Consider the following 57671-nt stretch of genomic DNA (forward strand, 5'->3'; position numbering starts at 1 on the left):
GAAGCTGGGCTCCACGAATACGTAACGGCTTTGGTAGAAGCACTGGTTTGTACCAAAGGAGCCGTAGCGGCAGATGCCGTAAGCGACAGGTTGCCATCGGGCTTCAATACGGCCCGGTCTTCGTCCTTATCGCAGGAGGCTAAGAATAACGTGGCAACAAGGCCAAGCCCCGCCAGTTTAGTAAAATTTTTCATGGTCTGCTGATGTGAGTGGGGGTGAGAATGGATTGCTCTGGGCAAACCGGGAACCAGCCGTAACTGGTTCCCGGCTACAGGTCAAGAGTGCTTAGTACCCAGGGTTTTGCACCAGATTCGAATTCACGCTCAAATCAGCTGCGGGAATCGGAAATAGGTTGCGGGTGTCCGGAACGGCTACACCGGCTGCTACTCCACCTTTCCACGGCCAGAGGTAGGCTGCAGTGGTAAAGCGACCGTAGCGGATAAGGTCGGTGCGGCGGGTAGCTTCCCAGAACATCTCGCGTGAGCGCTCGTTCAGCAAGAAATCCAGCGTGAGATCGGAAGCCGTGATGTTGCCAGCAGCGGTGTTTTTGAAGGCACGCGTCCGGACGAGGTTTACGTAGTTCAGGGCCAACGTACGGTCGCCGCTGCCGCGCAAGGCTGCTTCGGCGTACATCAGGTACACGTCAGCCAAGCGGAAGATGGGGAAGTCCGTGTCTACAAACGTAGGGTCGGTGCCAGCGACGCCGGTCGAGCTCACGTTTTTGAATTTCACCGGCACGTAGCCGTATTTGAAATCCGTCTGCGAAACGATATCGCGGCTCTGGCCGCCAGTTACAAACTTGCCGCGGGTATCCGCTGCCGTATCTGCAAACTGCTCGTAGAGCTTGGTAGTGGTGCGAATACCGCCCCAGCCACCACCGATGCCGTAGCGAGCCGGGTTCCAGTTGGCATCAGCTGTGCCCGACACCGCTGCGTGCGTCAGGAAGGTGGTGCCACCGTACGTCTGGGTGCGCTTGCCGTCGTAGGCGATTGCGAAGATGATTTCCTTATTCGTGTAGTTGTCGGTCCGGAACAGGTTGCCATACTTCGGCGACAGCGAGTAAGCGCCACTGTCAATTACCTTCTTGGCGTACGTGGAGCAGTCGGCATAGCGAGCTGTGCCGGTGTAAACTTCAGCGTTCAGGTACAGGCGAGCGAGCAAGGCCCAGGCAGCGGCTTTGTCGGCGCGGCCATAGAGGTTTTGGCCAGGTGCTACCAAGTCGGCGTCAATAGCCTTCAGCTCCGATTCGATGTAGGCGAAAAGATCGGCACGCTTGATTTGCTTCGGAGGCGTAATGCCACCAATCTGGTCAGTTTCCGTGGAGAAAGGCACGTTGCCGTACAAATCCAACGCGTGGTAGTAAGCCAGCGCGCGCAGGAAGCGTACCTCAGCCCGGAAGGCCTTCACAGTAGCTGCGTCGGCACCCGAGATGCCGCGGTCGCTCAGTTTAGAGTCGGTAGCTTCGGCCAGGAAGCCGTTGCACAAGGTTACTTCGTACAAAATGCGGCTGTAGAGGCCCCGAACCAATACGCCGCTCGACGTCCAGTTCATGTTGTGCCAATCCTGAACGCCGGGGTCACCCCAAGCAATTACGGCTTCGTCGGTAGTCAATTCCTGAGCGCTCCAAAGCTGACGGATATAATCCGAGGTGCCTTGGTCAATGCCCTGAATATCACCTGTAGTAGCATCAGGTCCTTGGCCGCCGGTAATTGCAAAGCCGCTGTACACCTTAGCTGCAACTGCCTGATAACCAGCCAGATCCTTGTAGATAGTGGCGGTGCTCAGATCGTAGGTAGGAGTACGATCCAAGTCTTTGGTGCACGAGGGCGCTACGACCAGCGCCGAAGAGGCGAGGGCCAGCACCGAAACGTGACGGAGAAGTATCTTGTTCATATAGATAGTGATGCTAGAGGCTCAGATTCAAGCCGAAAGTGAAGGTGCGCGGCCGTGGATAGATGTTGTTGTCGATCCCGTTGAAGATCTCCGGATCCAAGCCAGTGTATTTCGTGATCAGAAATGCGTTCTGAACGGCAGCAGTCAAGCGCAGGGTGCCTTTGTCGTTAAAGACCTTGCCCACATTGTATCCCAGCGTTACGTTTTCCATACGCAGGAAAGAACCGTTCTGGATGTAGTAGTCAGAAGAGTAACGCGCCTGGGTTGTGTTGGTAAACTGAGTGTGATTGGCGTCACGCGTCACGTTGGACAGGAAGTTGCTGGAACCCAGAATGCCCTGATAATTACCGTTTTGCGAGTTTACGTTGTTGTAAACGTAGTTGTCGAGGTTGCTGCGCAGCGTGAAAGCGAGGCTCAAGCGGTCGTAGCTGGCGTTGGAGCTGAAGCCCAGGATCACCTTCGGAGCAGACTGCTTGTAGAGGTAGCGGTCGTTGGTGTTGATTACGCCGTCGCCATTCAGGTCAGCATACACATCCTGCAAAGGCTTGCCGTTGGTGTCGTACACTTGCTTGTAGACATAGAAAGACGACGAAGGAGCGCCTACGCTGTAAATGCCAATGGTCGTGCCGGTACCACCCGATACCGAGCCGCCGCTGTTGGTTTCGATGCCTTTGAAGCCGGGTACCTGCGGTCCGAGCGAAAGGATCTTGTTCACGTTGTACGTGGCGTTGGCGTTGATGCTCCAGTTCCAATGCTCGCCCTGAACCGGGATAGCGTTGAGGTTAAACTCGACACCTTTGTTTTCGAGCGAGCCCACGTTAGAAACCAGCTGGTTGGTGAAGTTGGTTTCCAACGGAATTGGAATAACTGCCAACAGGTCTTTGGTCTTGCGATAGTACACGTCAACCGAGCCATTCAAGCGACCGTCCAAGAAGCCATAATCCAGGCCGGCGTTGTAAGTAGTCGTTTGCTCCCACTTCAGGTTGCTGTTGAAGCCCTGGGGCGAGTAAGGAGTGTAATAGGTGAACGTACCGGTTTTGGGGTCGTAGAAACCGTACTGCGAAACCGGCGTGTTCAGCGTGTAGCGCTGGATGTAGGGGTAATCGCTGCCGGCAGCGGCCACTACGTCTTGCTGGCCCGTGATGCCGTAGCCTACGCGCAGCTTCAGGTCAGAGAAAGTAGTATTGTCTTTCAGGAAAGACTCTTCTTTGATGCGCCAGGCAAGCGAAGCAGCTGGGAATAGCGCATTGCGGTTGCTGGAAGGGAAGCGCGAAGAAGCGTCGTTACGCAACGTGCCCGTGAATACGTAGCGGTCGTTGATTGTTACGTTGGCCCGGCCGTAGAACGACAGGATCGTGTACTGCGTGCGGAAAGGGTTGGTCGCTGCGGCCTTAAATACTGCTCCATCGGCTAAGTAAGTGGCATAAGCAGGGGCTTTGGTAACGAAGTCCTGATACGAATAACCAGCCAACAGTTCCACGCGGTTGTTGCCGCCGAACTGCTTGGTGTAGTTCAGGTAAGTTTCCAGCAATTTGTTGTTGCGGTCCTGCGAATACTGGTTGAACGAGCCACCACGCGAGGTAGTGTTTTTGGGGTCAAGCGGTACGTTGAAATACGTGCTGGCTGCATTGGGATCGACAAACTTGCTGCCGTTGCCGCGGGTAATGTCATAACCCAAGTTGAGGTTGGCGTGCAAATCAGGCAGGAAGTGCAGGCTGTAATCCAACTGGATGTTGCCGATGCTGCGCTTTACCGAGCTGCGGTCGCGGGTCAGGTTGAGCTGCGCTAGCGGGTTGCGGGGTACGTTTTGTTGGGGCGCGCCACCAGCGTTCTGCAGATACTCAAAGTAGCCACCCAAACCTTCGTTGCCGCTACGCACGGGCTGCGTTGGGTCGAAAGCGATAGCTGAGCCAACAGCTCCGTTATCAGCAAAGTTGTTGTCGATCCACGAGCCTTTCACGTTCATGTTCACGCGCAAGTGGTTGTCGAGCAACACCGGGTTCAGGCTCAGCGAACCTGTGTTACGAATGAGGCGGTTGGTGATCAGGATGCCTTGCTGCTCCAAGTTGCCATACGAAGCGCGGAAGGGCAGTTTGCCAACCGCGCCAGTCAGGCTGATGGTGTTGTCGTAGGTCATGGCCGAACGGAAAATTTCGTCCTGCCAGTTGGTTTTGCTAGAACCTAGCAGTTTCACTTGGTTAGGTGCTACCTGCTCTACCGTCGAGCGGAACTGGTCGGCCGATAGTACCGGCACCGAGTTGTAACGACGTGATAGCGAGGTTTGTGAGTTTACGTTAACCGTCAGCTTTTCGCCCGAGACACCTTTCTTGGTGGTGATCAGAATAACGCCGTTCGAAGCGCGCGAACCATAGATAGCCGTGGCCGAAGCGTCTTTCAACACCGTGTAAGTGTCGATGTCGTTGGGGTTGATAAGGCTCAGCGCGTTGGCAGCACCTGACACGCTGGTGTTATCAACTGGCACACCGTCGATTACGATGAGCGGGTCGTTGCTGGCGTTCAGCGAAGAGCCACCCCGGATACGGATGGTAGAAGCTGCGCCTGGGGCACCGCCGCCGGTCGTAATCTGCACGCCCGCCGCTTTGCCCTGAATCAACTGCTCGGGGTTGGTTACCTGGCCCTGTACAAAGTCCTTGGAGGAAACTGTTGTAAGCGAGCCAGTTACGTCCTGGCGCCGCTGCGTGCCGTAGCCTACTACTACTGCTTCATTCAGCAGAGTCGTGTTTTCGGCCAACGCGATGGCAACAGTGGCATTTTGACCGGCTACTACCGTTACCGGCTGGCGTTTGGTAGTGTAACCCACAAACGATACCGCTAACGTTTGCGGTCCGGCCGGAACATTTTGGATTGAGAAGGTGCCATCAGAATTTGTGGAGTTGCCGATGGTCGTGCCTTCAACTAGCACAGTTACGCCGGGCAAACCCTGGTTCTTCTCGTCCACGACCCGGCCACTGACCGTGCCGGTTTGGGCGAAAGCACTAGCGACGCCAGTGCATAGGAACAGTAGCAGAAACAATAGTTTCGCTAAGTAGGGGTGTTTCATTGAAAAAAAATTTGGTGGGGGTTAGGGGATGAACCGGCTAGGCCGGGCAAAAAGTGAAAAAAAGCTAAAGCAGCAGGCAAGGATTAAGGCCGGCGGGCATAACCTCACTACTTCTGCGACAACTCAGCGTCACCTACTCGTAAATAAACTTCGCAAGTTAAAGTTTTCGGACCACAAAAGTAGCGGGCACTAGGCAGGTACTTTACCAAGAAATTGAGGTAAGAAGTTTTTTCTAGAAACCGGCTTTCGGCGCCAAAAATCACTAGGCTGAATGAAGCAACTTGGGGCAAAGGTAAGGGTGTGGCACCACTTGGTTGTATTAAAATAAGCATTACTAGGCTTATTTTATTTTTAGAAAAAGCGCCGGTTATTGCCGGCTGGGATGGGTTCAGAAATCAATTTTAGAGTACAAAACCAACAACTCAGTCTGGACTATATAGATTGAGTAAATGCCAAGCCAATGATTATCAAAGCTTTGTGTAAAATCCTGAATTCGTGTGGCCTTGTTGGATTGGTGGTGCTTCTGCAAGGCGTGGCTGTGGTGGCCCTAGGTCAGCCTACCCTAAAGGTCATGGCGGTGCCGGCCAGCACGCCCGCTACGGCAAAGATTTATGTGGCTGGCTCCTTTAATAATTGGAACCCAGCGGCTTCAGCGCTCACCAAAAATGCCGACGGGAGTTATCAGATCACTCTGCCCGCTGGCTCTGGCAATGCCGAATACAAGTTTACGCGCGGCTCGTGGGAGTCGGTGGAAGTGGAGGCTGACGGCAAAGACGTCGCCAATCGTCGCTTTAGCTACGGCAACACCGCCATTATACCTCAGCAGATCGCGAATTGGGCCGACATGGCAGGCCGCAAACCACCCAAGCAACACACGGTTACCGCCAATGTTGCGGTGGTAGCCGACAGCTTCCGCATACCGCAACTCAACCGCACGCGCCGCATCTGGATCTACCTGCCCAACGATTACACGGCCGGAACGCGCCGCTACCCAGTGCTGTATGTGCACGACGGACAGAACGTATTCGACGATTTTACCTCGTTTAGCGGCGAATGGGGGATTGACGAAACGCTGCGGCAGTTGCAGCAAACCGGTCAGGACCAAGGCACTATCGTGGTGGCCGTGGATAACGGTGGGAGCTCCCGCCTCGATGAGCTCTCGCCGTGGCGTAACCCGCAGTACGGGGGCGGCGAGGGCGATCGGTACGTCGATTTTATGGCCCATACCCTGAAACCGTACATCGATGCGCACTACCGTACGCTGTCGGGGCGGGAGTTTACGGGCATTGCCGGGTCGTCCATGGGCGGGTTGATCTCCTTGTATGCCGCCCTGAAATACCCCGCAGTTTATAGCAAGGCGGGTATCTTCTCTCCGGCTTTTTGGTTCGCGAAAGATTCTCTGTTTCAATTCGTTGCCAGCACGAAGCCTGTGCCGACGACCTCTTTTTATTTTGTGGCCGCCACGCCCGAAAGCGAAACAATGGTGCCGCTGATGGCTGCCCTGCGCGATTCGTTGCAGAAGCGGGGTTTCCCAGCCGCCAACATGACCTACCGGGCCACCCCCGACGGCCAGCACGCCGAATGGTTTTGGAAGCGCGAGTTTCCTGCTGCTTATCAATGGTTGTACGCGCCTACCGCTGCCGGCCACCCGTCGGCATTAGCGTACAGCGCTTACGCAGGCAGTAATAATGAGTTAGTCATGCAGTTACCCGAATCGGTGCGCACAGCCCGCTTAGAGCTTAAAGACCCGCAGGGGCGCACGGTGCTGAAAAAACGGGTGCATGCCAACGAAAGCATTGACCTCAGCAAGCTTGCCCAAGGAACGTATGCACTACGCATACGAGCCGGCAAGCTTACCGGGAATCAAGAATATATAAATTATTGATAATTAGATACTTGTATGGGTATAGTATTATTCTTAAAAACGAATGATCGAGGCCGCAACAGACTGGTAATGCATCGGTTTGTACTGAGCTGCTAAGCGTGAAATGGATCGAAAACGGAAAAATTTGAATCGGAAATGCGCTTACTTATTTGCGCGTCCCGCACCCGGCGTTATATTTGCGACAATAAAGCCCCATGCTTTATCCCCATTATGATCTCTCAACTGACTCTGCAAGCCTGGTGGTGGCCTCTCCGAAACTCCGGACGGGAAAGCCTGTGCGTGCGGTAAGGTCAGTACATAACCTTCGCATCGAACATCAAGGAAAGCCCGGCCAACCGCCGGGCTTTTTTTATTGCCCATTGCGTTCAAACTACACTCCATCTTCAGTCCTGCACGGTGGTAGCCGTGAGAAACGATGAAAGAATTTTCGCTCAAAACCCGCCATGTTCGCTTGCTTGCCGACACGGTTACGCCCGTGGGTCTGTACCTGCGTTTGCGCGATCGGTATTCCAACTGCCTGTTGTTGGAAAGCTCTGATTATCACGGCCAACAGAACGCTTTTTCTTACCTGGCCTTCGACCCGCTGGCGAGTTTTGAAGTGAGCCGGGGCGAGTTGCGCTTGAAACTACCCGACGATACGTTCGAAACCGAAACGCTGGCCGAACCGCGTTTGGCGCTGGAGCGGCTGCGCGAGTTTGCAGGCAGCTTCCGCACCGAAAAGCAGGAGTATGACTTCATCACCGGCGGCTTGTTTGGCTACATTGGCTACGAAGCGGTGCAGTATTTCGAGGATCTGACGCTGAACCAAGAGAAAGAAGCGGCCGGTCAGATTCCGGATATTATCTACGGCACGTACCGTTACGTCATCGCTATCAACCACTTCCGCAACGAGCTGTTTGTGTTTGAGCACACGCTGGAAAACGAGCCCGTCGACCACGACGGCCTGAAGCGGTTGGTCAACCTGATCCGCAACCCCAGCTTGCCGGAGTTTGGGTTTGCCACCGAAGGGGAGGAGACCACCAACCAAACCGACGAGGAGTTTCTGAAAGTTCTGGCTGCTGGTCAGCAGCATTGCCGCCGCGGCGACGTGTTTCAGATCGTGTTGTCGCGCCGCTTTGCGCAAGGGTTTGTGGGCGACGAATTCAACGTGTACCGGGCGCTGCGCTCGATCAACCCGTCGCCGTACCTGTTTTACTTCGACTACGGCAACTTCAAAATCTTCGGCTCGTCGCCCGAAACGCAGCTGTTAATTAAAGGCCGCGAAGCCAGCTTGTTCCCGATTGCCGGCACGTTTCGCCGCACTGGCCACGACGTAGAAGACGCCGCATTGGCCCAAAAGCTCGCCGCCGACCCCAAGGAAAAAGCAGAGCACACCATGCTCGTGGACCTCGCCCGCAATGACCTCGCCCGCCACGGCGACCAAGTAAAGGTGAAGGTGTTTCAGGAAATCCAATATTACTCGCACGTCATTCACTTGGTGAGCCATGTAGCCGCCACGCTGGCCGCCAACGCCACGTCGCTGCAAGTGGTGGCCGATACCTTTCCGGCCGGCACGCTCTCCGGGGCTCCAAAGCACCGCGCCATGCAACTCATTGACGGACTGGAACCTACGGGCCGTGGTTATTACGGTGGCTGCCTGGGCTATTTGGGCTTCAACGGCGACTTTAACCACGCCATCATGATTCGCTCGTTTCTGAGTACGGGCAACCAGCTTTATTACCAGGCCGGCGCCGGCGTAGTGGCGGCGTCGGATATCAATTCGGAACTCAACGAAGTGCACCACAAACTGGCCGCCCTACGCAAAGCCCTGCACGAAGCCGAATCGGTGGGAGCCAAAATCACGACGGCGGATGTGGCTGCTGGCCAAGGCGCGAACCAATAACTGCTTAGAACCGATGAAAATTCTCGTTCTCGATAACTACGATTCCTTCACCTACAACCTCGTGCAGTTGCTGCGCGAGCTCGGATACGGCGATAATGTTGATGTGGTGCGCAACGACAAAATCGACCTCGATGCAGTGGAGCAGTACGATGCCATCATGCTGTCGCCCGGCCCCGGAGTGCCTTCCGAAGCGGGCCTGATGCCAGAAGTAATCCGTCGGTTTGCGCCCACCAAACGCATGCTGGGTGTGTGTCTTGGCCACCAGGGCATTGCCGAAAGCTTTGGGGCTCAGTTGTATAACCTGCCGGCCGTGCTGCACGGCATCGCCACCGACGCCGATATCATTACCAGCGAAGACCGGCTTTTTCAGGGCTTGCCGCAGCAATTTCGGGTCGGCCGCTATCATTCGTGGGTGGTTTCGCCGGATACTTTTCCGGAGGAGCTTGAAATCACGGCTCGCGACGCCAACGGCCAAGTGCTGGCCCTGCGCCACCGCCAATACGACGTGCGCGGCGTGCAGTTCCACCCCGAATCCATCCTCACCGAACACGGCCACCAGATGCTGAAAAACTGGCTGGAAGGAGAAGATTAATTGCAGAAGCACGCCTTCTGTTGCTCTCTTTTTTGATTTAGTAACCATCAGTAGATCAATACTTTGAAAACGATCCTCACCACGCTTTTTGACCAGCAAACCCTGACCCGCGACGAAGCGCGCGAGGCTATGTTGCAGTTGGGCCAGGGGGCGGCCAATGCGGCAGAAACGGCGGCTTTTCTGGCTGTGTATCGGATGCGCCCGATTACGGTATCGGAGCTGGCGGGCTTTCGCGATGCGTTGCTGGATTTGTCGCGCAACCCGCAACTGGGCACCCACGAAGTGCTCGACATCGTCGGGACGGGTGGCGACGGCAAGGACACGTTCAACATCTCGACGCTGGCCTGCTTTGTGGTAGCTGGGGCGGGCTATAAAGTGGCCAAGCACGGCAACATCGGCGTCTCGTCAATTTGCGGCTCGTCGAATATCCTGGCGCATTTCGGCTACGATTTCGAAGCCTCCTCGGATACGTTGCGTCACCAACTCGACCGTGCCAACATCTGCTTTCTGCACGCGCCGGCTTTTCATCCGGCCATGCGCCATGCCGGGCCAATCCGGCGGGAATTGGGCGTGCGGACGTTCTTCAACATTCTAGGTCCGCTAGTGAATCCGGCGCGGCCAGCCGCCCAACTAGCCGGTGTGTTTAGCCTGGAACTGCTGCGGCTCTATCAGTATTTGTTTCAGCAAACAGCTACGCGCTACGCCGTAGTGCATGCCTTAGACGGCTACGACGAACTCTCCCTGACCGGCGAGGCCAAAATTGGGTCGGCGGCCGGCGAGCGCTTGGTTACGGCCGAAACGCTGGGCTTGCCAGCCTATGCTCCCGAAGAATTGGCGGGCGGCAATACCGTAGCCGAATCGGCCGATTTATTTTTGGGCGTGCTGGAAGGCCGGGCCACGCCGGCCCAGCGCGACGTGGTCACGGCCAATGCCGCCCTTGGGCTACAATGCATCAATCCCGATTTCTCATTTGCCGAAGCTTTGGACGCGGCCCGCGAGTCGCTGGACTCCGGCAAAGCCCGCGAAGCGTTTCGTTTGTTACTTGGCTAAGCACCATCTTCAGCGTCAGGGTGTTCAGGCCCTGACTTTTCTCCTCGCTTGTTCTTAACCCGCGGCCTGCCTGCACCCCGTATATGAGTTCATCTTCTGCCACCATTCTCGACCAGATTATCGCGCACAAACGCCGTGAAGTGGCTGAGCGACAAAGCCTAGTGCCCGTTAAACTGCTCGAACGCAGCCTGTACTTCGAAAACCAACCGCTGTCGCTGCGTAAGTATCTGCTGCGCGACGATTTGAGCGGCATCATCGCCGAGTTTAAGCGCAAATCGCCGTCGAAGGGTTGGATCAATCCGCACGCGCCGGTGGAGCGCACCACGCTGGGCTACATGCAAGCCGGTGCTTCCGCGTTATCGGTGCTGACGGATACTGAGTTTTTCGGCGGCAAAAACGAAGACCTTACCATCGCGCGGCGCTACAATTTCTGCCCCATTCTGCGCAAGGATTTCGTAGTGGATGCCTACCAGATTCTGGAAGCCAAAAGCATCGGGGCCGATGCCGTGTTGCTCATTGCCGCTGTGCTCACCGCCGATCAAGTGCTGAGCCTCGGCCGCTTCGCCCGCGAATTAGGTTTAGAAGTGCTCTTGGAAGTGCATGATAGTGAAGAACTTGACCGTACGCTGCACGCCGATGCCGTGAACCTAGTCGGCGTAAATAACCGCAACCTCCACGACTTCAGCGTCAGCCTCGACACCTCGATGGAGCTTGCCCAACGCATTCCTGCAGAGTTTGTGAAAGTATCGGAGAGCGGGCTGACTTCGGCGGCCGCTATCGAGCAGTTGCGGGGCGCGGGCTACCGCGGTTTCCTGATCGGGGAAGCCTTCATGCGCCACAGCCGGCCCGAAAAAGCGTGCAGCACGTTGGTGCAGGAACTGCGCGCCACCGAACCCGTAACCGTATTGTAGCAAGCTCATTTCCACGTTCAGCAACCGCCATGTCCGATCTCCTCTCACCGCCAACGAAGTACGACGCGCCCGCTAGCGCGAATCACAGGCTGCGCGTGAAAGTGTGCGGGATGAAGTTTGCCGAAAACATCGACGCAGTCGCTGCACTGGCTCCGGATTTTATGGGCTTCATCTTTTCCCCCAACTCGTCTCGCTTCGCGGCCGACGAGCTGAACTCGGAAATGATGCGCGAACTGCCTGATAGTCTGCGCAAAGTAGGCGTGTTTGTCGATCAGCCTTCCGACTACATCCGGCAGCAAGTGGCCCGCTTTGCCCTCGACCTCGTGCAACTGCACGGCGCAGAAATGCCCGCCCAATGCGCCGAGCTGCGTCAGGCAAATGTACAAGTGATCAAAGCCTTCTCGATAGGCAATGTCTTTGATTTCAACGCGTTGCAGCCTTACGCGGCCCACTGCGATTACTTTCTTTTCGATACGAAAGGGCTGCAACCCGGCGGCAACGGCACTACGTTCGACTGGAACATCCTACGGCAGTATCCGCTGTCGGTGCCCTATTTTCTGGCTGGTGGCTTGGATCTGGAGCACGCCGAAACGCTGGCCTCGCTCCGGTTGCCTGGCCTCTTTGCCATCGATCTGAACAGCCGCTTTGAGGTGGCGCCAGCCCAAAAGGACATCGGCCGACTGCACGCAATGTTGAGCCGACTCAGCCGCAGCGAGCCTCAAACCGCGGCTACCGAAAGCACTAGAGAATCTTAATTCATTTAGCTAATAACTGTTTGATAATCAATATCTTATGGTTTTGGCTTGCTTAGCATACTTAAACGAGTTTTCCCTGTTTATGTCCTACCAACCCAACGACCGCGGCTACTACGGCCAATTCGGAGGCGCTTTCATCCCGGAAATGCTTTATCCGAATGTGGAAGAGTTGCGCGAGCAGTACCTCACGATTATGGCCGACCCAGAGTTTCAGCGGGAGTTTCAGAGCCTGCTGCGCGATTATGTGGGCCGCCCGACGCCTTTGTTTTACGCCAAGCGCCTGTCGGAGAAATACAACACGAAGGTGTACTTGAAGCGTGAAGACCTGTGCCACACCGGCGCGCACAAGATCAACAACACCGTCGGGCAGATTTTGCTGGCGCGGCGCCTGGGCAAAAAGCGCATCATCGCCGAAACCGGCGCCGGTCAGCACGGCGTGGCCACGGCCACAGTGTGTGCACTGATGGGCATGGAATGCATCGTGTATATGGGCAAAATTGACACCGAGCGCCAGCGCCCCAACGTGGAGCGGATGCGCTTGCTCGGCGCCGAGGTTCGCCCCGTTACCAGCGGCAGCCAAACGCTGAAAGACGCTACCAATGAGGCCATTAGAGACTGGATCTCGAATCCGGTGGACACGCACTACATCATTGGCTCGGTGGTGGGTCCGCACCCGTACCCCGATTTGGTGGCGCGTTTGCAATCGGTGATCAGCGAGGAGATGCGCAAGCAATTGCTGGAAAAAACCGGCAGCGAACTGCCTGATTACGTGGTGGCTTGCGTGGGCGGTGGCTCCAATGCAGCGGGTGCGTTCTACCATTTCCTCGACGAGCCTTCTGTGCAACTCGTGGCGGTCGAAGCCGCCGGCCACGGCATCGATTCAGGCCACTCGGCCGCTACCTCGGTGCTGGGCAAGCCGGGCATTATTCACGGCTCGCGCACGCTGCTCATGCAAGATGAGCACGGCCAGATTACGGAGCCGTATTCGCTGTCGGCGGGCCTAGATTATCCGGGTGTAGGCCCGTTGCATGCGCACTTGGCCGTGTCGGGCCGGGCGCGCTTTATCAGCATCGACGACGAAGCAGCCCTGTACGCCGTGGCCGAGTTGAGCCGTTTGGAAGGCATTATTCCGGCCTTGGAAACGGCGCACGCGCTGGCCGCGCTGGCGCAGCTCGGCGCCGGCCCCGACGATGTAGTCGTCGTCAACCTATCGGGCCGTGGCGACAAGGATCTGGAAACCTATTTGAAATACGCCGAGAAGCTGAATTCCTACGCTTCCGATTCTGCCTCAAACTAAATGCAAAACCGTATCGCTCAGACGTTTGCCAAAAAGCAAAATCGTCTGCTAAATATTTATTTCACAGCCGGTTATCCTACGCTCGATGCTACGGTGCCGCTGCTGGAAACGCTGGCCGCTTCGGGCGCCGACCTCATCGAAATCGGAATGCCGTTTTCAGACCCCTTGGCCGACGGTCCGGTGATCCAGCAAAGCAGTACTGTGGCCTTGCAAAACGGCATGAACCTATACGTGCTGTTCGAGCAGCTCAAGGATATCCGCCAGCGCGTGCCCGAAACGCCCATTCTGCTGATGGGCTATCTGAATCCCGTGCTCCAGTTCGGCATCGAAAAATTTTGTGAACAAGCCGCTGCTGCCGGCGCCGACGGCCTGATTCTGCCCGACATGCCGCTGGTAGAATACGAGGAAGAATACAAGGAGATTTTTCAGCGCTACGGCCTGCAGCCCGTGTTTCTGATCACGCCCCAAACGGCCCCGGAGCGCATCCGCCGCATAGATGCCCTGACCGATTCCTTCCTGTACTTGGTCTCTGGCCCCGGCACTACGGGCGGTGGCACCACGCAGGATAGCGACACACAAGAGGCTTATTTCAAGCGCGTTGCGGAGATGGGCTTGCGCAATCCGCGCCTTATTGGTTTCGGCATTGGTGACAAAAAGTCTTTCGATCGTGCCTGCGAATACGCCAATGGCGCCATTATCGGCTCGGCGCTGATTCGCTCGCTGGAAGGCGCCACCGATGCGCCAGCGGCGGCCAAAGCTTTCGTTTCTTCCGTCCTGAACTAACCCGATTTCCTTTCATCTGGAGCTTTGGCAAAAGGATGAACACAAGAGGTCGAACCGACAAGCTCGCTTCGGCTACACAAGCTTCGCTTCATGATTATTCAACTCGAAAAGAACATTACCGAGGGTGCCAAGCAGGATATTATTTCCCGCATTAAAGCCCTGAAATACAAGGTCACGGAAGTAACCACGCAGCGGGCCAACTACCTTGTGAGCATTGGCAAAGGCGATTTCGACATCCGGACGGTGGGCCAGTTGCCGGGCATTCTGGACATTCATCGCGTTTCCGACGACTACAAACTCGTATCGCGTAAGTGGCGCGTGCGCCCAACCGTGCTCGACCTCGGCGACGGCGTTCGGATTGGGGAGGGAACGCTGAGTATCGTGGCCGGGCCGTGCAGCATCGAAAGCGAGGCCCAGATGGAGAAAATCATGCAGCACCTCGTCGACAACGACGTGCGCCTGATGCGCGGTGGCGTGTTTAAGCCGCGTTCGTCCCCGTATTCGTTCCGGGGTTTGGGGATGGAAGGCCTGAAGCAATTTCACCAAATGGCCCGCGCCCGCGGCATCAAAATCGTGACCGAAGTGATGCAGGTGTCGCAGGTGGAGGAGATGCACGACTACGTGGATGTGTTTCAAGTAGGTGCGCGCAACACGCAGAACTTCAACTTGTTAGACGCGCTAGGCGGCGTCGACAAGCCGGTGTTGATCAAACGCGGCATTTCGGGCACCATTGAAGAGTTGCTTTCCTCGGCCGAATACGTGTTTTCGGGCGGCAACGAAAAGCTAATTCTCTGCGAGCGCGGCATCCGAACCTTCGAAACAGCCAGCCGCAACACTTTGGATTTGAACGCGATACCGATTCTGAAGGAAAAAACGCACCTGCCCGTTATGGTCGACCCGTCGCACGGCATCGGCATTCGCGAATATGTCGCGCCGATGGCGCTAGCCGGGGTCATGGCCGGGGCCGATGGCATCCTGTACGAAGCCCATGAAAAGCCCGAAGAAGCCGCTTCCGACGGTCAGCAAACCCTGAATTTTGCCGAGTCGGAGCGCCTAATTCACAACTTACGCAAGGTGTATGCCTTGCGTAACGAGTTGGAATAAAGGTACTTACGCATAGATAGATCAAAACCCTGCCGAGCTACACACGCTCGGCAGGGTTTTTTGTTTTAGAATATTGCCGGAGTTTAATGTTGAGTAGTTTTAGCGCAACTGCCTGATTGTCTAAACTATGCTATTCGAGTTTAACGCCTACAGTTCGCTGTTGCTGCCCTTTTTCCTGCAGGGCATGGTGTTCGCAGCGTTGCTGGTAATTCGGGCGCGGCAAAACGACACGGCTTCGGACCGGTGGCTGGCGTTGTTGTTGTTGCTCAATACGTTACCCCTGATGCAGTGGATGCTGGGCTTCGCCAACTGGTACGATTCGCACGACGCCCACTCCACGTTCATGTTCTACTTTCCCTTCAGCCATTGGCTGGCGTTGGGGCCGGTATTCTACTTCTACTTTCGGAGCCTAACCAACCGCGAATTCCGCTTTAGCCGCGCGCAACTCTGGCATTTCGCGCCGGAAGCTTTGTATTTGGCTTGGATTGTATTGGTTGGGTGGTATGATGTAGTATGGCAGCACGAAATCCAAGGCCAACCCTTTCTGAATCACTACGGTACGAAAGGGCGCTGGGCATGCATCAACGACGAAGTAAGCCCGTGGATAGAAGCCGGTGGCTACATTTCGGTGGTGGTGTACGCGTGGCTTACGCTCCGTGAGTACCGCCAATACCGCCACTACATCAACAATTACTTCTCTGATACTGAGCGAATTAAATTTTCCTGGTTGCGCAACTTGCTCTATGCCGTGCTCTTGGGCTTAGGGATAGTTTTGCTGTTTAACTTCGTGAACCTGAGTGTGGTAAAGCTCACGTACGTCCAGTTTTGGTATTCCTTTTTGGCGACGGGCGTGCTGGTGTATTACCTGAGCATAGCTGGCTTATTGGCTAATTATCAACTCGTTGCGCCATTACGCTTTCAACCAGAAGCGGTAGAACATGGGCAATTTATAGGCTTGTCAGAAATACTTGATAATCAGATAGATGTACAAGATGACTTGTCCTATCTAAATGGCACAACTGCAACGGTAGCTACAGCAGAGCCACAGGTAAGTAAGGCAGACGTGACTGCCGAACCAGACTTACAGCGTTGGGCCGCAAAGCTTACGCGGCTCATGGAAACCGACCGCCCTTATTTGGCTCCCGAGCTTACGCTCAGCACCTTGGCTGCGCAGTTGCGCACCAACACGTCGCTGCTGTCGCGCGTGATCAACTCCTGTTTTGGGCAAAACTTCAACGATTACGTCAACACCTACCGCGTTGCCGAAGCCGAGCGCAAGTTGCAAAACCCCAATTTTCGGCACTACACCTTGCTGGCCGTGGCGCTAGAATCGGGCTTTAATTCAAAATCGACTTTCAACCGCGTGTTCAAGAAACTGCGGGGTGCTACGCCAAGTGAGATCGCGGCGGGTCTCAATTCATAAGATGGGACGTCCCGGACTGTAATTCGGGGCGTTTGGAGTAGGAGAAGGGCGTTGCTTTGGGGCATCCTTTCACCCTTCTAACTCTCTGATCTTATGTGTACTCTGATTATCACGCGCCCGCTAACAGCGGTAGCGTTGTTTGGCGGCCTCATTTTGCTGGCGGCCGCTTGCTTCGGCAGCGTCCATTCTGATCTGTTCATTGAACCCAGCCACCAGTTTGTGCTCGGCGGTGGCCAGCGTGGCGCTTTCAAGGTAATGGCCCGCAACGTAGGCCCCACAGCAGTCGAAGCGCTGGAACGACCCGCTACTGGCAAACTCGTGTCCAAAGCCATCTTGAAATCTGGGCAGCAAGTTACGCTCCAGTTTGCGTCTGGTTCGGCGGCCGTGCTTGCGAACCCTGCCGCCACCACGGCGCACCTAGACTTGCAAATTACCGGCGATACGGGCTTGAGTATGAGCACCGAAGCAAAGCGCCCATAAAACGGCTCGCCCAACTAATCTCCTCACTCTTTGCTCGTGCATCATCATGAAAAAACTGCTGTTTGCTACTGCACCCTTTTCTTCGCGCCTGGCCGATGTGGCTTGGCTGTTGTTCCGTCTGCACCTGGGTCTGTCCATTGCCATAGGGGCGGGTTGGTCGAAGCTGATAAACCTTTCCACGGCCCAAGAAAGCGCCAAGCTGGCTAGCGGAGCCACGGCTTTAAGCCCGCCCGATTGGTTTGTGCAACAGGTTGCTAATCTTGGTTTTACGTATCCTTCACCGTATTTCTGGGCTTGGCTGGCCACCTGGGGTGAGTTTGTGGGTGGCTTGCTGGTGGCCGTGGGGCTGCTTACCCGCTGGGGTGGCTTGCAACTGGCGATCCAGTTTCTGCTGATTGCGTTTTTGTGGTACGACGCGCCAGAACCAATTCTGGGGATGTATTACCAGCAACTGCTTTTCTGGGCCTTCGTGCTCGTGACGACGGTAGGGGGAGGCCGTTATTCGCTGGATAACTGGCTGCAACACCGGTCGTTGGCACCTGCGGCAATCAAGGTGACGGCACCCCAAATAGCGTTGCTGGCCTTGATGGTAATTGGCGCAACCGGAAACGCCTTGGCCCAAAGGGCAGGTGCAACCACCAGCGTAGCTGAGTTCGACAAACTGCTTCGCAACGACTGGACCGGCACGCTCACGTACCTTGATTATCGTACTCAGAAGCCGGTGACGTTGCCCACTACGCTCAGCGCAACGCAAACGGCACCTCGTCAGCTCACCTTAGCTTTCACCTATCGCGAATCGGCCACCCGAAGCGTGCAGGGCCAAGATACACTCGTGTTTTCGGCCGATGGCAGGGAAATAACGTGGTCCTCGAAGCTCCGGGTGGTGGCCAAAACCACATCTACACCCCAAGGGCTGCACTTGGTACTCGAAGGTCCCGGTATGGATGACAACAAGCCCTGTACTATCCGCAAGACCATTGACCTAAGTGAGCAGCATTGGTCGGTGGTAAAAGAAGTGAAGTACCAAGATGGGCTGCAATACTTCGTGCGAAATCTATATCAATTTGAACATTAAGAAGTTACTAAAACAGTAATTAGCCTTTTAACAGAATGATTGATTGGAAGGCGATACTGGGCTTTAAACCGTAATGGTTGCGAGTATATATAATGCGTTTTCGCAAAATGACCCTCTACTAAAAGGGGGTATGGTCATAAAATTGATAATTCTTCAAATAAGACCTTATAATTTGAGGTCATAACTTCAATGGGCGAATGTATAACTTAAAAATGCCCTCAAATTTTTTCTTGCCCTAGTATATCTTTTATGTAAGGTTATCTATATATTTGCTCCCGTTATGATGCTCCAACAGTCTGTGAAATGCTTTGATCTGACAATTAACCGTCCTGCGGGGAACGGAGTCGGGCTGCATTGCCGGTACAGAAACTAAGAGAGCAACATGCTTCTTCACCTCTGAAAACCACAAAGCCCGACTCCGCAAGGAAATCGGGCTTTTTTTATGTCCAAAGCCATGTTCACGCAACACTACGACCAGTACACTGCCCAAGATCAATTGGTGTGGAAAGTATTGTTCGACCGCCAAACGGCCTTGTTGTACAAGCGCGCCGCCGCTGCCTTTGGCAAAGGGCTAAGCCGTGTGGGATTCCACCGCGGCGCCATCCCTAATTTCGATGAGGTAAGTGAGCGGCTTTACAAAGCCACGGGCTGGTCGTTGGCACCGGTGCCGGGCCTGCTCGACGCGCCTACCTTTTTCGGGTTGCTGGCGGAGCGGAAGTTTCCGGCTACGGCCTGGATCCGGTCGATGCAACAGTTCGATTTTATCGAAGAGCCCGATTTGTTTCATGGTCTCTTTGGGCACGCGCCGCTGCTGATGGACCACGCTTTTGCCGACTTCCTGCATTTTTTGGGGCACGTAGCCGGCCAGCACCTCAACGATCCGGCGGCGTTGCAGCAGTTGCGGCGTTTGTACGGCTTTACCGTCCAGTTTGGCTTGGTTACCGAAAACGGCGCTCCCAAAATATACGGAGCCGGCTTGTTGTCGTCGGCAGGCGAAATCCATCATTGCATCAACGACGATACGCCGCGCAAGCCTTTCGACTTGGCTAAGGTGCTCAACACGCCGTACAGCGAAGCGCGTTTTCAGGAGCAGTATTTCGTGCTCAACTCGTGGGAGCAACTCACCGAAAGCGTGGCCGAACTGGCTGCGTTGCTCGCCACGGGCTGGCAGCTCAACCCCGTGGAGTAACTTGCTGAGTATAAGTTTATTAGATCATAATAGCTTGATTTTCAAATAGATGTGAAAGGCCGGTCGCGCATTGCGTGACCGGCCTTTTGTGCAATAGGAGTGATTAGATTGCGTCAGTTACTTGGCCTTGCCGGTCACCTCGAATTTGATGGTGCCTTTCACCTGCATCGCGTCTTGGATGGCTTGGCGCGTCGTACCACGCAACTCCACGGTGAACTGCGAAGCCTGCAAATACTGCTTTAGGTCGTCCCCGTTTTCAACCGTCACACTAATGGACTGGGTGTTGGAGGCGGGATTTTGAAAAGAGCCCAGCTTGGCCGATTGGCCGTTGGCCGTGAGGTAGCATTCGCCACTGGAAATAGCGCCAAAATTGGAAGCCGAACCCGCTTGCAGCTCAAACAGCACAGATTTAAGCACCACTTTATCGACGGCCGCTTTGTTTTTGTCGAGTTCAGCCTGTAGGGTCGAGCTCTTGCTGGACGAGGTGGTAAACGTCGATTGGGAAGTGGGTTGGATGGCGAAATTCAGGTCGGCGTAGTTCAGGCCAAAATTGACCTTGATGGCATCCTTGATCTTGTTGCAGGAAGTAGTGGCGGCACCGGTGACCAGCAACACTACCAGCAAAATCAGGTGAGAGCGAAGAGAGTACAGGTTTTTCATAACGGTGGAGTTTGGAAAATGAAGGAAATAGGTGTGAATTTGTCGGGTAAAGCGTTGGCAGAAGCGCCTTTAGCAAGCGGCTCTGTTTCGATTTCGACCGAAAAATATTTGCACTTATTCGGATCTGCCCGTCGAAGTCTACCAACCGCCGCCCAAAGTCGGCCGAGTGGCCGCGGCGTCTACGAACTAGCTTTTATCCTCTCCGGAATTCTTATTCCTAGCTGCTATGCCCTTGAGATACCCGGAAGCACCCCTGCGCTGCGTTGTGCTGGAAGATAATTTATTGGTCCGCGAACTCGTCGGCAGCTTTGTCGAGCAGATTCCTTCGTTGCAGCTAACAGGCTTGTACGAAGACGCTATGCAGGCCTTTGAACATCTGGCTCAGCAGCCTACTGAGTTGCTAATCAGCGATATTGAGATGCCGCGCCTCAACGGGCTGGAGTTGGTTCGGTCGCTGCGGCAGCCGCCCCTGGTCATCTTTATGACGTCGCATCGGCAATACGCCGCCCAAACCTACGAGCTTGATGCCGTCGATTATTTAGTAAAGCCTCTGACGTTTGAGCGCTTTCTCCGTGCCGTCGATAAAGCCCGGCTTATGGTGAGTGCTCGCCGCCAATGGCAGCAGGGGGCGGCCGATTCGGGTACGACAGCTCCGTCCGATTCGGAAGCGCAGCCCTTGGAAGTAGCTGAAGATTACTTCTTTATCCGTACCGAATTTCAGTTTGTAAAACTGCGCTACGCCGATGTGGTTTATGTAGAAGCCATGCGCGACTTCACCAAGATTCACCTACTCGACGGCACTGTGCACATTACCCTGGTCAACCTCAAAAACATCGAGGAGCAACTGCCTAAGAACCTGTTTGTGCGCACGCATCGCTCTTTTCTGGTCAATGCCAGCAAGATTGAGGTAGTGACCAACCAGGATGTGAAGGTGAACAAAATGTCGGTGCCGCTAGGGCTTACATTTCGGGATGCAGTTACAGAACGGGTTGTGCAACAACGGCTTATCACGCGGAAGCCTTAAGGCTTAGGCCACCACGCTGAGGGCTCCTGCCCGCGGTAATGTAAAATGAAAGGTTGTGCCTTGGCCTGGTCCTGCGCTCTCGGCCCACAAGCGGCCGCCATTGCGCTCCACAAAATCGCGGCACAGCACCAGACCCAGTCCCGTGCCTGGCTCTTGGGCAGTTCCCACAGTGCTTTGCGGCGAAGCAGCTACCCCTAACAGCTGATGCAACGTTTCGCCATCGAGGCCCACGCCCGTGTCGGTAACAGATAGGCACCATTGCGCATCGGCCTCGGTGGCCGCAACGGTGATTCGGCCACCCTGGGGCGTAAACTTGATGGCATTGCTGAGCAGGTTGCGCAACACCAGCCGAACCATGTCGGGGTCGGCCCAGGCCCATTCGTCGCCCTCTAGTAAATGGCTGATAGTGAGATTTTTATGCTCAGCAGCAGTGCGCAGGAGCCTAAAATTCTCATTCACTGCTTCTTCCAAAAGTAAGCTTTCGGGGTTCACGCGTTCGGAAGCCTGCATCTGCACAGCTGCCCAGCTGAGCAGGTTATCGATGAGGGCCAGCGTCTGGTCGAGGGTTTGGTTGAGGCGTTGCGAGTACTGCATCAGCTTTTCCTGGGGGAGCTGCCGGATGTTCAGCAGCGACACGAACGCGTGCAGCGAGTTGAGTGGCCCGCGCAGGTCATGGCCGATGATGGAGAACAAGCGGTCTTTGGTGGCGTTGAGCTGCGCCAGCGTGGCCCGTTGGTGGTCGATTTCGCGGTTTTTGCGGCCTAGGAGCTTATTCACACGCCACAAGGCCAACCCAGCCAGCAGCACTACCAGAAAGCCCACCGCCAACCCTATTACTACAAAGCGCTGCTGCCGAAGTTGTTGCGCCTGAATCTGTTGGTCTTTGCGCAGCGTCGATACGCGGTTACGTTCTTGGCTTAGCTCAAAGTCGCCTTGCAGCTTGCCCAGCGCCTCCGACTTTTCCTTGCTGAATAAGGAATCCTGCGTGGCATTGGCAATCTCCGTGTACTCTAGCGCCTGTTTGTAGTCGCCACGCTGCTTGCGCAGCTGAGCTAACAGCGTGGCGGCTTCGTAGCGGCAATTATACGTGCCTAGCTTTTGCGCCAACGCAAGGCACTGGCTTGCAAGCTTTTCAGCCTGAGCGGTTTGTCCAAGTTTGGCATAGGTATCGGCTAGGTTGAATTGCGCCGAAAGAATTAGGCTCTGGTCGGCGCCTTGCTCGAGCAAATGCAACGCTTGCTGATGATAGGGCAAGGCTTTCTGAAGCTGGCCAGTCTTCGTCAGCAAGTTGGCCAACACCGCAATGCTGGCCCCTACATCGGCGGGTTGATGGAGACTTTCAAAAATCTTCTTGGCCTCCAAAAACAGCCGCTCTGCCTCCGTATTGTGGTTTTGCTTGGAGTTAAGCACCCCCATATTGACATAAAACCGGCCCAGCGTGTTGCGCTCCGCCGGGTCCTCTGGCTTGAGCAAGGCCAGCCCTTTCTGGTAATATTCGAGTGCCCGCGGAATATTGTCTTGGTCGTCGTAGAGGTTGCCAATGCTGGCGTAAGTGCGCGCCAAAGCCGACGTGACCCCAACTTTCTGCTGAATCTTTACGGACTCCAGATAGCACTGCAAGGCACGAGGAAAATCGCCCTTCTGGCTATACGTAAAGCCCATATCCGACCATGCCTTGAAGGCGCGCTTCTCATCGTGCAAGGCAGCGCACAGCTTCAAGGCTTTTTGGGCAGTTGCCAGCGCTGCGTCGTAATTGCCTTGCGTATTGTACACCACGGCCAAGGTATGGTAGATAGAAGGCAGCTGGCTTGTCGTTTGGGTACGTTTTGCTGCGCTCTCGGCCTCTAGAAGCGACGCAACCGCTTCGGGTAATTTGGCTTGGCGGGAGTAGGCCTCGCCGATATAATACAAGGTGCGTGCTTCACCAACTCCAAAATGCAGGGTGCGTGCCAACGGCAGGGCTTTCCGGAGCAATGCTTGGGCCGTGTCGTAATGGGCAAGATTAAGGTGCGTCCAAGCCAAAGCATCGAGGGTACTGACGCGGGAAGTGTCGCGGCCTTCGATGGCTAACCGATGGTTGAGGCTATCTAGGGGCAATGGATGGGTAGCTGCGGCCTGGCCTTGTTCAGGTCCGAATAGTAAAAATGCGGCTAGTAAAAAGCTGAATGTAGCGGTTTGGCAGAGGCGTGGGTAAAGGTGTTGCAAGCGGTAGAGGGTTAAGTTAAATATCTTATAGTGAACGAGTTAATGCAAAGGTTGTTAAGCGTTCAATAATGCCACCCTAGCCGTTGGTAAATAAAATGCAACAGCCAGAGCGGCCCGATGAGCAAAAATTGCACATCTTTTAGAAAGCTAGGCTTTTTGCCTTCTACCTTATGCCCCCAGAATTGTCCAACCCACGCGAGTACAAAAATAATGAGGCAGATCATCCAGAGTGGCACTGCCGATTGGGCATCTAGGAGCCGTAAAAGCCCGACGATAACTGCGCAGACGACGATCATGCCCAGGGCCAGCGGCACCGATAACCGTAAGTAATACCCTATTGCCAGCACCATCACAACCGTGGCCAAGTTGAGCCACGGGCTGGTTTCGCGCAGGGCCGCCGGCAGCGGTACCGACCACAGTAAGCCCAGCAAGCTGAACATGATCAGGGGGACGCAAATCCAGTGTACGCGCTTGTTGGTGGGGTTTTGATGACTTTCCCCGTATTCAGAAAGCAAGTTGGTGATCGTAGCCATGAGCCGGGTGGGAAACAAGGGTGAAACACTAAACCAAGTGTCATAATCCGGAATAAAGTATAGTAAATCTATTGGATTTTCGGGGGTTATCAAATACCTGAGTACCAACAAAAAAGCCTCCGTCACGAGCGTGACGGAGGCTTGCTGTAAAAGCAAAAGTGTAGAGGTTAGCTCTTGAGCTTTAAGTTCTTACGCAGATACGCCAGTGCCAGCGCATGCGCATCAGCAGCGTACTGCTGGTTGTACTTGGGGTTGGAAGGGTTGGCGAAAGCGTGCACCGCATCGTAGTTCTTTACAGTTAGCTTTTTCTTGGCAGCAGCCATGTCCTTCTGAAACTGCTCCACAATCTGGGGAGAAATGCCTTTGTCCTGCAAGGCAAAAATGCCTAACACGTCCGTATTCAAGGTTTTAAGCTTGGCGACGTCCTTTTCTGGCATGCCGTAGTACATCACGCAGGCCGCGGCTTTCGGGCCGGCCATGAGGGCGGTTTGCAGCGACCAGCCGCCGCCGAAGCACCACCCAATGGAGGCAATTTTGGCATTTGGCCCAGCATACATAATGGCCCCTTTGATGATAGCCTGGGCCCGATCCGTTTTGACGCCCTGCATTATTTTGCCGGCTTCATCGGGAGTGGTAGCCACTTGGCCATCGTAAAGGTCTAAGGCAATGACGTTTACACCGGGGAGTTCGCTAGCAAACGTGGCGGCTTCCTTCTTGATGTAGTCGTTCAGCCCCCACCATTCGTGGATCACAAACAGGTACTTGTCGGAGCGGGTGTTGCTCTTGATCTCAAAAGCCTTAGCAGATTGCCCGTCCGTGGTTTTGTATTCAATCATCTGGCCCTCACCCTCATACGAATAGGGCAGGGGAGCGTCGTGACCGCCGGAAAAGTCTTTGTCAGAAGCCAGCATTGCAAAGGCTTCGGTCGCGGTGGGGCCGCCGGGCTTGGCGCAGCAGCTCAGCGTGCTTTGGCTGGTGGCTTTTTGGGCCGAAGCCATTGTCACCACGCTCAGGAGCGTGATGCATAGAGTCCAGATTTTTTTCATGAGGGAATTTTTGGGTGAGTAATAGATGTGTTTGTGTTCAGGATTATAAAACAAGAACTAGCTGATGTTCAACGTCTTAGCTTGTAGTGCGTACTGCGGCTTTCAGCTCGGTCAGGAGCGAATATAGCCCAACATACGTCCGGTTGACGTATATAAAATGCTCAGAACCACGCGGTTCACGTTGCTGACGAAGCTCGGGTTGCTGCATCAGGTCATCGCTCAAGGCGTAAAGGGCCTGCATATAGGATTCGTCGCCAAAATCGAAGGTGGCTTGGCGGAACGGGCGCCCCACTAGTTCCAGCGACGCCCGTATGGTACGCAGGTAAAGCTCGCGCTGAGCCGGCGCATCGTCGGGGCGCAACACGCCGAGTTCCGTCAGTAAGGTTTCAAACCGGGTAGCATCCGTCAGCGACTCAGCCGCCAGCAGCGCGAAGAAGCGTTGGTGAAACTCGGCCGGAATGTTCTTCACGCACCCAAAATCCAGCACGCCCACGGTGCCCCCGTCTTTTTCCTGCAACAGGAAGTTGCCGGGATGCGGGTCGGCATGAACTTGCAACAGATTGTTAATCTGATGGTTATAAAAATCCCACAGCGCCTGCCCGAGTTGGTTGCGCACGGCTTGCGCAGGATTGGTTGCTAAGAATTCTTTCAGGTGCTGGCCGGGCAGCCAGTCCATGGTCAGGATGCGAGCCGAGGAAAATTCGGGGTAATAGCGTGCGAACTGCAAATGAGGCAACTCCGCGCACAACGCCGCGATTTCGGTGCCACGGCGTAGCTCCAGCTTGTAATCGGTTTCTTCGAGCAGGCGCGCTTCTACTTCCTCTAGGTAAGGCCGCACCTGCGCTTCGTCGAGGCCCAGCACGCGCAAGGCAATGGGCTTGACCAACCGAATGTCGGACCGGATGCTGTCGGCCACGCCGGGGTATTGCACTTTCACGGCCAACTCCCGGCCATCTTTTCGGGCAAAATGCACCTGCCCAATGCTTGCCGCCTGCCGGGCGTTGATGTCAAACTCATCAAACACTTCGTAAGGCGAACGGCCGAGCGAATCGCGAAACACCTTGATTACCAAGGGCCCCGACAACGGTGGGGTTTGATACTGCGCCTGCGCAAACTGATCGGAGTAGGCGCGGGGCAGCATATTTTTCTCCATTGCCAGCATCTGGGCTACCTTCAGCACCGAGCCTTTCATCTCGCTAAGCGCGCCGTAGAGCTCGGCAGCGTTGGCGGCGTGTAGGTCTTCGGTAGTGCTTTCGGCGCCTACCGAGCGGCGGGCGTAATGCTTGACGTAATTGGCCCCGACTTTAAAGCCGGTTTTGGCGAAGCGAGCCGCCCGTGCCACTTTTGTAATTGGCAATGAATCAAGTTGTTGGCTAACCGATTCGGGCGCCTCGAAGCCGGACGTATCTGGTCCTGAAGTTTCGGGCGGGGTTGAAAGCTCTGACATTAGCGGCGGTGCAACAGGAAGCGAGCCAGATCAAGCGCCGAATCCAGCGAATTACGGCCTACCAGATCGAAGCTCAGGGTAACGGCTTTTTCAACGGCCGCGTCGGTGCGTTCGAAGTTCAGCGAGTCGTCTTTGGCAAAATACCCCAGCACAAACAGCGCCTGCTGCCAGAACGCCCGTGGGTAGCCATCTTCGAGCTTCGGCCGGCGGGCTACTTCTTCGGTTCGGTGGCCTTCGCGGAGCAGTTCGCGCACAAACTGCTCAAAATCCTGCCGGAAATCGTCGAGGATGCGCGGCGTCAGGCCCGGCACGCGCGGCATGTGCCGGTGCAGCGACATGAGCGCGTAGCTGCGGTTTTGCTTCAGAATTTCGAGCAGCGTATAGTAATAGCTCAGCAGCTTTTCGCGGGCTCCGTAGGTTTCCCACACCGGCTCTTTGGAAGCACGCTCGCGCGATTGGCGGCTGAAATCAGCCCAGATATCGCGGTCAATGGCTTCGAAAGTCGCGTAGTAGCGGTAAAACTCGACTTCCGGCAGCCCCAGCTTCTTGGTGAGCTTAAACACCGACGCCGGCGCGTGGCCTTTGCGCAGCACGTAATCGAGGTAAGCCTGTTTGATGCGTTCTTTTTCCATAGCTCAATTACAACCACTTCAGGCGGGGCAAAGTTGTTGGGCAACGGCTTATTCTGTCTGCTTACGGGCGGCGCGCAGCGTGGTAATGGCGCGTTCGCGGGCAAACTTGTGGTCGACCATGGGCTTAGGATATTCGCAGGTGCCAAACTCCGGTATCCATTGCCACGCCGAAGCAAGCTCCGGGTCGTATTGTTCTTGCTGACTCTGAGGGCTATACACCCGAAACCAAGGCGCTGCCACCGCGCCCGTACCCGCCATCCACTGCCAGTTGCCCACGTTAATGGCCTGGTCGTAATCCAGCAGCTTGTCGGCAAAATATCGCTCGCCCCAGCGCCAATCGATGAGTAAATGCTTCACCAGAAAGCCGGCCGTGGCAATGCGGGCGCGGTTGTGGAGGTAGCCGGTTTGGTTGAGTTCGCGCATACCGGCGTCCACGAGCGGGTAGCCGGTGCGGCCCTCGCACCACCGCCGAAATTCCTCTTCGTTGTTGCGGTAGGGCACGCGGCGCAGCTTCGGGTCGTAGCTCTCGGTGGCGGTAAATGGAAAGTGCCAGAGCAGCATCATAAAGAAATCGCGCCAGATAAGCTCCGCCAACAGCTTGGGATTTAGCTCACGCGCTTGGGCCATGAGCTGCCGCACACTCAGCGTACCAAACCGCAGCTGCACACTACGCCTCGTAGTGCTATCGACGCGGCCGAGGAAGTTGCGGGTAGCGTGGTAGTTGCGCACAATTTCTTCGGCCGGTAGCTCGCTTACGGGCACATACTGCTCGTAGCGCTCAAAGCCCATTTCGGCCAGCGTCGGGCGGGGCGGAGCAGCGGGGAGTTGGGTTAGATGAGCCGGAAAAAGCTCGGCCGACGGATACGGTTGTAAATGTTCGTCGCGCAGGCGCTCCAGCCAAGCATTGCGGTAGGTGCTGAAGTTTTTGTGCGGCGTCCCGGATTTGGTCAGCACCTCGTTCTTAGCAAAAATGACTTGGTCCTTGTGCTGCGAAAACAGAATGCCGCGCTGCGCAAGCAACTCAGCAATCGCCGTGTCGCGCTCGGTGGCGTGCGGCTCGTAATCTTCGTTGGTATAAACGGCGGCTACTTCGTATTCGGCTATTAGTCTGCTGATTACCTCAACGGGCTTTCCGTAAAGCGCCAGCAGTGTGCCGCCGGCTTGCTGCGCCTGCTGCGCCAGTTTTTCTACTTCGTCATAGATGAACGTTACGCGGGCGTCACGGGGGCTAGGCAGCGCCTCCAGAATATCCGAATCGTAGATAAACAGCGGCACAACCGGTAAGCCGCTCTGCAAAGCCGCCGTAAGGCCAGCATTGTCGTGAAAGCGCAAGTCGCGGCGGTGCCAGAACAACGCTATTTTCATAAATATCAGTATATCAATAAATTACTTAAGGCGTGACATGCCGCCGTCAACGGGCAATATTTGTCCGGTAATGAAGCTTCCGTGGTCGGAGAGGAGGAACGAGGCCATGTAAGCGAGGTCTTTCGGCTGGCCGATGCGCTGCAACGGGTGACGTTTGGCGCTGGCTTCGGCTTTTTCGGGCGTGTTGAGCAGCGAGGCCGCCAACGGCGTATCGGTCAGCGAAGGCGCAATGGCGTTCACCCTAATATTGCTGGCCGCATACTCGGCCGCCAGCGCGCGGGTAAGGCCTTCCACGGCGGCTTTGGCGGTAGCAATGCTCGTGTGAAATGCCATGCCCGTATCGGCGGCTACGGTGCTGAAAAGGACGACCGAAGCCCCGTTGGCTTTCTTTAATCGCTTCATTGTCAGCTGCAATACCTGCACGGCCCCAAGCACATTTAATTCGAAATCGCCGCGAAAATCGTCCAGTGGGATTCGTTCAAACGGCCGCAGCTTGATGCTGCCGGGGCAATACACTACGCCGTGCAATACCTCCGGCAACGTATCGAAGGTGGCAGGTGCAATTACTTGGGTTGCATCTACCTCATAATGAGTGGTTTGTAACTCAGCCAATTCGGGAGAAAGGTGGCGGGAAGCCGTAAACAAATGGGCGCCCAGCGTGTGCAGAAGCTGCGCGGTGGCCAGCCCAATGCCGGAAGATGCTCCAACAAGGAGAATGTTTTTTTCGGAAAAATCCATATTGGAGCCAAGGTTGAGGTTCGGCTTAACAAACTGACCTGTAGGATGAAAGTTTGAAAGACGTAACTTAAACCGCGATTATGTAGAATAAGAGGTCTGCGAAAAATAGCTTCTAGCAAAAATTCGCTGAATTTTATTGCTTCACTCCTTCGCTCCTGCTTTCGTCTTCAACCTTCCCTTTCTGCCACAACTCTCTACCGAGTATGAAAATCCGCAAATTGATGGTTGCCAACCGCGGCGAAATTGCAATCCGCGTGTTGCGGGCGGCCACGGAATTGGGTATCCAAACGGTCGCCATCTATACCTACGAAGACCGTTACTCGCTGCACCGCTACAAAGCCGATGAAGCCTACCAAGTGGGCCGCGACGACGAGCCGCTCAAACCCTATCTGGATATTGAGGGGATCTTGCTGGTAGCCAAGGAGAACGGGGTCGACGCCATTCACCCCGGCTATGGTTTTCTCTCGGAAAATGCTACGCTTGCCCGGCGCTGCCAAGAGGAAGGCATCATTTTCATCGGGCCGCGGCCGGAAGTAATGGAGGCGCTCGGCGACAAGGTGCGGGCCAAGGAAGTGGCCGTGCAATGCGAGGTGCCCATCATCGAGAGCAGCGAAAAAGAACTCAACGACTTCGAAACGGCCCGCGACGAAGCCAGCCGCATTGGCTACCCCGTGATGCTGAAGGCAGCGGCGGGCGGCGGCGGGCGCGGCATGCGCATCATCCGCGACGACGAGGAACTGGAAAAAGGCTTCTTTGAAGCCCGCAACGAAGCCTTAAAGGCGTTCGGCGACAACACCGTGTTTCTGGAGAAGTTTGTCGAGAAGCCCAAGCACATCGAAGTGCAGCTGGTCGCCGACAGCTACGGTAACATTGTGCACCTATACGAGCGCGATTGCTCGGTGCAGCGACGCTTCCAGAAAGTGGTGGAAATCGCTCCGGCCATTTCGCTGCCCGATCACCTGCGCGAGAAGCTCTACGACTACGCGCTGCGGCTGGGCAAGGCCGTGAACTACAACAACGTAGGCACGGTCGAGTTCTTGGTCAACCCCGAGCACGACCGCATTTACTTCATCGAAGTCAATCCGCGCATTCAGGTAGAGCATACTGTTACAGAGATGATTACGGGAATTGACTTGATCAAGACCCAGATTTACATCGCCGATGGCTGTGAGTTGGCGGACCCCAAAATCGGGCTGGGCCCCGATACGAAGCCGCCTAAAATTGGGGTGGCCATTCAGTGCCGCATCACTACCGAGAACCCCGAGGAAGACTTCAAGCCCGACTACGGCACCATCGTAGCGTACCGCTCGGCGGGCGGGTTTGGCATTCGCCTCGACCAAGGCTCTGTGTTTCAGGGCGCTAAGATTTTGCCCTTCTTCGATTCGTTGCTGGTGAAGGTGTCGGCGCAGGCGCGCACGCTGCCCAACGCCGCCTCGCGCATGTCGCGCACGCTCGATGAGTTTCGCATTCGCGGGGTGCACACCAACATCCAGTTTCTGCAGAATATCATCTCGCACCCCGACTTTGTCAGCGGCAGCGCTAATGTTGATTTCATCAAGGATCACCCGGAACTGTTCAAGTTCAAGGCCCGGCAGGACCGGGGCACGCGGTTTTTGCAATTCATCGGCGACATCATCGTAAATGGCAATCCTGATGTCAAAAACCTGATGGACGAGCGCCACGATTTGCGCAAACCTCACCTGCCCGAATACGACCGCTCCGCGCCCTTTACGCCCGGCACCAAAGACAAGCTGACGGAGCTTGGACCCGATGCCTTTGCCAAATGGCTCCGCGCCGACCCCCAGATTCATTACACCGACACCACGTTCCGCGATGCGCACCAAAGCCTGCTGGCTACGCGCATGCGCACCTTCGACATGATGAAAGTGGCCGAGCGCTTCGCCAAAATGCATCCGCAGACCTTTTCCATGGAAGTCTGGGGCGGCGCTACCTTCGACGTGGCCCTGCGTTTTCTGCACGAAGACCCGTGGGAGCGGCTGGCTCAAATCCGGAAGGCGGTGCCCAACATTCTGCTGCAAATGCTCATCCGGGGCGCCAACGGCGTGGGCTACAAAGCGTATCCCGACAACCTGATCGAGCGGTTTGTGCAGCAGGCCTGGGAAACCGGCGTCGATGTATTCCGCATTTTTGACTCGCTCAACTGGATGCCCGGCATGGAGTCGTGTATTGGGTTTGTGCGCAACAAAACGCAAGGCTTGGCCGAGGCCAGCATCTGCTACACTGGCGATATCCTCGACCCCAAGCGCAACCAGAAATACAACCTCCAGTACTATACGCGGTTAGCCAAGCAGATCGAAGAAGCGGGGGCGCACATCCTGTGCATCAAGGATATGGCCGGTTTGCTCAAGCCGTATGCGGCCACCGAACTCATTGGTGCTCTGCGAGATACGGTAAGCCTGCCTATTCACCTGCATACCCACGACACCTCGTCGTTGCAGGCGGCCACGTACCTGAAGGGCGTGGAAGCCAACGTGGATGTGATTGACGTGGCAATCGGCTCGCTCTCGGGCCTCACCTCGCAGCCCAACTTCAACAGCGTGGTGGAAATGCTGCGCGGTCAGCCCCGGCACCGTGAGTTTAACCAGCAGTCGCTCAACGAGTTCTCCAATTACTGGGAAACAGTGCGGGAGTATTACTACCCGTTTGAGTCGGGCCTGAAGGCCGGTACGTCGGAGGTGTTTCAGCACGAGATTCCGGGCGGGCAGTACTCCAACCTGCGTCCGCAGGCGGCGGCGCTGGGCTTGGGCGATAAATTCGAGTTGGTCAAAAAGACCTTTGCCGACGTCAATGCGCTGTTTGGCGACATCGTGAAAGTGACGCCTTCGTCGAAAGTGGTGGGCGACATGGCCCTGTACATGGTCACCAACAACCTGACGACACAAGACGTGTTGGAGCGCGGGCAGGCGCTGAACTTCCCGGAGTCGGTGCAGTCGCTGTTTCGCGGCGACATCGGGCAGCCCGAAGGAGGCTGGCCCGCTGAATTGCAGAAACTCATTCTCAAAGACGAGAAGCCCTTCACCGACCGGCCCAACGAACACCTGGCGCCCATCGATTTCGACGAGGAGTGGAAAAAATTTGAGGAGAAGTTCGGGTCGGGCGCCAAGTTCACCGATCTGCTTTCGTACCTGCTCTACCCAAAGGTATTCGAGCAGTACTGGTCTCATTATCAGCAGTATGGCGATGTGTCGTTGGTGCCGACGTTAGTGTTTTTCTACGGCCTGAAACCCGGCGAGGAAACCATCATCGATATTGCGCGCGGCAAGTCGGTGATTGTGAAGCTGCGCTCGGTAGGGGAGCCCAACGACGACGGCTGCCGCACCATTTTCTTCTCCTTCAACGGCCAGACGCGTAACCTGGAAGTGCGCGATAAAGCCGTAGAAGTCAAGACCATACGCAACGCCAAAATCGACAAGGGCAACCCCAAGCAGATAGGGGCGCCGCTGCAAGGCATGCTCTCGAAAGTGCTGGTGCAAAACGGGCAGCAGGTGAAGCGCAATACGCCACTGTTCATCATCGAGGCGATGAAAATGGAAACCACCATCACTGCTCCCGACGATACGACCGTGCAAAGTCTGCACCTAGGTGAAGGCACGCTGGTAAACGCCGACGATTTGGTGCTGACGCTGGGGTAATTGTGTAAGAAGAGCTAGTAATCTTTGATATTTTATCCATAAATATCTAATAATCAGACATTTATGGATAAAATATCTTTTGTGCAGTGCGCTGACCGAAGAAAAACTTATATTCAAAAAGCGTTTTTCTTCGGGCGAATATGAAGCACCTTTCTACTTCGAAGTTCTTCGGCTTTCTGCTGAGTGCACCTGTGCTGCTACTTGTGGCCTCGCGGGCAGCAGCACAGGTGTACGATCCTGCCAAAATGGGAGTGCAAGCCACCGAAAATCTGAAGGATCTTACCCGCGGGGCCAACGTGATTGCTTACGACAACCGCTACGAAGGCATCAGGGGGACGCCTTTTGCGTTTTCGCGCTGGCTGCCTGCCGATCTGGTGATGACTTCCAACGCCAAGCTGCACGTGGGCGCACTGAAATTCGATGCTTACCAGCAACAGTTTTACATCAAGTCGCCGGATAAACGCGATTCGTTGCTTATCGATTCGCGCCGCATTGCCCGTTTTACCCTCATCGATTCGGGGGCCTTCGAACCGGCCACGCAAGGGCCTTGGGTCCACCAATTTCGGCGGTTTGCGGAAGCGCCCGTGTCGATGCAAGCCAACGAATTTGTGGAATCCCTTTACGAAGGCCGCTATGCATTGCTAAAACGCTACGGCAAGCAGCTGGTCAAGGCTAATTACATGGGTGCCTACAGCCAAGACCGGCGCACGGATGAGATGATCGACCAGATTCAGTACTTTCTGCGGCGGCCCACCGGTAGTGTGGTAGGCATCGAGCTGAATACGAAGTCGTTAGCGGCGGCAGCGCCTGAACTGGCCGCTCCATTACAGGGCGAAACCGGACATCGGCAGATCGGTACGGAGCAAGAATTGATCACTCTCCTCCGAACTCTTGATAAGGCAAAATAGTCCTGCGGTCTAACCCGGCAAGGGACACTATCCGGAGAAAGTACAACGAATTGTGCTTGTGCCGAACAGGAAAGCCTATATTCGTACGTTGTATAGTTTTTCTTACCAACGTACTATTTATGTCTGTTCGCGCACAGTTGTTTGCAGCTTCCTTATCCGCGTTATCGCTTCTGACGGCCACCGGCGCTTTGGCGCAGCAAGCGGGGCTCGACCCCGCCAAACTTGGCCTTAATGCCAATGAAAACCTGCGGGCCTTAGCTGGGTCCAGCAATACCGCTATGGTTTTCGACAACCGTTACGAAGGCATCAAAGGTACTCCCTACGCGATTCCGAGGTGGCTGCCGGCCAAGCTGGCCCTGACTTCCAATATTCCGGTGGCGTCGGTTTTGCTGAAGTACGATGTGTTCAAGCAGCGCCTTCTGATCCGCGACCCGTCCCGGCCCGATTCGCTGCTGCTGGATGCCAACAAAGTGACGGGCTTCGCCCTGACCGATCCTTCGGCACCCGACGTGGCTACCGGGCAGCCCCGCGTACGGCAGTTCCGCCGCTTTGCCGAAGCCCCCGTCGCTACCCAAAAGGCCGAATTTGTGGAAGTGCTCTACGAAGGCAAGTATTCCCTGCTGCGTCGTTACGCCAAGGAAATGGAGAAAGCCGACTACAAAGGCGCCTACAGCACCGACCAGCGCTTCGATGAGCTAACCGACAAATCGATTTATTACCTGCGCTCACCCGAAGGCGCGGTTGCGCCTGTCAAACTCAACCTGAAAGCCTTGCAGGCCGCCGCGCCCAGCCTGGCCCCGGCGCTAAAAGCTGAAAGCAGCAAGCGGCCGCTCAAAACGGCTGAAGATGCTGCTTCGCTGCTGCGCGCCGCCGAAGGACAATAGCGTAGCTCAGCGCAACACAACCGCCTGAAGCGTCAGAAGGGGTTGGGCGCTGTCGGAGCCATACAGGGCTAAGTTATCACTATGTAGCTCATAATGAGTTACTTGTTCTAAGCTGCGCATCATAAGATTTTCGGTGTCAAGCTGAGGGCAAGCCATTTTGGTTGAAAGCAAATTGCTTATGCTCAGTCCGTTCGGCTCAGAAGCTACAAAGCGCCCCGAAAAGCGATTGCAACCGGCATTGCCCTCTGCAACGTGACTCTCGCCTAGGCGCAGGAGTAGGTACAGCTCCCGGCCTCCTTCGGGCACCGTTACGGGCGCGCCATTGAGCTGCCGAACTACCCACCGGGTATTGAGCAGGGGCGAGTCGGGCTTTGCCGATGCTGAGCTGGAACCGGTGTTGGAAGCGGCTGGCTGAGCGCTTTGGCAAGCCGCCAGCAGCAGGCAGCAGACGCCGAAAAGCCAGCTGTAACGAAGCAAAGATGAGATCATGTTCACAGCATTAAACGGTTGAAAAATCAAGTGATATAATTGCTTCGCCATGTGAATAACGAGTGAAGCTCAACACTACCCAAAGTTTTTACCTTCGACCATGCAGAAACCCCTTTTCATAATTCTCTTAACCTGTTTTGGTTTCACTTCTGTTGCCCAAAACCTCGCGCCTAAATCTGCTAAGCTGCCGGCTGGTGTCTCAGCCGCTACCGTGGAGCGCGTAGTCCGGGCGCTGACTGCCGACGATATGCAGGGTAGAGCCTCCACCCAGCCCGGCGGCCTGAAAGCTGCCCAATTTTTGTCTGCGGAGTTCAGACGCATTGGCTTGCAGCCTATTACGGGTCTTACAGGCTTCGAGCAAACTTTTTCGGTGTACGAAACCAAGCCCCAAACGCTGGCGGTAACGCTGAACGGTGCTGCGGTGCCCGCCGAAAATGCCGCCATTGCGTCGGGGCAGGCGCAGGTCAATTGGTCGGAGGCCGATGCCACGCCGGCGCGCGTGGTGATTGTGGGCGCACAGGAAGCCAACCCCATGCAGACGGTGCGGCCGTTGCTGGCGTTGCGCGAAAACACGCTGGTCTTGGTCGATCCGGCGCACCGGGCCCGCTTCCAGCAGCTAGCAGCTTACTTGCGGCAGGGCTCCGTACGGCCTGAGCAGCCCGGTCCCAATTCGTGCGTGGTGGTGCTGGCTCCGGCGCCGGCCGATGGCAAGGTCACGTTTCAGGTGAAGGCCACGTCCACCGTGCGGCCCGTGGAGCTGCGCAACGTGGTGGGCGTGCTGCCCGGTCGCGCCAAAGACAAGGCGCAAGCCGCTGAAATGGTGGTGTTTTCGGGGCATTACGACCACTTGGGCACCATCCGGCCCGTGGCCGGCGACTCCATCGCCAACGGCGCCGACGACGACGCCAGCGGCACGACGGCCGTAGTGGCGTTGGCCGAGTATTTCAAGAAGAAAAAGAAAAACGCCCGTACGTTGGTGTTTGTGGCCTTCGCGGCCGAAGAAATCGGCGGCTTTGGTTCGCAGTATTTCTCCAAGCAAGTCGATCCGGCCAAAGTGGTGGCGATGTTCAACATCGAAATGATTGGCAAAGTGGCCAAGTTCGGCCCGAATACGGCCTTCATCACCGGCTACGAGCGCTCGGATTTTGGCAAGTTGCTCCAGCAAAACCTGCAAGGCACGCCCTTCCGCTTCGAGCCCGATCCGTACCCCGAGCAAAACCTGTTTTATCGCTCCGATAACGCCACACTGGCTCGCCTCGGCGTACCGGCGCACACTATCAGCACCGACCAAATCCCGACCGACAAGCTCTACCATTCCGTCGACGACGAAGTGGAAAGCCTCGATTTGGCCAACATGACGGCCGTGATCACCGCCATTGCGCGCAGCGCAACCGGCATTGTGGCCGGCCAGCAAACGCCTCAGCGCATTGCGCCCGAGAGCGTAGGGCAGCGGCCGTAGTACACTACCTAATAAAGCCGTGGGCGGCAATAAAGTAACTAATTGATAATCAATTAGTTACTTTATTGCCGCCCACGCGCATGCTCAGGCCGGCCCCAACCGAAAAGCCGTTGGTAGGTCCGCCAAAGCCTTGCCCAGCCGTGGCGTCGAGGCGCAGGCCGGGGAGTGGTCGCCAGTACAGGCCCGAAGTAAGACCCGGTGCCAATTTTTCCGTTTGCCGCCAAGTGGCGTAGGTTTCGGCGAAGAAGCCAAAGCTGCGGCCCAGCGGCCCGTTGAGCGCCAGCGTGCCCAAGTATTGGCCCACTTTGGTATCGGCGGCTTTGAAGCCGCGTTGCCGAAAACCAAGGTTGGCTTCCAGGCCAAAACGTTCGCCCAATTGCTGCGAGATCAATAGGCGTGCTGCCGGCTCGTAGGCTTTGTTGGTGAAGGAAGCATCGCCGTTAGGAAGGGTCATTTCGGTCAACACAACTACTTGGGAGCGAGCATCTTGGTTGGTCGATGCCAAAAACTTAGCCCCAACCGTGAGCGGCATAAAGCCCGCCGGAAAACCGGGCATCGGAACGCCGTTTTCGGGGCGGCCGGTAGCGGTCGGTAGGGCGTGTAGGTAGCCCTGCGAGGCCCGTAACTCGATGTGGTTGAAGAAGCCCACACGCAGCAGCGCCGTGGAAAGCGAGCGGCGAGTGCCCAAGCTGGGGTCGGCGGGCTCGAAGCGGAGGATGCCGGTTTCGAGCTGCACCTGGCCGGGTCGAAGCATGTTGGTGGTCACCGTTTGACCGGGGCGGTCGGGGCGGATGTTGTGGGCGAAAGGCGTGTCGGCGTTACCGATTTCCTTGTCAACAGTTTGGGCCAGGGTGCGGGCCGGGCCGGCGAGCATAAGCCCGGCGGCGGTCAGCAGAGTGGTCTTGCGCATCCCCTCCGACACCGGTAAAGACGAGAAAGTTCGACCGGTGTTTATATAGATACATTAGTATATTAGGATAATTTTTAATTTTCGTGTCACGAAATCTGAGGGTTATGAAACGTGTTTTTATTGGGCTGCTTGTAGCTGCAGGCTTGGCATTGGTGCAGCAAGCTTCCGCCCAGGTCGTCGTCGTTGATTCGACCACCGCTCTGCCCCCCGATCCGCTTTGGAAGAGAAGCTTCAAGGCCGGTCTTAATTTCACCGAAGCCACGCTGTCGTCGAATTGGCGGGGCGGGGGAGTCAATTCGTTCGGCCTCAATACGCTCTTGAATGCGAAGGCCAATTACAAGCTTGACGCCGCCAGTTGGGACAACGAAGCCGACCTGCTCTACGCTTTCGTATCGAACAAGGGGCAAGGCTACCGCAAGAACCTCGACCGCATTTTTCTGGATACCAAATACGGCCGCAGCCTTAGTCCGCATTGGGATACGTTTGTATCCCTGAACCTGCTGACGCAGTTTGCGGCTGGCTACAAGTACAGCAAGGACGCCAACGGCAACGAGCGGGCGCAGATCCTGTCGTCCACGTTTGCGCCAGCCTATGTTACGGCCGCATACGGCTTCGAGTACCATCCAACTGATTACTTCAAGGTGCGGCTGTCACCGTTTGCACCGCGCCTCACGATAGTTGGTCGTAATCAGCGGTTTATGGAAGCTCTAGGCGATCGGCCCTACGGTGTGCGCCCCGGGCATTCTACCCGGTTTGAGGTCTTGGCGGCGCAAGTGTTGGCCGAGTTCGACAAGGACATCGCCAAGAACGTAAATCTGAAAGCCCGTTATCTACTTTTCGCCAACTATGGCGACAACTTCGCTCTGCGCCGCATCGATCACCGCTTGGATGCCGGCCTTACTGCCAAAGTGAATCGCTACATCAACGTGGCGCTAACCGGTATCATGCTCTACGATTACGACCAGGATCGGGGGTTGCAATATAGCCAGGGCCTGACACTCGGTTTCCTCTATACCATCCAGAACTACAGCGACGATAAAAAGTAAATACTTGATTGTAAGGTATTTACAATATAATGCCTTCCCGCCCCTTTAAGAGGGCGGGAAGGCATTGACCGTTATGCCGTAACCAGCTGATTCTCTTCGGATACGGGTGCGGAAGGAGCATCTTGGTGCATTTCGCGGTAGGCCCAGTCAAATACGAGCGGGAAAATCAGCAGCGTGAGCACCGTGGCCGACACCAAGCCGCCGATCACGACGATGGCCAGCGGTTTCTGCGTTTCCGAGCCGATGCCGGTGCTCAGAGCCGCCGGAAACAAACCAATCATGGCCATCATGGCCGTCATCACGACGGGGCGCACGCGCGAGGCCACGCCGGCGCGCAACGATTCGGCGAGCGAGAGCTTCTTGCGCAGGTTTTGCTTGAACACCGTAATCAGAATCACGCCGTTTTGGATGCAAATGCCGAACAAGGCAATGAACCCGATGCCCGCCGAGATGCTGAAGTTGATGTGCGTCAGGTGCAGGGCCACGATGCCGCCGATCAGGGCGAAGGGTACGTTGATGAGCACTAGGCCCGCATCTTTGGCATTGCCGAAGGTGATGAACAGCAGAATGAAGATGATTACCAGCGAGATAGGTACTACTTGCTCGAGGCGGTTGGTCGCGCGCACTTGGTTTTCAAATTCGCCGGCCCAGGCAATGCTGTAGCCTTTGGGCAGGTGAATCTGGCGGTTGACTTTCTCCTGCGCTTCGGCGATGGTCGAGCCCATGTCGCGGTCGCGGATGGAAAACTTCACCGCGATAAAGCGCTGACCGTTATCATGATACACCGAGGCTGGACCGTTGACGGTCTTCACATCGGCAATTTCCTTGAGTGCCACCTTCGTGCCCCGGATGGTTGGCACGCGCAGCTCCCGAATTTCATCTTCGGTCGAGCGGTATTGCTTGGGGTAGCGGATACGCACGTCGAACTTGCGCTCACCTTCGTAGAGTTGGGTGGCCGCTTTACCTCCAATGGCCATTTCGATAACGGCTTGTGCGTCAGAGGCTTGTACGCCATAGGCGGCCATGCGCCCTTCGTTTAGATGAATGCTTAATTCTGGCTGGCCGAGGTTGCGCAAAATGCCCAAGTCCTTCACGCCGCGCACGGTTTTGAGGATGGTCATCACGGAGTCGGCTTTGTCGTCGATGGCTTGCAGGTCGTTGCCAAAAATCTTCACGGCCAGGGCCGCGTTGATGCCCGCTACGGCTTCCTCCACGTTGTCGATGATGGGCTGCGAGTAGTTGAACACGATGCCCGGATACTCCTTCAGCTTGGCATCCATTTCGTCAATCAGCTCCTCCTTTGTGATGTCGCGCTTCCATTCCTCTTTGGGGTAGAGGTTGACCTGCGCCTGCACGTAATAAATGCCCGACGGGTCGGTGCCGTCGTTGGAGCGGCCCGTCTGGGAAAGCACCGATTGCACCTCCGGGAACGAGCGCAGAATGCGGCGGTAGTTGGCCGCCATTTTGTTCGTTTCCGTCAGCGACGACGACATCGGCAGCTTGGTTTCCACCCACAGCGCGCCTTCGTTCAGCTCCGGCAAAAACTCGGTGCCCAAGAACGTGAACGAATACAGCGTTACGGCCATCACGGTAAAGGCCGTCAGCAAACTCACCCGTTTGTGGGTGTAAGTCCAAGCAAAGCCCTTGGTGACAATGCGATCGAAGAAGTTGACTAGCGGGTTGTTCTTCTCCTTCACGTTCTTGTTGAGCAAAATGCTGCTCAGCACCGGCACCAGCGTCAGCGTCAGAATAAGCGCGCCGACCAATGCAAAGCCCAGCGTGTAGGCCAGCGGCGAGAACATCTTGCCTTCCACTTTCTCAAAGGCGAAAATGGGCAGTAAGCACGTGAGAATGATGAGCTTAGAAAAGAACACAGCCTTGCCTAGCTCGCCGCCGGTTTTCTTGATGATGCCCATTTTGGCCAGCTTGTTAAACACCGGCATCCCAACTTTGTGCGCCTTATGATCAAGCACCACAAAAATGCCTTCCACCATGACCACGGCCCCGTCAATGATGATGCCGAAGTCGATAGCGCCCATGGATAACAGGTTGGCGCTCATGCCTTTAAGCCGTAAGCAGATAAAAGCAAACAGCAAGGCCAGCGGCACCACTACGCCCACAATAAGCGTCGAGCGCCAGTCGGCCATGAACAAGAACACGATCAGCGTTACCAGCACGATGCCCTCGATCAGGTTGTGGATCACGGTGTGCGTGCAGTGGTCCATGAGCACGTCGCGGTCGTAGAAGGTGACGAGCTTCACGTCGGCGGGTAACACCTTGGTATTCAGGTCTTCAATCTTGTCTTTTACGCGTTTGAGCACCTCGGCTGGGTTCTCGCCCTTGCGCATAATCACGATGCCTTCCACCACGTCGCTATTGTCGTCGAGGCCGGCCTGACCCACGCGCGGAAGCGAGCCCTCCGTTACGCTGGCCACGTTGCGCACCAGAATCGGGGTGCTGTTGATGTCCTTGACGATGATGTTGCCGATGTCCTCGGTGTTGTTGAGCAGGCCAATGCCTCGCACCACATACGACTGCGAGTTCTTCTCAATTACGTCGCCGCCGACGTTGATATTGCTCTTCTGCACGGCCTGAAACACCTCCAGCGGCGTCAGATCGAACTTCTGGAGCTGGCCCGGATCAACCGTGATCTCGTAAGTTTTCTTGGTGCCGCCAAACGCGGCAATGTCGGCCACGCCGGGCACCGACTTCAGCTGCCGCTCCACCACCCAGTCCTGAATGGCGAGCAAGTCATTGGTATTGCGCCCGCGGTTGCTCTGCACGGTGTAGCGGAAAATCTCGCCGGTAGGGCCGTAGGGCGGCTGCACGTCGGAGTCGCAGCCTTCGGGCAGCTTCACGCCGGCCAGCAGGTTATTCACTTGTTGGCGGGCGAAGAAATCGTCGACGTCGTCGTCGAAGTTGATCTTCAGCACTGACAAGCCGAACATGCTGATTGAGCGCATGTTAGACTTCTTCTGCACCGAGTTCATGGCCACCTCAATCGGCACCGACACGAAGCGCTCGACTTCCTGCGCCGAGCGGCCCGGCCACTGCGACACGATGATAATTTGCGTGTTCGTCACGTCCGGAAACGCTTCGATCGGCGTGTGCATGTAGCTGTACGCACCCCCCGCAATTAACAAGGCCGTCATGAAGAACACGAAGAATCGGTTCTTCAGCGAAAAGGCCACAATGCTTTGAATAAATCTGCCCATAAGTGAAAGAATAGCGCGGGCGAACCGGCAACCCCGCCCGGAAAAGTCCGCAACGTCGCCTACGCACCTATTTACCCCGAAATTCAGCCCCTTACAGTGAGGATTTCGTGAAGGCAAAGCTGGACAGGAAGCCCTTATAGGGAAGCACAGACAACAAAAGCCCTCGCTTCAGATGGAGATAAGATTTTTATAAAGAATTGATTATCAAATGATTGTACTTGAAATACATCTAAAACAGACCCTCATGCAGAGCGCAGCGAAGCATGAGGGTCTAGGTATTCTAGGTATAGAGGCTCAATGCTCGGCGAACTCTTCCTTCTTCTGGAAGCTGTAGTAGAGATAGCCTAAAGCTGGCAAAATCAGGACGCTGCCTAGGAGCAGGGCCAGGCCGAGGGCATGCATAGTGCTTTCCGGGGCGTTTTGCGTGAACAAAGACAGCGTACCGCCTCCACGCAGAATGATGAAATCGGGAAAGTGCTTGTAGCCAATGGCCAGCAAAATCATGGTTGCCTGGAAGCCCGCCAGCAAACGCGGAATGATGTCGTGGCCGTGCAGCAACAAATACCATTGCAGCCCCAATGACAGCGTAGCCAGCACCACCGCCGTAACGCCCACCGCGTTGCCAAAAATCCAGTTAAGCAGCGGCACCCCCTGAAAATGCGCCGCCGCAAACACCAGCGCCCCGCAGGCTACCGCAATGATATTCAGGCGCATCGTTTTGGCGATGTACCGCTGCCGGTTGATCTCGTCGGTGGCTTCGCCGATCAGGTACACCGAAGCTAGGTAGCCACACAGCGCCACCGTAAAAAAGCCAACCGCCACCGAAAACCAGTGCAGCCAGCTAAACACGTACGCATCTAAAAACGTGGTAGCCTGTAAGTTGATGGTGCCCGACAGCACGCTGGCCGCAATGATGCCCAGAAACAGCGGCGTAACAAAGCTGGAATACGTGAAGATGCGGCTGTAAACGCCCTGCATGTTGTCCTTCACGGCATCGTAGCTACGAAACACGAAGGCCGTGCCGCGGGCGATAATGCCTAACAACATGATAACCAATGGGATATGCAGCGACACCGACATCACGCTATAAATGCGCGGAAATGCCACAAACAGAATCACTACGGCAATGATCAGCCACATGTGGTTGGCTTCCCAAATCGGGCCAATGGCGTGGTACATGGTCTGGCGGGCCACGCGGCGGTGACGGTGAGGCGTGAACAGCTCAATGATGCCGGCCCCAAAATCGGCGCCGCCCAGCACCAGATACAGCAAGAGTGCCAAGCACAGATAAGCAACAACTACGTAGTGCATAAGTACTTAAGCTAAAGCAGGTTGTAGAGGGCGATCGGGCCGGTCGTAGAGCTTGGGTACCATCTGAATTTGCCGCGACAGCAGGAAGATGACCAAAAAGCTCAGCACCAAATACACCGCCGTAAACACGTAAAAGGAATACTGAATGCCCGGCATGGGCGTCACGGCGTCGCGGGTGCGCATCACCCCGTAGATGATCCAGGGTTGGCGGCCGACTTCCGTCACCGTCCAGCCCGCCTCGACCGCTATAAACCCAAGCGGAATAGCCGCCACAAACAGCCGCAACAGCCATTTGCTGCGCAGCCAAGCCTTTTTTCGCCACAAGGCAAAGAAATACAGCGCCGACACCGCCATCAGAAACGTGCCCAGCCCCACCATAATCTGAAACGCAAAATGCGGCACCAGCACCGGCGGCCGGTCGGCGCGCGGGATGCGGTCGAGGCCCTGCACTTCCTGCTGAAAATTGCCGTGGGCCAGAAAACTGAGCATTCCGGGGACTTTAATGGCGTAATCAACGCGTTGGTTTTTTTCGTCGGGCACGCCGCCCAGCACCAATGCCGCCGGCTTCTCCGTCTGAAAAAGGGCTTCCATGGCGGCCAGCTTGGCGGGCTGCCGCTTGGCTACGTCTTTGGCCGAAAAGTCGCCGCTGAGGGGCTGCAAAATGGCCGCCACCGCCCCAAATGCCGCCGCGATGGCGAAAGCACGTTGGTGAAATACCACGTTTTTTCCGCGTAGCAACATGAGCGCGTGCACACCCGCTACGGCGAAACCCGTGGCGGCAAAAGCCGCAATGGTCATGTGAATGGACTGCGATAGCCAGGCCCGATTAAACATGGCCGCCATCGGGTCGATGTTGAGGTACTGGCCATTCACGTAGTCGAAACCTGCGGGACTGTTCATCCACGAATTGGCCGCGACCACCAGAATGCCCGATGCTAACCCGCTGATACCCACCACGACACCCGTAAACCAGTGGAACCATGGATTGAAGCGGTTCCAGCCGTATAGGAAGAAGCCGAGGGCGATGGCTTCAATAAAAAATGCCGTTCCCTCCAGCGAAAACGGCATCCCAAATATCGGTCCGGCGTGCTCCATAAACTGGGGCCAGAGCAACCCCAATTCGAAGGAAAGCATGGTGCCCGACACGGCACCGGTGGCAAAAAAGATGGCGACGCCTTTGCTCCAGGCTTTCGTAAGGTTCTGGTAAACAACGTCGTGGGTGCGGAGCCAACGGAAGTGCGACACCGCCATGAAAAACGGCATCACCATGCCGATGCAGGCGTAGATAATGTGAAACCCCAGTGACAACGCCATTTGCGACCGGGCAGCAAAAAAATCATCCATGACAAGGAAATTTCGTGCAACGCGGCAAAGTAAGGGCCGCTGGTTGAAGCACCTAACCCAAGTGCTTTTTTCTGCGAAAGCTTCCCGCTGACGCAGATAACAAACAAAATGGAGAGGGATATAATTGCCGAGAGTAAGCCGCAGACGAGAAATAGGAGTGAGCAATGCAGAACGGGTTTTGCTCCCTCAATAGGACAGTTTTGCTAGGCTGTTCACGAAAAAAGCCTCAGGGTCAACCTGAGGCTTTTTTTATAAAGCATTGATTGATAAATGGTTATGTACCAACCAATACAGGCTCTTCGAAGCGAGCGGGGTTCAGTTCAGGGTCATCGCCGTAGTGCGTGTGCTCGGCGCGGTAGGCACGCTCAAACACGAGCGGGAAGATGAACAGCGTCAGGATGGTGCCCGTAATCAGACCGCCGATCACCACAATGGCCAGGGGCTTAGAGGTTTCCGAGCCGATGCCGGTGCTGATCGCGGCGGGCATCAGGCCGATGGTAGCCATCAGGGCCGTCATCACGACGGGGCGCACGCGGCTGGTGACGCCCTGCGAAATGCTGCGGTCGAGGCTGAGCTTCTTCACCATGTTTTGCTTGAACACCGAGATCAAGATTACCCCGTTCTGAATACAGATACCAAACAAGGCAATGAACCCGATGCCCGCCGAAATCGAGAAGTTGGTGTGCGTGAGGAGCAGCGCCGCGATGCCGCCAATGATGGCAAACGGCACGTTGAGCAACACCAGGCCCGCATCTTTCAGGTTGCCGAACAGGATGAACAGGATGAAGAAAATCATCGCCAGCGAAATCGGCACAACCTGTGTAAGCCGCTGCGTAGCGCGCCGCTGGTTTTCGAAGTCGCCGGTCCACTTAACCGAGTAGCCCTTCGGGACTTGCAGCACGGCGTTCACTTTCTTCTGCGCCTCTTCGATGGTCGAGCCCATGTCGCGGCCGCGGATCGAAAACTTCACTGCGGCAAATCGCTGATTATCATCGCGATAGATAAGTGAGGGCCCATTGACGGTGCCAATGGTAGCAATCTCCGACATTGGGATTGTGCCGCCGGCTTGCGTGGGTGCCATCAGCGACGCGATCTCGGCGGGCGACTGGCGAAATTGCTCTTGGTAACGCACCCGAATCGGGAATTTGCGTTCGCCTTCGTACATCTGAGAGGCTTCCTTGCCGCCCACGGCCATCTCCAGCACGGCATTCGCATCGGATTTCGACACGCCGTAGCTGGCCATTTTGCTTTCGTCGAGCTCCACGTGCAGCTCCGGTTGGCCGATGTTGCGCAGAATGCCCAGGTCATCGATGCCTTTGATGTCCTTGAGCACGCCGTACACCTGGCGGGTTTTGCTTTCCAATAGCTTCAAATCGGTCCCGTAAATCTTGACGGCGATGGAGCCCTTCACGCCCGAGGCGGCTTCCTCCACGTTGTCCATGATGGGCTGGGAGAAGTTGAAATCGACGCCAGGAAAACGGGCCAGCTTCTGCTTCATGTGGTTGATAAGTGCCTCGCGGTAAGCCGCATGCTTCATCTTGTCCTGCACTTCGGGCGTGTGCTTGATCTGGACTAGGAACTCGTTGTTGTAGAAGCCCGTCGGGTCGGTGCCGTCGTTGGGGCGGCCGGTCTGGCTCACCACGTCGCTCACCTCCGGGAAAGCCAGAAACACGCGCCGCATGTCGTTGCAGAGCTTGTTCGACTCGTCCAGCGAAATGCTCAGCGGCAGCTGCGCCCGCACATAGATCGAGCCTTCGTTGAGCTCGGGCAAAAACTCCGAGCCCAGAAACTTGAACGCTCCGAGGCCCGCGATTACCACCAGCGCTGCCACCAGTAGGCTGGCCGTTTTGTGCCCGTAGGTGAAGCTGAAAAAGCGCTGCGCCCCGCGGTTGATGCCGCGCACGAAGAAGTTCTCCTTTTCTATCACGTTCTTTTTCAAGAGGATAGAAGTAAGCACCGGCACCAGCGTCAGCGTGAAGATGAGCGCGCCGAGCAAGGCAAAACCCAGCGTCCAGGCCAGCGGCGAGAACATTTTGCCTTCTACTTTCTCGAAAGAGAAAATGGGAAGTAACGCCGTGATAATGATGGCTTTAGAGAAGAAAATCGCTTTGCCCATGTCGCGGCCGCTCTTTTTGATGAGGCCTAGCTTGGCGAGCTTGTTAAAGCGCTCCATGCCCATCTTGTGCGCTTTATGGTCGAGCGCTACGAAGAGACCTTCCACCATGACCACGGCCCCGTCGATGATAATACCAAAGTCAATAGCGCCCATGGATAATAGGTTGGCGCTCATGCCTTTAAGCCTTAAGCAGATAAAGGCAAACAACAGCGCCAGCGGAATGATCACCGACACGATGATGGTGGTGCGCCAGTCGGCCATGAACAGAAACACGATCAAGGTCACCAGCACAATGCCCTCGATCAGGTTGTGGATGACCGTTTCGGTGGAGAAGTCGATGAGTTGCTGCCGATCGTAGAACGTCTTGATTTTCACGTTGGAAGGCAAAATCTTGTCGTTCAGCTCAGCCACTTTATCCTTGAGGCGGGCGATGACTTCGGAAGGGTTTTCGCCCTTGCGCATTACCACGATGCCTTCCACCATGTCGTCGTTCAGGTTTCGGCCGACTTTGCCCAGCTTCGGCAGCGCCGACTCGTGCACGATGGCCACGTCCTTGATCAGGATGGGCGCGCCGTTCACGTTCTTAATCACGGTGTTGTTGATGTCGGAGATGTTGTTGAGCAGGCCCAAGCCGCGCACCACGTAGTTCTGCTGGCCCTGGTTGATCACGTCGCCGCCCACGTTGATGTTGGACCGCTGAATGGCCGTGTACACGTCCAAGGGCGTGATACCAAAATCCTGGAGCTTGCCAGGGTTCACGGCGATCTCGTAGTCTTTCACTTCGCCGCCAAAGCTGTTGACGTCGGCCACACCAGGTACGGCCTTGAGGTTGCGCTCTATCACCCAGTCTTGCAGCGTTTTTAGTTCGCGGGTGGTTTTGTCTTTGCTTTCGAGCGTGTAGCGGAAAATCTCGCCGGTAGGGCCGTAGGGCGGCTGCACGTCGGGGTTGGCACCTTCGGGCAGGTCTACTTCGCGCAGCAGGTTGTTGACTTGCTGGCGGGCGAAAGCGTCGTCCACGCCGTCGTCGAAAATCACCTTCACCACCGATAAGCCGAAGAGCGTGGTCGAGCGCACGTTGGTCTTCTTCTGCACCGGGTTGAGCGCAATTTCGATCGGCACGGTCACGAACTTCTCGATTTCCTCGGCCGAGCGGCCCGGCCACTGCGTGATGATGGTAATCTCGGTATTCGTCACGTCCGGGAACGCTTCGATGGGCGTGTTCCGGTAACTCACCGCGCCGGCAATCACGGTCGCGATGGTCATCAGAAAGATGAACCCGCGGTTTTTAAGCGAAAAGGCGATAATGCCTTGGATGAACTTGTTCATGATATTGAACGGTCTGAGTCAGCTGTGAAAGCTAGATTTTGGGCAAGGCGGAGCCAGTTCTCCTTCCTAAAGCAAGAAGGAGAAGCTGGTTATCAGCCTGTTATATCTTGGTGCTAGTCGTTCAGCTCGTCGTAGACCAGCAGCTGATTTTGGGCGATGATCTTATCGCCATCGTGCAGACCGGAGGAGACGTAGCTGAGATCGCCGACGGTTTTGAGCACTTTCACTTCCCGGGTTTCGATGTGGCTGCGGTCTTTGAACACCATCACGAAGTTGCGGTCTTTGTCAAACACCACGCTTTTGGCGGGTACGGCCAGCATCTTTTGGTTTTCGGTATTCTCTACCTTAATCTGGGCGTACATTTCGGGCTTGAGCATGTAGCCGGGGTTGTCCAGCCGCACGCGCACCTTCATGACTTTGCTCTCGGGGTCTAACACGTTGAAAACCTTGTCGATACGGCCATTGAAGTGTTTGTCGGGGTAGGAGAGGGTCGTGACGTCGGCCTTGTAGCCTTCCTTCACTTTCGAAATGTCCGACTCAAACACGTTGGCCATAATCCACACATCATCTAAGTTGCTGACAGTGAATAAGTTGCCAACGTTGTCGGCGTTAAACTGCATGTGGTCGGTGACGTTTTTCTCGGTGATGAAGCCGGAAATGGGGGCGCGCAGCTCGTAGGTGCCGTCGGCCGAGACGCCGTACACGCTCAGCTGCTTGCGCGACTTGCCCACGTTGCCCTGGGCTTTCTGCAACTCCTTGCGCGCCAGCGTCACGTCCCGCTCCGAGGCCAGACCAGCTGCAAACTGATCTTCCGCTACTTGTAAGTTCTTGCGGGCAATGTCGAGGTCAGTGCCGGCGGCGGAGCTTTGGTTTTGCAAGTCGGCGATTTCACCGCTCTTGATCACGGCCAGCACCTGGCCTTTGTTGACGTGGTCGCCCAGCTCCACCGAGAGCTGCTCCACCACCCCGCCCACCAGCGGGTATACTTTCACGGTCTTGTCGCCGTCGGTTGCGATCTGGCCCGACAACGTGAGTTCGTCGCGTACGGGCTGCGGGTGCACCGTATCGATTTTGATTTCGCGCAACATCGTATCCGAGAGCGAGAAGCCGGCCTGGGCTTTCACCGGCTTATCGGCCGAATCTTTTTGCGAGCAGCCCGCCAGGGTAAGGGCCAGGACTAATGGAAAAAAAGGAGCGAAGCGGTTCATATTCAGAAGGTTGTAGGAGCGGCTGAGGGCCGTCGGGTCTGTAGTTGCTGATGGGATTGACGTTGTTGGGAAGGCCGTTATTCAGCCTTGAAAAGCGGCCGTCCTACGGCGAAGTTGAGCTGCTCAAAAGCCCGCACCCGGTTGGCGCGCAACTGATTGAGCTGCACCAAGTTGTTTTTGTAAGACTCGTAGAAGTCGAGAAACTCCACAATTGTCAGGTTGCGCTTGGCGTAGCTCTGCTCGATGCCCGTGATGAGGCGGTCGAAGTCGCCGGTTTCGCGGTCGCTACCCTGGAAAAGCTTGTCGGTTTGCTGGGCCAGCTGAAACGCTTGGTGCACATCGTTTTGCACCACTAGCTGCTGCTGGTCGGCTTGCGCCTTGCTGCCCTGAATCTGGGCTTGCGCCGCGCGGATGTTGCCTTGGTTGCGGTTGAGGATCGGGATGGCAACGCCCAGGGTTACAGCATTATAGTTCGGGATGTAGCTGCCCGCCCGGTCGTAGACGTAGCCCACCGCCAAGTCGGGTGCGGCGAGGGCGCGTTGCAGGCGCAGGTTCTGGTTTTGCTGCTCCAGCGCTGCCTGGCGAGCTTTCAGGTCGGCCCGCGCCACGAGCGCCGTATCGACGAGCTGCTGCTCGTTGTAGTTGCTGAGCGTCAGGTTGCGCAGCGCCACCAGCGAAGTTGCCGGTTGGTAATACATGCCCGAATTGTCGCGCAGAAGTACATGGAAATCAGCTTGTTCGCTAGCGATATCGGTGAGTAGCGCCTGGCGTTCATTTTCCAGCTGAAACAGGAAGGCCTTCAGCCGGATTACCTCTTTCAGGGCAATGTTGCCCTTGTCGTACTGGCCTTGGTAGAGCGAAACCGTATGGCGAAACGAGGCGATTTCCTTGTCGTAAACGGCCACCGTGCGCTGCTTGAAATACAGGTCGTAGAAGGTGGTGCGCAGTTGGTAGCCGAGGTTGCGCAGCAAATCCTGGAAGGTATATTGCTCAACCAGAGCGTTTTGCTGGGCCACCTTGGCCGCGGCTTTGCGGCGGCCCGCAATCGCAAACAACTGCTGCACCTGCACGATGCTTTCACCCGATTTGGTCACGTCGAAGTGTTTCCGCGTGGCCGGGTTGTAGGTGTTTTGCTCAATCGAAATGGTGGGGTTGTCCCAGAGGCGAGCCTGCACAATCTGGGCTTCAGCCGCCGACACGTTGTATTGTTGCGCGAGCAGCGAGAGGTTGTTCTGCGTGAAGCGCTGCTCAGCCTCGGCCAGCGTGAGGCGGGCCGTATCGGGAGCGGCTACGGAAGCTGTTTCCGGAGCGGCCGCCCGGGCAGCGCCCGTTAGCAGCAGGAAGGAAGTGAGAAGCGGAAGAAAGCGTTGCATGTTCGGTTTTTGAGTTTCGATATGCAAGTGTACGCCCACCACATTAGGCCCAAATTAGAGGTGCATTAGAAACGCATTAGAGGGCTTTGTTTTTTGAAAAAAGCCCGTTTCAAGCAAATGGAGCAAGATTTAAAACACAAAAGGAGAGGAAAATATTTTCCTCTCCTTTTCTACGGCAGTGCTTCGAGCCGCTTTGCTAATTCAGGACTACCGTTGCGTCAGTAGCTTGCTGCCGCACCATCGCAAACTCTTGCTCGTGAAGCGGTACGGTGACTTCGGTATACATCCCGGGCTTGAGCAAATACCCCGGGTTGGCGAGCCGCACGCGCACTTTCATGACTTTGCTTTCCGGATCGAGCATGTGCGAAACCTGGTCGATATGCCCCGTGAACTGCTGGTTAGGATAAGCCAAGGTGCTAACCATAACCTGCTGGCCTTCATGTACTTTGGCAATATCTGCCTCAAACACGTTGGCCATTACCCACACCTCGTCGAGATTGGACACGGTAAAAAGGCTCGTGACGTTGCCTAAGTTAAACTGCATATGGTCGGTGACGTTTTTCTCGGTGATGAAGCCCGAGATCGGGGCGCGCAGGGTGTACAGCCCATCTTTGCTCACGCCGTACACAGTCATCTGCTTGCTGAACTTGGTAGAGCCGCTTTGGGCTTTCTGCAACTCCTTGCGCGCCAGCGTCACGTCCCGCTCCGAGGCCAAGCCGTCGGCAAACATCGATTCGGCCACCTGTAGGTTTTTGCGGGCAATGTCGAGGTCGGTTTGGGAAGCTGAATGCTGGTGTTGCAGCTCCACGATGGCGCTGCTCTTGATCACGGCCAGCACCTGGCCCTTCGTGACTTTGTCGCCCAAGCCAACCCGCACTTCCTGCACCACTCCGCCCACCTGCGGATATACCAGCGCGCTGGTGTTGCTGTTGGTAGCGACGCGGCCGGAAAGCACCAAGGGTTTTTCAACAGGCGCTGTGGTTGCGGTATCGAGTAGCGCCACATCCTGAGCTGAAGGCGATTGTTGGGTATGCGCAGTTGGGTTTTCGGCCGTCTGTTTCGAACAACTTACCAAGCCTGCGCTAAGTGAAAGAGTAATAACGGAGGCAAAAGAAAGTATTCGGTTCATAGTCGTAGCGGTTTATCCACGCAATGCTACGGCCGGCATATTAGAGGGGCATTAGAGCCACATTAGAACCAGATTAGAATTAGATTGTAGTTATATAGTATATTGATTGTCAGATAATTGTGTATTGAGAATTTAGGACAAGCCACAGCGTATTACTACAGTTCTTTACCAGTAGAAACACCTGCGAAACTAAAAAATTACTTCCGCAACGGTGCCCTTGTGCAGCTGCGAATGGATGTGCAACTGCCCGCCGTGCAGTTCAATGATGCGGCGCGCCAGCGGCAAACCTACGCCGTGGCCTACCACGCCGCGCGCGTTGTCGGCCCGGAAGAACGGCTGGAAAATGTTGGGCAACGCCTTATCCGAAATGCCAATGCCGTGGTCCTTCACCCGGATCGTGACGTGGTTGTTCAGGAAGCTAAAGTTCACTTGCACAGGCTCTTGGTTCGAGTATTTCAGCGCATTGTCGAGCAGGTTGGTAAAGGCGCGGCCCAGCAGCTGCCGGTTGCCCGCAATTTCCATTTGGTCGGGGTTAGGCGGCAAACTGTCCATGGTGATCTGAACGCGGCGGCGCTGGTCGGGCGCAATGGCTTCGCGGGCTTCCCACAGCAGTTCATCCAGCCGGATCTCATCGCCGGTAGCCGCGCCCGCATTGGCCTGGTTGAGTTCCAACAGATTGTTGATGAGAGACTTGAGCGATTGTAATTCACCCAGCACTGAGCTTAGGGCTTCTCGGTACGCAGGGGCGTCGCGGTCGCGTGCCAACAAGACTTGAATCTCACCGATGGTCGCCGTGAGTGGTGTGCGCAGCTCGTGCGACGCGTTACTGACGAACGTGCGCTGGCCTTCGAAACTTTCCTCTAGGCGCTGGAGCATGCGGTTGAAAGTGCGGGCGAGGCGAGCTATCTCGTCGCGCTCGTGGCTAAGGCCTTCATCCACACGCAGATGCAGATCCTGGGCCGTAATGCGGTCTACTTGGTCGTTGACGGCGGCAATGGGGGCCAGCGCGCGGCCCGCAAAAATGCGTCCGGCCACGTAAATCACGATGAGGCTCCCCACGAAAATTGCGGCCAGAATGGTGGCCAAGTGCTCCAAACGGGCCAAACCCGCTTTATTTTCGGCGGCGGCCACAATGATGTATTCTCCTTGGTTGTCGGCGTAGAAAATGCCCACGGCCTGCCGCGCTCCGATGTCGAAATATACTTCCTTTTCCGCCACAATGCGGGCTAAGATTCTGTCGGAGAGTCGGATGCGTTCGTCTTCTTCGATAAAGCGTGGCCGCCGCTGCGCATCGTAAATCTGCAGGACTTCGCCCGTAAGGGTGCGCAGGTAGCGGCGCTGAAACTCCCGGAAGGCTTCGGCCCGCAGCTCGTCCTGCTCCAGAAACACGTAGCCCGTTACCTCCGCCCGGTCGCGCAGGCGTTGGTGAAATTCGGTGTGGGTGTAGTGCGCCTGCAGAATATAAACCACCGCAATGGCGCCAAAAAGAATGACACCTACCAAGCCCACAAAAAGCCACGTCAAGCGGTTGCGTATGGTCATAAAGTGTTCGCAATGAGATCGTTAGAAGTGATATTTATTGCAATCATGTGATAATCAACGGTTTGTGGATGTTGCTCGTTTGTTCTTCTATTCTTCTTCCCGCATGACGTACCCCATGCCTACAACAGTGTGAATCAGCTTTTTAGGGAAACTCTTGTCCACCTTGTTGCGCAGATAATTAACGTACACGTCGATGACGTTGGAGCCGGAGTCGAAGGCATCTTCCCAAGAGTTCTCGGCGATTTCGGCCCGGCTCAGTACGCGGCCCTTATGGCGCATAAACAGTTCGAGCAGGCCAAACTCGCGCGCCGTGAGCTTGATGGGTTGGCCGCCGCGCGTGACGGTTTTGGCGGCTGTATCGAGGGTGAGGTCGGCTAAGGTGAGCACTGCTCCTTTGGTTTCGCCGCCCCGGCGTCGGGTGAGGGCCCGTACGCGAGCCAGAAGCTCTTGAAAATCAAAGGGTTTTACTAAGTAATCGTCCGCGCCGCCGTCGAAGCCCTGCAACTTGTCGGTGGTCGTACCCAGGGCCGTAAGCATCAGAACCGGGATTTGCTGGTCCTGGGCTCGGATGGCGCGCAGGACGTCGAAACCGCTTATGTTGGGCAGAATCACGTCCAGAATAACTAGGTCGTACGTTCGTGATAACGCCAGTTGCCGGCCAAAGTGCCCGTCGTACGCTACTTCCACCTCAAAATTTTCTTCTTCGAGCCCGCGCCGAATAAAGGCCGACACTTTGGGCTCGTCTTCGACCAAAAGGATTTTCATGGGAAGTGTCTGGTTTTTAGTAAACTAGTTCTTTCGTACTCGGGCCGGTGTGTGCGGGGCAAAGATGCCTAATTGTGCGAGTTTAGGCTAGCCTGGGTATTTTGCCGTATGAAGCTCAACCGGAGCCAAGCTGCTCCGCTTTTTCCGTGTCAGTAATGCCAAAAACGCCCGTTCGCCGGCAACATATTGCTCAGCAGCTATACGCCCAAGCACCAACAGTAGCGGTCACCGCCGCCGGACTTTACGAGCAATATGCCAGCGAAGCCGGAGTGTGGCCGCCGCGGCCACGCCAGGAGTACAATGTGGGGCAGTCCATTCAGCACCTGTGCCGCCCGCTGGCCGATTCGGTGCTGATGGATAGCCAGTCACTATTAGAAGGCCATCTGGAACACGAACGCCATTTGCCGCCGGGTCCGTCGGTGGAGCGCGACGCCGAGCTGCGCGCGCAGCTCGGGGCTCTGAAGCAAGTGCTCAGCCAGCGTCTGCCCATTAATGATTACATCCTGACGGCCAGCTATTTAAATTCGGCTATCACGCACCTGACGGTGCCCGTATCGGCGCGGGCAGTAAGTCCTAAGCCGCTGGTCAATCCGCATTGGGAGCTGGCAGCCAAGTACCTGAATCTGCTGCTGGCCGGTAACCGCACCGACGCGCTTACGCTCATCCGGCAGGAAGCCAAGCGGGGTACGGATGTGCGCGATCTATACGTGAATGTTTTCCAGGAAACCCAGCGCAAAGTGGGTAACCTGTGGCACGAAGGCGCAATTTCGGTGGCGCAGGAGCATTATTGCACGGCCGCCACCGAGTTGGCAATGGCGCTGGTGCATCCTTATCTGATGAACAACCGCCCAACCCAGCGCCGGTTGTTGGCTACTACGCTCTCCGGCGACCTGCATAGCATGCCGGTGCGCATTGTGAGCGACTTTTTGGAAGGGGATGGCTGGGACGCGTATTTCTTGGGCGCCAGTACGCCCATCAACAGCATTTGGCCGGCCATGATAGCGCAACGTGCTGACTTGTTGGTGGTTGGCGCTTCAATGGGGCATCACGTAGTGGGCATTCGAGAACTCATTCAGGAAAAAGAGAAGTACCCCGAATGCGCCCGCATGAAGGTAATGGTTGGGGGAGCGCCGTTTAACGAAGACCCGGAGCTGTGGAAGGCCGTAGGCGCCGATGCCTATGCTGCCGATGCCCGCCAAGCGGTGGAAGTTGCCCGGGAGCTCTTCGTCAAGGCTCACTCGTCTTCGAAGTCAAGGCCCAATAGCTGATTAAGCGCTTGCTGCAACTCGCTGGCTGCGTGCATCTGCCCGGCCCGCCGGCTTATTTGTAGCCCTTTCCGATAAACCTTTTCGGCCTCTTCCGGATTCTCTAGTTGCTCGTGTAGCTTCCCGGCGTGGTAGTAAGTGCCTACGTAATCCGGATGCTCGTCCAGCAGTTTCTGGTAAAATTCCATCGCTTTTTCTGGCTCCGTAGCGCGGTATTCCGTGGCCAATGCATAGATCGTAAAGGCATCGTTTGGATCGTCGGCGTAGAAGGCAAGGAGTTGTTGCAGACGGCTGGGTGCGGTTTCCATAGGGTGGGAGTTTTCTGTATCTTCGCCCCCAAATTAGGGGCTTTCCCGTATTATCTGTCCAATTAAGCAGCCTAGATGAAGTTTCTTGTTTGCATCAGCAACGTCCCCGACACGACTACCAAAATCACCTTTACGCCCGATAACAAGGAGTTTAACAAGGCTGGAGTTCAGTTTGTAATTAACCCTTGGGACGAATATGCCCTCACCCGCGCCATCGAGCTGAAAGAGCAGCAGGGTGGCGGAACGGTTACGGTGCTCAACGTGGGCGAAGCCGACACGGAGCCCAACATCCGCAAAGCCTTGGCCATTGGCGCCGATGACGCTATTCGGGTAAATGCTTTCCCGAAGGATGCATTTTTTGTGGCAGAACAGATTGCAAACGTTGCAAAAGACGGTGGCTATGACGTCATCCTGATGGGCAAAGAAAGCATCGACTACAACGGCTTTCAGGTGCACGGCATGGTAGGCGAGATGCTGGGCATCCCGACCGTAGCGCCGGCCATGAAGCTGGATATGAACGGCACCATTGCTACGCTGGAGCGCGAAATTGAAGGTGGCAAAGAGATCGTGGAAGTGCAAACGCCTTTCGTGGCCTCGTGCCAGCAGCCGATGTGCGAGCCCCGCATTCCTAACATGCGCGGCATCATGACCGCCCGGACCAAGCCCCTGAAGGTGGTAGAAGCCGTAGGCGAACCCGCCCGCACCGAAGTAGCCGAATACGCCCTGCCGCCCAAAAAGCAAGGCGTAAAGCTCATCCCCGCTGAAAACGCCGGCGAGCTGATCAAGCTCCTGCGCAACGAAGCGAAAGTGATCTAATGAAATGTTATGTGTTGGATGTTAAGTCTCTGATTATCAGTTGCTTATATAGATTCGATGCGTGGCAGCTACCCTTTTAAATTCCAAAGAATGTCCGTTCTAGTAGTAGTTGAATGTGATAACGGCGAAGTAAAAAAATCTTCGCTGGAAGTGGCTTCTTACGGAAGCCAAGTGGCCCAAATGCTTGGCACAACCGCTACGGCGGTGGCAGTAGGAGAGGCTACCGAAGCCAACCTCGCGCATTTAGGCGAGCAAGGCATCAGCAAAGTATTATACGATGTTGAGCCCCGTTTGAAAGATTTTGTAAACGGTGCCTACACCAAGCTCATCGCAGCTGCGGCAGAGAAGGAGCAGGCACAGGTAATAGTGCTCGCTAACTCCAACATTGGTGCTTCGGTTGGCTCGCGCCTGTCGGTGCGGCTGAAGGCTAGCTTGGCCACCAACGTGGTAGAGCTGCCCAAGACCGATAGTGGCAAATTCACGGTAAAGCGCGGTGCGTACTCCGGCAAGGCGTTCGCCGACGTAGTGCTGTCCGGCGATCGTAAGATCATTGCCGTTAAGAAGAACTCGATCGAGGCCCTGCACAATGCCGGCCAAACGGCGCCGGTGGAATCGTTTTCGGCCCAGCTCAGCGACGCTGACTTCGCCGATGCTCCTAAGCAAGTGGTAATGCAGGATCAGGCCGGTGGCATCCTGTTGCCCGAAGCCGATAAAGTAGTATCCGGCGGACGCGGCATGAAAGGCCCCGAAAACTGGAACCTGATCGAGGATTTGGCCAAAGCTTTGGGCGCGGCTACTGCCTGCTCGAAGCCCGTTTCCGACGTCGATTGGCGCCCTCACCACGAGCACGTAGGCCAGACCGGCATTACGGTGTCGCCGAATCTGTACATTGCGTGCGGCATCTCGGGCGCAATTCAGCACTTGGCAGGTGTCAACTCGTCGAAAGTAATTGTCGTAATCAACAAAGACCCGGAAGCTCCTTTCTTTAAGGCAGCGGATTACGGCATTGTGGGCGACGTGTTCGACGTACTTCCGAAACTAACCCAAGCTGTTAAGGAATTAGGGTAGAAAGTAAGGCTTGAGGAGGTAGAAACCGGGTTTCGCCGGAAACTGACCCTAACCTGCCAAGTCTTTTTTTCTTCCGACCTGTTACGAACATAAAGCTTTGCTTTATTTGCACGTAATAAGGTCGCAACCCAATCCTAGAGACCCGAAGTCCCCAAGACCCTTGAAAAAAATCCAGCTCGAAATTCTTGGCCTTTCTTCCAGCCAGTCGCAATCCGGTTCGTTTGCCCTGATTTTGGGCGAAAAAACCGGCAACCGGCGCTTGCCTATCATTATTGGCATGTTTGAGGCGCAAAGCATTGCCATCCAAATCGAAAAGATCAACCCAAACCGTCCGCTCACCCACGATTTGTTTAAGTCGTTTGCCGAGCACGTGCACGTAGCTATTCTGGAGGTACTGATTTCGGATTTGAAAGAAGGCGTCTTCTATTCTAAAATCGTGTGCTCCGACGGGGCTACTACTTTCGAGCTGGATGCCCGGCCTTCCGACGCGATTGCCATTGGCCTGC

46 protein-coding genes (2 of these 46 cut by a window edge) are annotated in these 57671 nt (G+C 55.9%); 23 read left to right on the top strand and 23 right to left on the bottom strand.

Annotation, left to right across the window (positions count from 1 at the left end; all coding sequences use genetic code 11):
- From H9I52_RS05355 to H9I52_RS05365, 3 genes are all read right to left on the bottom strand, one after another.
- Positions 1-194, bottom strand: partial view of a SusE domain-containing protein gene (locus tag H9I52_RS05355; RefSeq protein WP_187452983.1) — the 5' portion only. Its footprint begins 868 nt before the window's first position; only the first 194 of its 1062 coding nucleotides appear in the window; its start codon is at positions 192-194; its stop codon lies beyond the left edge, outside the window.
- 91 nt (positions 195-285) lie between these two features.
- Positions 286-1893 carry a RagB/SusD family nutrient uptake outer membrane protein gene (locus H9I52_RS05360; RefSeq protein WP_139513589.1) on the bottom strand — a complete coding sequence of 536 codons (1608 nt, stop codon included), beginning with the start codon at positions 1891-1893 and terminating at the stop codon, positions 286-288.
- A gap of 13 nt (positions 1894-1906) precedes the next feature.
- Complete coding sequence (locus tag H9I52_RS05365; RefSeq protein WP_139513587.1) at positions 1907-4954, bottom strand: SusC/RagA family TonB-linked outer membrane protein; 3048 nt, start codon at positions 4952-4954, stop codon at positions 1907-1909.
- Positions 4955-5414: 460 nt separating this feature from the next.
- Between H9I52_RS05365 and H9I52_RS05370 the strand changes: the two genes are divergently transcribed.
- The 13 genes from H9I52_RS05370 to H9I52_RS05430 all read left to right on the top strand — a co-directional run bounded on the left by H9I52_RS05370 (position 5415) and on the right by H9I52_RS05430 (position 19380).
- The gene (locus tag H9I52_RS05370) at positions 5415-6839 is read left to right on the top strand and encodes an alpha/beta hydrolase-fold protein (RefSeq protein WP_187452984.1); all 1425 of its coding nucleotides are present in this window, start codon (positions 5415-5417) and stop codon (positions 6837-6839) included.
- Positions 6840-7254: 415 nt separating this feature from the next.
- Complete coding sequence (locus H9I52_RS05375) at positions 7255-8721, top strand: anthranilate synthase component I family protein (protein ID WP_139513584.1); 1467 nt, start codon at positions 7255-7257, stop codon at positions 8719-8721.
- 13 nt (positions 8722-8734) lie between these two features.
- Complete coding sequence (locus tag H9I52_RS05380; RefSeq protein WP_187452985.1) at positions 8735-9313, top strand: anthranilate synthase component II; 579 nt, start codon at positions 8735-8737, stop codon at positions 9311-9313.
- A gap of 63 nt (positions 9314-9376) precedes the next feature.
- A complete protein-coding gene (gene trpD, locus H9I52_RS05385) occupies positions 9377-10363 on the top strand; it encodes an anthranilate phosphoribosyltransferase (protein ID WP_187452986.1) in 987 nt (328 codons plus the stop codon).
- Between the two features lie 83 nt (positions 10364-10446).
- Positions 10447-11274, top strand: a complete 828-nt coding sequence (gene trpC, locus H9I52_RS05390; RefSeq protein WP_187452987.1) for an indole-3-glycerol phosphate synthase TrpC — start codon at positions 10447-10449, stop codon at positions 11272-11274.
- A gap of 29 nt (positions 11275-11303) precedes the next feature.
- A complete protein-coding gene (locus H9I52_RS05395) occupies positions 11304-12029 on the top strand; it encodes a phosphoribosylanthranilate isomerase (RefSeq protein ID WP_187452988.1) in 726 nt (241 codons plus the stop codon).
- A gap of 82 nt (positions 12030-12111) precedes the next feature.
- Positions 12112-13326: a tryptophan synthase subunit beta gene (gene trpB / locus H9I52_RS05400; RefSeq protein ID WP_187452989.1), complete on the top strand. Its 1215-nt coding sequence runs from the start codon at positions 12112-12114 to the stop codon at positions 13324-13326.
- The gene (trpA, locus tag H9I52_RS05405; RefSeq protein WP_187452990.1) at positions 13327-14109 is read left to right on the top strand and encodes a tryptophan synthase subunit alpha; all 783 of its coding nucleotides are present in this window, start codon (positions 13327-13329) and stop codon (positions 14107-14109) included.
- Positions 14110-14199: 90 nt separating this feature from the next.
- Positions 14200-15213 carry a 3-deoxy-7-phosphoheptulonate synthase gene (gene aroF, locus H9I52_RS05410; protein WP_139513570.1) on the top strand — a complete coding sequence of 338 codons (1014 nt, stop codon included), beginning with the start codon at positions 14200-14202 and terminating at the stop codon, positions 15211-15213.
- Positions 15214-15340: 127 nt separating this feature from the next.
- On the top strand, positions 15341-16636 hold the full coding sequence (locus tag H9I52_RS05415; RefSeq protein WP_187452991.1) for a helix-turn-helix domain-containing protein: 1296 nt from the start codon (positions 15341-15343) through the stop codon (positions 16634-16636).
- 93 nt (positions 16637-16729) lie between these two features.
- Positions 16730-17116, top strand: coding sequence for a hypothetical protein (locus tag H9I52_RS05420; protein WP_187452992.1), 387 nt, complete (start codon positions 16730-16732; stop codon positions 17114-17116).
- 46 nt (positions 17117-17162) lie between these two features.
- Entirely contained in the window at positions 17163-18191 is a 1029-nt protein-coding gene (locus H9I52_RS05425) for a DoxX family protein (RefSeq protein WP_187452993.1), read from the top strand.
- A gap of 442 nt (positions 18192-18633) precedes the next feature.
- Positions 18634-19380: a phenylalanine 4-monooxygenase gene (locus tag H9I52_RS05430; RefSeq protein ID WP_139513562.1), complete on the top strand. Its 747-nt coding sequence runs from the start codon at positions 18634-18636 to the stop codon at positions 19378-19380.
- A gap of 117 nt (positions 19381-19497) precedes the next feature.
- Here the strand turns inward: H9I52_RS05430 and H9I52_RS05435 are convergent, their stop codons facing one another.
- Positions 19498-20040, bottom strand: a complete 543-nt coding sequence (locus H9I52_RS05435) for a hypothetical protein (RefSeq protein ID WP_139513560.1) — start codon at positions 20038-20040, stop codon at positions 19498-19500.
- Positions 20041-20266: 226 nt separating this feature from the next.
- On the opposite strand from H9I52_RS05435, the gene H9I52_RS05440 reads away from it, so the two are divergent.
- Positions 20267-21064: a LytR/AlgR family response regulator transcription factor gene (locus H9I52_RS05440; protein ID WP_187452994.1), complete on the top strand. Its 798-nt coding sequence runs from the start codon at positions 20267-20269 to the stop codon at positions 21062-21064.
- Positions 21065-21067: 3 nt separating this feature from the next.
- On the opposite strand, the gene H9I52_RS05445 is transcribed toward H9I52_RS05440, so the two are convergent.
- From H9I52_RS05445 to H9I52_RS05475, 7 genes are all read right to left on the bottom strand, one after another.
- Positions 21068-23161 (bottom strand): tetratricopeptide repeat protein, encoded by a 2094-nt coding sequence (locus tag H9I52_RS05445; protein ID WP_187452995.1) that lies wholly within the window; start codon positions 23159-23161, stop codon positions 21068-21070.
- 170 nt (positions 23162-23331) lie between these two features.
- Positions 23332-23802 (bottom strand): DUF962 domain-containing protein, encoded by a 471-nt coding sequence (locus tag H9I52_RS05450; protein ID WP_187452996.1) that lies wholly within the window; start codon positions 23800-23802, stop codon positions 23332-23334.
- A gap of 167 nt (positions 23803-23969) precedes the next feature.
- Positions 23970-24848 (bottom strand): dienelactone hydrolase family protein, encoded by an 879-nt coding sequence (locus H9I52_RS05455; RefSeq protein WP_187452997.1) that lies wholly within the window; start codon positions 24846-24848, stop codon positions 23970-23972.
- 76 nt (positions 24849-24924) lie between these two features.
- Positions 24925-26295: an ABC1 kinase family protein gene (locus H9I52_RS05460; protein WP_187452998.1), complete on the bottom strand. Its 1371-nt coding sequence runs from the start codon at positions 26293-26295 to the stop codon at positions 24925-24927.
- Positions 26295-26927, bottom strand: a complete 633-nt coding sequence (locus tag H9I52_RS05465; RefSeq protein WP_139513554.1) for a TetR/AcrR family transcriptional regulator — start codon at positions 26925-26927, stop codon at positions 26295-26297. The genes H9I52_RS05460 and H9I52_RS05465 overlap by 1 nt, the downstream gene beginning before the upstream one ends.
- A 48-nt stretch (positions 26928-26975) precedes the next feature.
- Positions 26976-28292 (bottom strand): cryptochrome/photolyase family protein, encoded by a 1317-nt coding sequence (locus H9I52_RS05470; RefSeq protein ID WP_187452999.1) that lies wholly within the window; start codon positions 28290-28292, stop codon positions 26976-26978.
- 21 nt (positions 28293-28313) lie between these two features.
- The gene (locus tag H9I52_RS05475; RefSeq protein WP_187453000.1) at positions 28314-29030 is read right to left on the bottom strand and encodes an SDR family NAD(P)-dependent oxidoreductase; all 717 of its coding nucleotides are present in this window, start codon (positions 29028-29030) and stop codon (positions 28314-28316) included.
- Positions 29031-29233: 203 nt separating this feature from the next.
- Between H9I52_RS05475 and H9I52_RS05480 the strand changes: the two genes are divergently transcribed.
- The 3 genes from H9I52_RS05480 (at position 29234) to H9I52_RS05490 (ending at position 34475) form a co-directional block, all read left to right on the top strand.
- Complete coding sequence (locus tag H9I52_RS05480) at positions 29234-32683, top strand: pyruvate carboxylase (protein WP_139513551.1); 3450 nt, start codon at positions 29234-29236, stop codon at positions 32681-32683.
- Between the two features lie 140 nt (positions 32684-32823).
- The gene (locus H9I52_RS05485) at positions 32824-33591 is read left to right on the top strand and encodes a hypothetical protein (protein WP_187453001.1); all 768 of its coding nucleotides are present in this window, start codon (positions 32824-32826) and stop codon (positions 33589-33591) included.
- Positions 33592-33710: 119 nt separating this feature from the next.
- Complete coding sequence (locus H9I52_RS05490) at positions 33711-34475, top strand: hypothetical protein (protein ID WP_187453002.1); 765 nt, start codon at positions 33711-33713, stop codon at positions 34473-34475.
- Between the two features lie 6 nt (positions 34476-34481).
- Here H9I52_RS05490 and H9I52_RS05495 read toward each other — a convergent pair whose 3' ends face one another.
- Positions 34482-34964: an META domain-containing protein gene (locus tag H9I52_RS05495; RefSeq protein WP_187453003.1), complete on the bottom strand. Its 483-nt coding sequence runs from the start codon at positions 34962-34964 to the stop codon at positions 34482-34484.
- A 100-nt stretch (positions 34965-35064) separates the two neighbouring features.
- On the opposite strand from H9I52_RS05495, the gene H9I52_RS05500 reads away from it, so the two are divergent.
- Positions 35065-36423 (top strand): M20/M25/M40 family metallo-hydrolase, encoded by a 1359-nt coding sequence (locus H9I52_RS05500; RefSeq protein WP_187453004.1) that lies wholly within the window; start codon positions 35065-35067, stop codon positions 36421-36423.
- Between the two features lie 49 nt (positions 36424-36472).
- On the opposite strand, the gene H9I52_RS05505 is transcribed toward H9I52_RS05500, so the two are convergent.
- Complete coding sequence (locus H9I52_RS05505) at positions 36473-37333, bottom strand: transporter (protein ID WP_187453005.1); 861 nt, start codon at positions 37331-37333, stop codon at positions 36473-36475.
- Between the two features lie 104 nt (positions 37334-37437).
- Between H9I52_RS05505 and H9I52_RS05510 the strand changes: the two genes are divergently transcribed.
- Positions 37438-38379, top strand: coding sequence for a DUF3078 domain-containing protein (locus H9I52_RS05510; RefSeq protein ID WP_187453006.1), 942 nt, complete (start codon positions 37438-37440; stop codon positions 38377-38379).
- Between the two features lie 71 nt (positions 38380-38450).
- Here H9I52_RS05510 and H9I52_RS05515 read toward each other — a convergent pair whose 3' ends face one another.
- The 9 genes from H9I52_RS05515 to H9I52_RS05555 form a co-directional block, all read right to left on the bottom strand.
- Positions 38451-41594 (bottom strand): efflux RND transporter permease subunit, encoded by a 3144-nt coding sequence (locus tag H9I52_RS05515; RefSeq protein ID WP_187453007.1) that lies wholly within the window; start codon positions 41592-41594, stop codon positions 38451-38453.
- A gap of 294 nt (positions 41595-41888) precedes the next feature.
- Positions 41889-42905 (bottom strand): cytochrome d ubiquinol oxidase subunit II, encoded by a 1017-nt coding sequence (locus H9I52_RS05520; protein ID WP_187453008.1) that lies wholly within the window; start codon positions 42903-42905, stop codon positions 41889-41891.
- Between the two features lie 6 nt (positions 42906-42911).
- On the bottom strand, positions 42912-44249 hold the full coding sequence (locus H9I52_RS05525; protein WP_187453009.1) for a cytochrome ubiquinol oxidase subunit I: 1338 nt from the start codon (positions 44247-44249) through the stop codon (positions 42912-42914).
- A gap of 274 nt (positions 44250-44523) precedes the next feature.
- Positions 44524-47691 (bottom strand): efflux RND transporter permease subunit, encoded by a 3168-nt coding sequence (locus tag H9I52_RS05530; protein WP_187453010.1) that lies wholly within the window; start codon positions 47689-47691, stop codon positions 44524-44526.
- A gap of 113 nt (positions 47692-47804) precedes the next feature.
- A complete protein-coding gene (locus H9I52_RS05535; RefSeq protein WP_139513540.1) occupies positions 47805-48899 on the bottom strand; it encodes an efflux RND transporter periplasmic adaptor subunit in 1095 nt (364 codons plus the stop codon).
- A gap of 77 nt (positions 48900-48976) precedes the next feature.
- Positions 48977-50272 (bottom strand): TolC family protein, encoded by a 1296-nt coding sequence (locus tag H9I52_RS05540; RefSeq protein ID WP_187453011.1) that lies wholly within the window; start codon positions 50270-50272, stop codon positions 48977-48979.
- Positions 50273-50468: 196 nt separating this feature from the next.
- Entirely contained in the window at positions 50469-51401 is a 933-nt protein-coding gene (locus H9I52_RS05545; RefSeq protein WP_187453012.1) for an efflux RND transporter periplasmic adaptor subunit, read from the bottom strand.
- A gap of 189 nt (positions 51402-51590) precedes the next feature.
- Entirely contained in the window at positions 51591-52943 is a 1353-nt protein-coding gene (locus H9I52_RS05550; protein ID WP_187453013.1) for a sensor histidine kinase, read from the bottom strand.
- 87 nt (positions 52944-53030) lie between these two features.
- Positions 53031-53708, bottom strand: a complete 678-nt coding sequence (locus tag H9I52_RS05555) for a response regulator transcription factor (RefSeq protein ID WP_187453014.1) — start codon at positions 53706-53708, stop codon at positions 53031-53033.
- A 155-nt stretch (positions 53709-53863) separates the two neighbouring features.
- Here H9I52_RS05555 and H9I52_RS05560 point away from each other — a divergent pair, with 155 nt between their 5' ends.
- Positions 53864-54976: a B12-binding domain-containing protein gene (locus tag H9I52_RS05560; RefSeq protein WP_187453015.1), complete on the top strand. Its 1113-nt coding sequence runs from the start codon at positions 53864-53866 to the stop codon at positions 54974-54976.
- On the opposite strand, the gene H9I52_RS05565 is transcribed toward H9I52_RS05560, so the two are convergent.
- On the bottom strand, positions 54943-55281 hold the full coding sequence (locus H9I52_RS05565) for a tetratricopeptide repeat protein (RefSeq protein WP_139513534.1): 339 nt from the start codon (positions 55279-55281) through the stop codon (positions 54943-54945). The two genes, H9I52_RS05560 and H9I52_RS05565, sit on opposite strands and share 34 nt — an antisense overlap.
- Before the next feature lie 75 nt (positions 55282-55356).
- Between H9I52_RS05565 and H9I52_RS05570 the strand changes: the two genes are divergently transcribed.
- The 3 genes from H9I52_RS05570 to H9I52_RS05580 all read left to right on the top strand — a co-directional run.
- Positions 55357-56097, top strand: a complete 741-nt coding sequence (locus H9I52_RS05570; RefSeq protein WP_187453016.1) for an electron transfer flavoprotein subunit beta/FixA family protein — start codon at positions 55357-55359, stop codon at positions 56095-56097.
- A gap of 90 nt (positions 56098-56187) precedes the next feature.
- Positions 56188-57165: an electron transfer flavoprotein subunit alpha/FixB family protein gene (locus tag H9I52_RS05575; protein ID WP_187453017.1), complete on the top strand. Its 978-nt coding sequence runs from the start codon at positions 56188-56190 to the stop codon at positions 57163-57165.
- A 160-nt stretch (positions 57166-57325) separates the two neighbouring features.
- Positions 57326-57671: the 5' portion of a bifunctional nuclease family protein gene (locus H9I52_RS05580; protein ID WP_139513531.1), read on the top strand. It continues 275 nt past the right edge of the window; the window shows 346 of its 621 coding nt (coding positions 1-346); it begins with the start codon at positions 57326-57328; its stop codon lies beyond the right edge, outside the window.

The sequence above is a fragment of the Hymenobacter sp. BT491 genome, from assembly GCF_014349165.1.
GTDB lineage: Bacteria > Bacteroidota > Bacteroidia > Cytophagales > Hymenobacteraceae > Hymenobacter > Hymenobacter jejuensis.

Bases quoted from the DNA above. Each gene is read 5' to 3' on its own strand.
- H9I52_RS05475 (WP_187453000.1), bottom strand. From the start codon at position 29,030: ATGGATTTTTCCGAAAAAAACATTCTCCTTGTTGGAGCATCTTCCGGC.
- H9I52_RS05435 (WP_139513560.1), bottom strand. From the start codon at position 20,040: ATGAAAAACCTGTACTCTCTTCGCTCTCACCTGATTTTGCTGGTAGTG.
- trpA (WP_187452990.1), top strand. From the start codon at position 13,327: ATGCAAAACCGTATCGCTCAGACGTTTGCCAAAAAGCAAAATCGTCTG.
- H9I52_RS05575 (WP_187453017.1), top strand. From the start codon at position 56,188: ATGTCCGTTCTAGTAGTAGTTGAATGTGATAACGGCGAAGTAAAAAAA.
- H9I52_RS05420 (WP_187452992.1), top strand. From the start codon at position 16,730: ATGTGTACTCTGATTATCACGCGCCCGCTAACAGCGGTAGCGTTGTTT.
- H9I52_RS05480 (WP_139513551.1), top strand. From the start codon at position 29,234: ATGAAAATCCGCAAATTGATGGTTGCCAACCGCGGCGAAATTGCAATC.
- H9I52_RS05365 (WP_139513587.1), bottom strand. From the start codon at position 4,954: ATGAAACACCCCTACTTAGCGAAACTATTGTTTCTGCTACTGTTCCTA.
- H9I52_RS05550 (WP_187453013.1), bottom strand. From the start codon at position 52,943: ATGACCATACGCAACCGCTTGACGTGGCTTTTTGTGGGCTTGGTAGGT.
- H9I52_RS05500 (WP_187453004.1), top strand. From the start codon at position 35,065: ATGCAGAAACCCCTTTTCATAATTCTCTTAACCTGTTTTGGTTTCACT.
- H9I52_RS05380 (WP_187452985.1), top strand. From the start codon at position 8,735: ATGAAAATTCTCGTTCTCGATAACTACGATTCCTTCACCTACAACCTC.
- H9I52_RS05465 (WP_139513554.1), bottom strand. From the start codon at position 26,927: ATGGAAAAAGAACGCATCAAACAGGCTTACCTCGATTACGTGCTGCGC.
- H9I52_RS05545 (WP_187453012.1), bottom strand. From the start codon at position 51,401: ATGAACCGAATACTTTCTTTTGCCTCCGTTATTACTCTTTCACTTAGC.
- H9I52_RS05555 (WP_187453014.1), bottom strand. From the start codon at position 53,708: ATGAAAATCCTTTTGGTCGAAGACGAGCCCAAAGTGTCGGCCTTTATT.
- H9I52_RS05370 (WP_187452984.1), top strand. From the start codon at position 5,415: ATGATTATCAAAGCTTTGTGTAAAATCCTGAATTCGTGTGGCCTTGTT.
- H9I52_RS05505 (WP_187453005.1), bottom strand. From the start codon at position 37,333: ATGCGCAAGACCACTCTGCTGACCGCCGCCGGGCTTATGCTCGCCGGC.
- H9I52_RS05525 (WP_187453009.1), bottom strand. From the start codon at position 44,249: ATGGATGATTTTTTTGCTGCCCGGTCGCAAATGGCGTTGTCACTGGGG.
- H9I52_RS05570 (WP_187453016.1), top strand. From the start codon at position 55,357: ATGAAGTTTCTTGTTTGCATCAGCAACGTCCCCGACACGACTACCAAA.
- trpB (WP_187452989.1), top strand. From the start codon at position 12,112: ATGTCCTACCAACCCAACGACCGCGGCTACTACGGCCAATTCGGAGGC.
- H9I52_RS05520 (WP_187453008.1), bottom strand. From the start codon at position 42,905: ATGCACTACGTAGTTGTTGCTTATCTGTGCTTGGCACTCTTGCTGTAT.
- H9I52_RS05470 (WP_187452999.1), bottom strand. From the start codon at position 28,292: ATGAAAATAGCGTTGTTCTGGCACCGCCGCGACTTGCGCTTTCACGAC.
- H9I52_RS05440 (WP_187452994.1), top strand. From the start codon at position 20,267: ATGCCCTTGAGATACCCGGAAGCACCCCTGCGCTGCGTTGTGCTGGAA.
- H9I52_RS05415 (WP_187452991.1), top strand. From the start codon at position 15,341: ATGCTATTCGAGTTTAACGCCTACAGTTCGCTGTTGCTGCCCTTTTTC.
- H9I52_RS05375 (WP_139513584.1), top strand. From the start codon at position 7,255: ATGAAAGAATTTTCGCTCAAAACCCGCCATGTTCGCTTGCTTGCCGAC.
- H9I52_RS05360 (WP_139513589.1), bottom strand. From the start codon at position 1,893: ATGAACAAGATACTTCTCCGTCACGTTTCGGTGCTGGCCCTCGCCTCT.
- H9I52_RS05450 (WP_187452996.1), bottom strand. From the start codon at position 23,802: ATGGCTACGATCACCAACTTGCTTTCTGAATACGGGGAAAGTCATCAA.
- aroF (WP_139513570.1), top strand. From the start codon at position 14,200: ATGATTATTCAACTCGAAAAGAACATTACCGAGGGTGCCAAGCAGGAT.
- trpC (WP_187452987.1), top strand. From the start codon at position 10,447: ATGAGTTCATCTTCTGCCACCATTCTCGACCAGATTATCGCGCACAAA.
- H9I52_RS05495 (WP_187453003.1), bottom strand. From the start codon at position 34,964: ATGATCTCATCTTTGCTTCGTTACAGCTGGCTTTTCGGCGTCTGCTGC.
- H9I52_RS05430 (WP_139513562.1), top strand. From the start codon at position 18,634: ATGTCCAAAGCCATGTTCACGCAACACTACGACCAGTACACTGCCCAA.
- H9I52_RS05485 (WP_187453001.1), top strand. From the start codon at position 32,824: ATGAAGCACCTTTCTACTTCGAAGTTCTTCGGCTTTCTGCTGAGTGCA.
- H9I52_RS05530 (WP_187453010.1), bottom strand. From the start codon at position 47,691: ATGAACAAGTTCATCCAAGGCATTATCGCCTTTTCGCTTAAAAACCGC.
- H9I52_RS05455 (WP_187452997.1), bottom strand. From the start codon at position 24,848: ATGAAAAAAATCTGGACTCTATGCATCACGCTCCTGAGCGTGGTGACA.
- H9I52_RS05540 (WP_187453011.1), bottom strand. From the start codon at position 50,272: ATGCAACGCTTTCTTCCGCTTCTCACTTCCTTCCTGCTGCTAACGGGC.
- H9I52_RS05460 (WP_187452998.1), bottom strand. From the start codon at position 26,295: ATGTCAGAGCTTTCAACCCCGCCCGAAACTTCAGGACCAGATACGTCC.
- H9I52_RS05560 (WP_187453015.1), top strand. From the start codon at position 53,864: ATGCCAAAAACGCCCGTTCGCCGGCAACATATTGCTCAGCAGCTATAC.
- H9I52_RS05565 (WP_139513534.1), bottom strand. From the start codon at position 55,281: ATGGAAACCGCACCCAGCCGTCTGCAACAACTCCTTGCCTTCTACGCC.
- H9I52_RS05490 (WP_187453002.1), top strand. From the start codon at position 33,711: ATGTCTGTTCGCGCACAGTTGTTTGCAGCTTCCTTATCCGCGTTATCG.
- H9I52_RS05425 (WP_187452993.1), top strand. From the start codon at position 17,163: ATGAAAAAACTGCTGTTTGCTACTGCACCCTTTTCTTCGCGCCTGGCC.
- H9I52_RS05510 (WP_187453006.1), top strand. From the start codon at position 37,438: ATGAAACGTGTTTTTATTGGGCTGCTTGTAGCTGCAGGCTTGGCATTG.
- H9I52_RS05395 (WP_187452988.1), top strand. From the start codon at position 11,304: ATGTCCGATCTCCTCTCACCGCCAACGAAGTACGACGCGCCCGCTAGC.
- H9I52_RS05535 (WP_139513540.1), bottom strand. From the start codon at position 48,899: ATGAACCGCTTCGCTCCTTTTTTTCCATTAGTCCTGGCCCTTACCCTG.
- H9I52_RS05515 (WP_187453007.1), bottom strand. From the start codon at position 41,594: ATGGGCAGATTTATTCAAAGCATTGTGGCCTTTTCGCTGAAGAACCGA.